This window comes from Citrobacter sp. Cb041, from assembly GCF_030336655.1.
GTDB lineage: Bacteria > Pseudomonadota > Gammaproteobacteria > Enterobacterales > Enterobacteriaceae > Citrobacter > Citrobacter braakii.
On the sequence record NZ_JAOWDD010000042.1, the window covers coordinates 332,801 to 389,492 of the forward strand.

General features: G+C 51.5%; 58 protein-coding genes, 1 pseudogene and 1 other annotated feature (2 of these 60 cut by a window edge). Of the genes and pseudogenes, 28 read left to right on the forward strand and 31 right to left on the reverse strand.

The features are described from left to right. From oppA to OGV52_RS20405, 6 genes are all read left to right on the forward strand, one after another. Positions 1 to 1,522 carry the 3' portion of an oligopeptide ABC transporter substrate-binding protein OppA gene (oppA, locus tag OGV52_RS20380; RefSeq protein WP_016153271.1) on the forward strand. 110 nt of this gene lie to the left of the window's left edge, so 1,522 of the gene's 1,632 nt are visible here — the last part of the coding sequence; its start codon lies off the left edge, out of view; its stop codon occupies positions 1,520 to 1,522. Between the two features lie 120 nt (positions 1,523 to 1,642). After that, on the forward strand, positions 1,643 to 2,563 hold the full coding sequence (gene oppB / locus OGV52_RS20385; protein WP_003020708.1) for an oligopeptide ABC transporter permease OppB: 921 nt from the start codon (positions 1,643 to 1,645) through the stop codon (positions 2,561 to 2,563). A gap of 14 nt (positions 2,564 to 2,577) precedes the next feature. Further along, positions 2,578 to 3,486 (forward strand): oligopeptide ABC transporter permease OppC, encoded by a 909-nt coding sequence (gene oppC, locus OGV52_RS20390; protein WP_003020701.1) that lies wholly within the window; start codon positions 2,578 to 2,580, stop codon positions 3,484 to 3,486. 11 nt (positions 3,487 to 3,497) lie between these two features. Next, positions 3,498 to 4,511 (forward strand): murein tripeptide/oligopeptide ABC transporter ATP-binding protein OppD, encoded by a 1,014-nt coding sequence (oppD, locus tag OGV52_RS20395; protein WP_003833364.1) that lies wholly within the window; start codon positions 3,498 to 3,500, stop codon positions 4,509 to 4,511. Continuing rightward, positions 4,508 to 5,512 (forward strand): murein tripeptide/oligopeptide ABC transporter ATP-binding protein OppF, encoded by a 1,005-nt coding sequence (oppF, locus tag OGV52_RS20400; RefSeq protein ID WP_046275285.1) that lies wholly within the window; start codon positions 4,508 to 4,510, stop codon positions 5,510 to 5,512. The genes oppD and oppF overlap by 4 nt, the downstream gene beginning before the upstream one ends. A gap of 46 nt (positions 5,513 to 5,558) precedes the next feature. Then, positions 5,559 to 6,395: an ion transporter gene (locus OGV52_RS20405; RefSeq protein WP_131346102.1), complete on the forward strand. Its 837-nt coding sequence runs from the start codon at positions 5,559 to 5,561 to the stop codon at positions 6,393 to 6,395. Between the two features lie 36 nt (positions 6,396 to 6,431). On the opposite strand, the gene OGV52_RS20410 is transcribed toward OGV52_RS20405, so the two are convergent. Further along, complete coding sequence (locus tag OGV52_RS20410; RefSeq protein ID WP_003020691.1) at positions 6,432 to 6,761, reverse strand: HI1450 family dsDNA-mimic protein; 330 nt, start codon at positions 6,759 to 6,761, stop codon at positions 6,432 to 6,434. A 34-nt stretch (positions 6,762 to 6,795) separates the two neighbouring features. Next, the gene (gene cls, locus OGV52_RS20415; RefSeq protein ID WP_287109062.1) at positions 6,796 to 8,256 is read right to left on the reverse strand and encodes a cardiolipin synthase; all 1,461 of its coding nucleotides are present in this window, start codon (positions 8,254 to 8,256) and stop codon (positions 6,796 to 6,798) included. 142 nt (positions 8,257 to 8,398) lie between these two features. Between cls and OGV52_RS20420 the strand changes: the two genes are divergently transcribed. Continuing rightward, entirely contained in the window at positions 8,399 to 8,572 is a 174-nt protein-coding gene (locus tag OGV52_RS20420; protein WP_016153268.1) for a YciY family protein, read from the forward strand. A 51-nt stretch (positions 8,573 to 8,623) separates the two neighbouring features. Here OGV52_RS20420 and OGV52_RS20425 read toward each other — a convergent pair whose 3' ends face one another. Continuing rightward, positions 8,624 to 8,920, reverse strand: coding sequence for a YciI family protein (locus OGV52_RS20425; protein WP_003020675.1), 297 nt, complete (start codon positions 8,918 to 8,920; stop codon positions 8,624 to 8,626). A 224-nt stretch (positions 8,921 to 9,144) separates the two neighbouring features. On the opposite strand from OGV52_RS20425, the gene tonB reads away from it, so the two are divergent. After that, the gene (tonB, locus tag OGV52_RS20430; protein ID WP_049282557.1) at positions 9,145 to 9,861 is read left to right on the forward strand and encodes a TonB system transport protein TonB; all 717 of its coding nucleotides are present in this window, start codon (positions 9,145 to 9,147) and stop codon (positions 9,859 to 9,861) included. Between the two features lie 75 nt (positions 9,862 to 9,936). Here the strand turns inward: tonB and yciA are convergent, their stop codons facing one another. The 4 genes and pseudogenes from yciA to OGV52_RS20450 all read right to left on the reverse strand — a co-directional run. Further along, positions 9,937 to 10,338, reverse strand: a complete 402-nt coding sequence (gene yciA / locus OGV52_RS20435; protein WP_016153266.1) for an acyl-CoA thioester hydrolase YciA — start codon at positions 10,336 to 10,338, stop codon at positions 9,937 to 9,939. A 166-nt stretch (positions 10,339 to 10,504) separates the two neighbouring features. Further along, positions 10,505 to 11,044, reverse strand: a complete 540-nt coding sequence (locus tag OGV52_RS20440; RefSeq protein WP_016153265.1) for a septation protein A — start codon at positions 11,042 to 11,044, stop codon at positions 10,505 to 10,507. Between the two features lie 54 nt (positions 11,045 to 11,098). Then, complete coding sequence (locus tag OGV52_RS20445; RefSeq protein ID WP_016153264.1) at positions 11,099 to 11,842, reverse strand: YciC family protein; 744 nt, start codon at positions 11,840 to 11,842, stop codon at positions 11,099 to 11,101. A 28-nt stretch (positions 11,843 to 11,870) separates the two neighbouring features. Next, positions 11,871 to 11,957 (reverse strand): annotated as a pseudogene (locus OGV52_RS20450) (YkgJ family cysteine cluster protein); the annotation flags it as partial. Positions 11,958 to 12,240: 283 nt separating this feature from the next. Here OGV52_RS20450 and ompW point away from each other — a divergent pair. The 3 genes from ompW to OGV52_RS20465 all read left to right on the forward strand — a co-directional run bounded on the left by ompW (position 12,241) and on the right by OGV52_RS20465 (position 14,945). Then, complete coding sequence (ompW, locus tag OGV52_RS20455) at positions 12,241 to 12,879, forward strand: outer membrane protein OmpW (protein ID WP_016153263.1); 639 nt, start codon at positions 12,241 to 12,243, stop codon at positions 12,877 to 12,879. Positions 12,880 to 13,011: 132 nt separating this feature from the next. Continuing rightward, the gene (locus OGV52_RS20460; RefSeq protein ID WP_103766364.1) at positions 13,012 to 13,287 is read left to right on the forward strand and encodes a hypothetical protein; all 276 of its coding nucleotides are present in this window, start codon (positions 13,012 to 13,014) and stop codon (positions 13,285 to 13,287) included. A gap of 185 nt (positions 13,288 to 13,472) precedes the next feature. Continuing rightward, positions 13,473 to 14,945 carry a GGDEF domain-containing protein gene (locus OGV52_RS20465; protein WP_016153261.1) on the forward strand — a complete coding sequence of 491 codons (1,473 nt, stop codon included), beginning with the start codon at positions 13,473 to 13,475 and terminating at the stop codon, positions 14,943 to 14,945. A gap of 32 nt (positions 14,946 to 14,977) precedes the next feature. Here the strand turns inward: OGV52_RS20465 and trpA are convergent, their stop codons facing one another. The 6 genes from trpA to trpL all read right to left on the reverse strand — a co-directional run bounded on the left by trpA (position 14,978) and on the right by trpL (position 21,646). Continuing rightward, positions 14,978 to 15,784: a tryptophan synthase subunit alpha gene (gene trpA, locus OGV52_RS20470; protein WP_016156657.1), complete on the reverse strand. Its 807-nt coding sequence runs from the start codon at positions 15,782 to 15,784 to the stop codon at positions 14,978 to 14,980. Beyond that, the gene (gene trpB / locus OGV52_RS20475) at positions 15,784 to 16,977 is read right to left on the reverse strand and encodes a tryptophan synthase subunit beta (RefSeq protein ID WP_103766363.1); all 1,194 of its coding nucleotides are present in this window, start codon (positions 16,975 to 16,977) and stop codon (positions 15,784 to 15,786) included. The genes trpA and trpB overlap by 1 nt, the downstream gene beginning before the upstream one ends. Before the next feature lie 10 nt (positions 16,978 to 16,987). Further along, positions 16,988 to 18,346: a bifunctional indole-3-glycerol-phosphate synthase TrpC/phosphoribosylanthranilate isomerase TrpF gene (gene trpCF, locus OGV52_RS20480; RefSeq protein WP_287109095.1), complete on the reverse strand. Its 1,359-nt coding sequence runs from the start codon at positions 18,344 to 18,346 to the stop codon at positions 16,988 to 16,990. A 3-nt stretch (positions 18,347 to 18,349) separates the two neighbouring features. Then, positions 18,350 to 19,945, reverse strand: coding sequence for a bifunctional anthranilate synthase glutamate amidotransferase component TrpG/anthranilate phosphoribosyltransferase TrpD (gene trpD / locus OGV52_RS20485; protein WP_003020639.1), 1,596 nt, complete (start codon positions 19,943 to 19,945; stop codon positions 18,350 to 18,352). Beyond that, positions 19,945 to 21,507, reverse strand: a complete 1,563-nt coding sequence (locus OGV52_RS20490) for an anthranilate synthase component 1 (protein WP_016156654.1) — start codon at positions 21,505 to 21,507, stop codon at positions 19,945 to 19,947. Before OGV52_RS20490 ends, trpD begins: the two co-directional genes overlap by 1 nt. A gap of 23 nt (positions 21,508 to 21,530) precedes the next feature. Then, positions 21,531 to 21,625 (reverse strand) — a sequence feature (Trp leader region). Next, entirely contained in the window at positions 21,602 to 21,646 is a 45-nt protein-coding gene (gene trpL / locus OGV52_RS20495) for a trp operon leader peptide (protein WP_012905981.1), read from the reverse strand. Its footprint overlaps the feature before it by 24 nt. A gap of 135 nt (positions 21,647 to 21,781) precedes the next feature. Here trpL and rnm point away from each other — a divergent pair, with 135 nt between their 5' ends. From rnm to rluB, 3 genes are all read left to right on the forward strand, one after another. Further along, complete coding sequence (rnm, locus tag OGV52_RS20500) at positions 21,782 to 22,660, forward strand: RNase RNM (protein WP_029139558.1); 879 nt, start codon at positions 21,782 to 21,784, stop codon at positions 22,658 to 22,660. Beyond that, positions 22,657 to 23,277 (forward strand): L-threonylcarbamoyladenylate synthase, encoded by a 621-nt coding sequence (locus tag OGV52_RS20505; RefSeq protein WP_016153256.1) that lies wholly within the window; start codon positions 22,657 to 22,659, stop codon positions 23,275 to 23,277. Before rnm ends, OGV52_RS20505 begins: the two co-directional genes overlap by 4 nt. A gap of 100 nt (positions 23,278 to 23,377) precedes the next feature. After that, complete coding sequence (gene rluB / locus OGV52_RS20510) at positions 23,378 to 24,253, forward strand: 23S rRNA pseudouridine(2605) synthase RluB (RefSeq protein ID WP_006684306.1); 876 nt, start codon at positions 23,378 to 23,380, stop codon at positions 24,251 to 24,253. 83 nt (positions 24,254 to 24,336) lie between these two features. Here rluB and cobO read toward each other — a convergent pair whose 3' ends face one another. Beyond that, entirely contained in the window at positions 24,337 to 24,927 is a 591-nt protein-coding gene (gene cobO / locus OGV52_RS20515; protein ID WP_016153255.1) for a cob(I)yrinic acid a,c-diamide adenosyltransferase, read from the reverse strand. Then, positions 24,924 to 25,685, reverse strand: coding sequence for a YciK family oxidoreductase (locus OGV52_RS20520; protein ID WP_016156651.1), 762 nt, complete (start codon positions 25,683 to 25,685; stop codon positions 24,924 to 24,926). The genes cobO and OGV52_RS20520 overlap by 4 nt, the downstream gene beginning before the upstream one ends. A 210-nt stretch (positions 25,686 to 25,895) precedes the next feature. Here OGV52_RS20520 and sohB point away from each other — a divergent pair, with 210 nt between their 5' ends. Next, entirely contained in the window at positions 25,896 to 26,942 is a 1,047-nt protein-coding gene (gene sohB, locus OGV52_RS20525; RefSeq protein WP_287109063.1) for a protease SohB, read from the forward strand. Positions 26,943 to 26,995: 53 nt separating this feature from the next. Here the strand turns inward: sohB and OGV52_RS20530 are convergent, their stop codons facing one another. Continuing rightward, the gene (locus OGV52_RS20530) at positions 26,996 to 27,247 is read right to left on the reverse strand and encodes a YciN family protein (protein WP_003020616.1); all 252 of its coding nucleotides are present in this window, start codon (positions 27,245 to 27,247) and stop codon (positions 26,996 to 26,998) included. A gap of 397 nt (positions 27,248 to 27,644) precedes the next feature. On the opposite strand from OGV52_RS20530, the gene topA reads away from it, so the two are divergent. The 5 genes from topA to acnA all read left to right on the forward strand — a co-directional run bounded on the left by topA (position 27,645) and on the right by acnA (position 34,997). Next, positions 27,645 to 30,242 carry a type I DNA topoisomerase gene (topA, locus tag OGV52_RS20535; protein ID WP_016153252.1) on the forward strand — a complete coding sequence of 866 codons (2,598 nt, stop codon included), beginning with the start codon at positions 27,645 to 27,647 and terminating at the stop codon, positions 30,240 to 30,242. 208 nt (positions 30,243 to 30,450) lie between these two features. Beyond that, on the forward strand, positions 30,451 to 31,425 hold the full coding sequence (gene cysB / locus OGV52_RS20540) for an HTH-type transcriptional regulator CysB (RefSeq protein ID WP_016153251.1): 975 nt from the start codon (positions 30,451 to 30,453) through the stop codon (positions 31,423 to 31,425). 293 nt (positions 31,426 to 31,718) lie between these two features. Further along, the gene (locus OGV52_RS20545) at positions 31,719 to 31,880 is read left to right on the forward strand and encodes a YmiA family putative membrane protein (protein WP_465251200.1); all 162 of its coding nucleotides are present in this window, start codon (positions 31,719 to 31,721) and stop codon (positions 31,878 to 31,880) included. A gap of 3 nt (positions 31,881 to 31,883) precedes the next feature. Next, a complete protein-coding gene (locus tag OGV52_RS20550; RefSeq protein ID WP_200048093.1) occupies positions 31,884 to 32,054 on the forward strand; it encodes a YciX family protein in 171 nt (56 codons plus the stop codon). Between the two features lie 267 nt (positions 32,055 to 32,321). Beyond that, on the forward strand, positions 32,322 to 34,997 hold the full coding sequence (gene acnA, locus OGV52_RS20555; RefSeq protein ID WP_287109066.1) for an aconitate hydratase AcnA: 2,676 nt from the start codon (positions 32,322 to 32,324) through the stop codon (positions 34,995 to 34,997). Positions 34,998 to 35,047: 50 nt separating this feature from the next. Here acnA and ribA read toward each other — a convergent pair whose 3' ends face one another. Next, a complete protein-coding gene (ribA, locus tag OGV52_RS20560; RefSeq protein WP_016153247.1) occupies positions 35,048 to 35,638 on the reverse strand; it encodes a GTP cyclohydrolase II in 591 nt (196 codons plus the stop codon). A 202-nt stretch (positions 35,639 to 35,840) separates the two neighbouring features. Between ribA and pgpB the strand changes: the two genes are divergently transcribed. The 5 genes from pgpB to yciH all read left to right on the forward strand — a co-directional run bounded on the left by pgpB (position 35,841) and on the right by yciH (position 39,493). Continuing rightward, a complete protein-coding gene (gene pgpB / locus OGV52_RS20565; RefSeq protein ID WP_046275276.1) occupies positions 35,841 to 36,605 on the forward strand; it encodes a phosphatidylglycerophosphatase B in 765 nt (254 codons plus the stop codon). Positions 36,606 to 36,754: 149 nt separating this feature from the next. Then, a complete protein-coding gene (locus OGV52_RS20570) occupies positions 36,755 to 37,063 on the forward strand; it encodes a LapA family protein (RefSeq protein WP_287109068.1) in 309 nt (102 codons plus the stop codon). Positions 37,064 to 37,069: 6 nt separating this feature from the next. Continuing rightward, positions 37,070 to 38,239, forward strand: coding sequence for a lipopolysaccharide assembly protein LapB (lapB, locus tag OGV52_RS20575; protein WP_047417273.1), 1,170 nt, complete (start codon positions 37,070 to 37,072; stop codon positions 38,237 to 38,239). Positions 38,240 to 38,428: 189 nt separating this feature from the next. Beyond that, positions 38,429 to 39,166, forward strand: coding sequence for an orotidine-5'-phosphate decarboxylase (gene pyrF / locus OGV52_RS20580; RefSeq protein ID WP_049282555.1), 738 nt, complete (start codon positions 38,429 to 38,431; stop codon positions 39,164 to 39,166). Further along, on the forward strand, positions 39,167 to 39,493 hold the full coding sequence (gene yciH, locus OGV52_RS20585) for a stress response translation initiation inhibitor YciH (protein ID WP_287109070.1): 327 nt from the start codon (positions 39,167 to 39,169) through the stop codon (positions 39,491 to 39,493). It abuts the gene before it with no gap. A 90-nt stretch (positions 39,494 to 39,583) separates the two neighbouring features. On the opposite strand, the gene osmB is transcribed toward yciH, so the two are convergent. From osmB to fabI, 7 genes are all read right to left on the reverse strand, one after another. Continuing rightward, positions 39,584 to 39,802, reverse strand: a complete 219-nt coding sequence (gene osmB / locus OGV52_RS20590; RefSeq protein ID WP_003020583.1) for an osmotically-inducible lipoprotein OsmB — start codon at positions 39,800 to 39,802, stop codon at positions 39,584 to 39,586. Positions 39,803 to 40,070: 268 nt separating this feature from the next. Continuing rightward, complete coding sequence (yciT, locus tag OGV52_RS20595; RefSeq protein WP_016153242.1) at positions 40,071 to 40,823, reverse strand: DNA-binding transcriptional regulator YciT; 753 nt, start codon at positions 40,821 to 40,823, stop codon at positions 40,071 to 40,073. 94 nt (positions 40,824 to 40,917) lie between these two features. Then, complete coding sequence (locus tag OGV52_RS20600) at positions 40,918 to 41,100, reverse strand: YciZ family protein (protein ID WP_448839091.1); 183 nt, start codon at positions 41,098 to 41,100, stop codon at positions 40,918 to 40,920. Between the two features lie 182 nt (positions 41,101 to 41,282). Next, positions 41,283 to 43,274: a cyclic di-GMP phosphodiesterase gene (pdeR, locus tag OGV52_RS20605; RefSeq protein WP_047502364.1), complete on the reverse strand. Its 1,992-nt coding sequence runs from the start codon at positions 43,272 to 43,274 to the stop codon at positions 41,283 to 41,285. Between the two features lie 265 nt (positions 43,275 to 43,539). Next, the gene (locus tag OGV52_RS20610) at positions 43,540 to 45,474 is read right to left on the reverse strand and encodes an exoribonuclease II (RefSeq protein WP_047500361.1); all 1,935 of its coding nucleotides are present in this window, start codon (positions 45,472 to 45,474) and stop codon (positions 43,540 to 43,542) included. 89 nt (positions 45,475 to 45,563) lie between these two features. Next, a complete protein-coding gene (locus OGV52_RS20615; protein ID WP_287109073.1) occupies positions 45,564 to 46,709 on the reverse strand; it encodes a carboxymuconolactone decarboxylase family protein in 1,146 nt (381 codons plus the stop codon). A gap of 199 nt (positions 46,710 to 46,908) precedes the next feature. Next, positions 46,909 to 47,697 (reverse strand): enoyl-ACP reductase FabI, encoded by a 789-nt coding sequence (gene fabI, locus OGV52_RS20620; RefSeq protein ID WP_016156642.1) that lies wholly within the window; start codon positions 47,695 to 47,697, stop codon positions 46,909 to 46,911. 441 nt (positions 47,698 to 48,138) lie between these two features. Between fabI and OGV52_RS20625 the strand changes: the two genes are divergently transcribed. Beyond that, the gene (locus tag OGV52_RS20625; protein WP_047500365.1) at positions 48,139 to 48,828 is read left to right on the forward strand and encodes an EAL domain-containing protein; all 690 of its coding nucleotides are present in this window, start codon (positions 48,139 to 48,141) and stop codon (positions 48,826 to 48,828) included. A gap of 38 nt (positions 48,829 to 48,866) precedes the next feature. On the opposite strand, the gene sapF is transcribed toward OGV52_RS20625, so the two are convergent. From sapF to sapA, 5 genes are read right to left on the reverse strand one after another with little or no spacing between them, the layout of a single operon-like run. Then, a complete protein-coding gene (sapF, locus tag OGV52_RS20630) occupies positions 48,867 to 49,673 on the reverse strand; it encodes a peptide ABC transporter ATP-binding protein SapF (protein WP_016153235.1) in 807 nt (268 codons plus the stop codon). Position 49,674: 1 nt separating this feature from the next. Continuing rightward, positions 49,675 to 50,667: a peptide ABC transporter ATP-binding protein SapD gene (sapD, locus tag OGV52_RS20635; protein WP_016153234.1), complete on the reverse strand. Its 993-nt coding sequence runs from the start codon at positions 50,665 to 50,667 to the stop codon at positions 49,675 to 49,677. Then, positions 50,667 to 51,557: a peptide ABC transporter permease SapC gene (gene sapC, locus OGV52_RS20640; RefSeq protein ID WP_191221095.1), complete on the reverse strand. Its 891-nt coding sequence runs from the start codon at positions 51,555 to 51,557 to the stop codon at positions 50,667 to 50,669. Before sapC ends, sapD begins: the two co-directional genes overlap by 1 nt. Continuing rightward, entirely contained in the window at positions 51,544 to 52,509 is a 966-nt protein-coding gene (gene sapB, locus OGV52_RS20645; protein WP_003020545.1) for a peptide ABC transporter permease SapB, read from the reverse strand. The genes sapC and sapB overlap by 14 nt, the downstream gene beginning before the upstream one ends. After that, positions 52,506 to 54,149: an ABC transporter substrate-binding protein SapA gene (sapA, locus tag OGV52_RS20650; protein WP_287109075.1), complete on the reverse strand. Its 1,644-nt coding sequence runs from the start codon at positions 54,147 to 54,149 to the stop codon at positions 52,506 to 52,508. The genes sapB and sapA overlap by 4 nt, the downstream gene beginning before the upstream one ends. 313 nt (positions 54,150 to 54,462) lie before the next feature. Here sapA and OGV52_RS20655 point away from each other — a divergent pair, with 313 nt between their 5' ends. Beyond that, the gene (locus OGV52_RS20655) at positions 54,463 to 54,786 is read left to right on the forward strand and encodes a hypothetical protein (protein ID WP_094761287.1); all 324 of its coding nucleotides are present in this window, start codon (positions 54,463 to 54,465) and stop codon (positions 54,784 to 54,786) included. Positions 54,787 to 54,794: 8 nt separating this feature from the next. Here the strand turns inward: OGV52_RS20655 and OGV52_RS20660 are convergent, their stop codons facing one another. After that, positions 54,795 to 55,439, reverse strand: a complete 645-nt coding sequence (locus tag OGV52_RS20660) for a quinolone resistance pentapeptide repeat protein QnrB10 (RefSeq protein WP_032492467.1) — start codon at positions 55,437 to 55,439, stop codon at positions 54,795 to 54,797. Between the two features lie 93 nt (positions 55,440 to 55,532). Next, a complete protein-coding gene (gene pspF, locus OGV52_RS20665) occupies positions 55,533 to 56,522 on the reverse strand; it encodes a phage shock protein operon transcriptional activator (RefSeq protein ID WP_287109076.1) in 990 nt (329 codons plus the stop codon). 155 nt (positions 56,523 to 56,677) lie between these two features. Between pspF and pspA the strand changes: the two genes are divergently transcribed. Beyond that, positions 56,678 to 56,692 carry the 5' end (the start) of a phage shock protein PspA gene (gene pspA / locus OGV52_RS20670; protein WP_016153228.1) on the forward strand. It continues 654 nt past the right edge of the window, so only the first 15 of its 669 coding nucleotides appear in the window; its start codon is at positions 56,678 to 56,680; the stop codon falls past the right edge of the window.

Genomic DNA, 56,692 nt, shown 5'->3' on the forward strand with positions numbered 1-56,692 from the left:
AAAGCAGACTCTGGTGCGTAATAACGGTTCGGAAGTTCAGTCACTCGATCCACATAAAATCGAAGGTGTACCTGAATCCAATATCAACCGTGACCTGTTTGAAGGTTTATTAATCAGCGATGTCGATGGCAAACCATCGCCTGGCGTGGCTGAAAAGTGGGAAAATAAAGACTTTAAGGTGTGGACATTCCATCTGCGTAAAGACGCTAAATGGTCTGACGGCACGCCTGTTACCGCGCAAGATTTCGTGTATAGCTGGCAACGCCTGGCTAATCCAAATACCGCGTCACCGTACGCCAGTTATTTACAGTACGGTCACATTGTCAATATTGACGATATTATCGCCGGCAAAAAGCCGATCACCGATCTCGGTGTCAAAGCTCTCGACGATCATACATTTGAAGTCACCCTGAGCGAGCCTGTTCCTTATTTCTACAAATTGCTTGTGCACTCATCCGTTTCTCCGGTTCCTAAAGCAGCGGTTGAAAAATACGGTGAGAAATGGACCCAGCCCGCTAACATCGTTACCAACGGCGCCTATAAGCTGAAAGACTGGGTGGTCAACGAGCGCATTGTACTTGAGCGTAACACCAACTACTGGGACAACGCCAAAACGGTTATTAACCAGGTTACCTACCTGCCAATTTCTTCTGAAGTGACTGACGTTAACCGCTATCGCAGCGGTGAAATCGACATGACCTATAACAACATGCCGATCGAGTTATTCCAGAAACTGAAAAAAGAGATCCCGAACGAAGTTCACGTTGACCCGTATCTGTGCACCTATTATTACGAAATCAACAACCAGAAAGCACCGTTCAACGATGTTCGTGTTCGTACCGCCCTGAAACTGGCGTTGGATCGTGACATTATCGTCAACAAAGTTAAAAACCAGGGGGACCTGCCGGCGTATAGCTTTACCCCTCCTTACACCGATGGCGCGAAACTGGTTGAACCTGAGTGGTTCAAATGGTCTCAGGAAAAACGTAATGAAGAAGCGAAAAAACTGCTGGCTGAAGCCGGGTATACCGCTGAAAAACCGTTGACCTTTGACCTGCTGTATAACACCTCAGATCTGCATAAAAAGCTGGCCATCGCAGCGGCATCTATCTGGAAGAAAAATCTGGGCGCCAACGTGAAGCTGGAAAACCAGGAATGGAAAACATTCCTCGATACGCGCCATCAGGGTAACTATGATGTTTCGCGTGCAGGCTGGTGTGCGGATTACAACGAACCAACATCCTTCCTGAATATGGTGCTGTCTGACAGCTCCAACAACACCGTCCACTATAAGAGCCCGGCGTTTGATAAGCTGATTGCGGATACGCTGAAAGTGACTGATGAAGCGCAGCGCAGCGAACTTTATTCGAAAGCGGAACAGCAGCTGGATAAAGATTCTGCGATTGTACCGGTTTATTACTATGTTAACGCCCGCCTGGTGAAACCATGGGTTGGCGGATACTCCGGTAAAGACCCGATGGATAATATCCACGTTAAAGACTTGTATATTATCAAGCATTAATGGCAAGACGTGGGGCAATCATTTTGCCCCACAGTGTCTTTTTCTTCGAACTATTAACACCGCTTTACCTGAACGTCGGGGTAGAAGAGGTGTAAAGGCACACGCCAGAAGGTACGGGCAATGTTAAAATTTATATTACGTCGCTGTCTGGAAGCGATTCCGACGCTGTTTATACTTATTACGATTTCATTCTTTATGATGCGCCTTGCGCCGGGAAGTCCATTCACCGGGGAACGCGCGTTACCGCCAGAAGTACTGGCTAATATCGAAGCGAAATATCATCTTAACGATCCTATCTCGACGCAGTACTTCAGCTACCTCAAGCAGCTGGCGCATGGCGATTTTGGGCCATCTTTTAAATATAAAGACTATACGGTAAACGACCTTGTGGCATCGAGCTTTCCGGTTTCTGCGAAGCTGGGAGCTGCGGCCTTTATTCTGGCGGTCCTCGTTGGCGTTAGCGCTGGGGTGATAGCCGCGCTGAAACAAAATACGCGTTGGGACTACACGGTGATGGGGGTGGCAATGACCGGGGTGGTTATCCCCAGTTTCGTGGTCGCTCCCTTATTAGTCATGATATTTGCCATAACCTTGAAATGGCTGCCCGGAGGCGGCTGGAATGGCGGGGCGTTGAAATTTATGATCCTGCCGATGGTGGCCTTGTCACTGGCTTATATCGCCAGTATCGCCCGTATTACCCGCGGTTCGATGATTGAAGTGCTGCACTCTAACTTTATTCGTACCGCGCGTGCTAAAGGGTTGCCGATGCGGCGGATTATTTTCCGCCATGCGTTAAAACCTGCGCTGTTGCCTGTGCTGTCCTATATGGGACCAGCATTTGTCGGCATTATTACCGGTTCGATGGTTATTGAAACCATCTATGGTTTGCCGGGCATTGGCCAGCTATTCGTCAATGGCGCGTTAAACCGCGACTATTCGCTGGTCCTGAGCCTCACCATACTGGTAGGGACGCTGACCATCGTGTTTAACGCGATTGTTGACGTGCTGTATGCCGTTATCGACCCGAAAATTCGTTACTGATACTGGAGCTCGCTATGATGTTAAGTAAGAAAAACAGCGAAGCGCTGGAAAATTTCAGTGAAAAGCTGGAGGTCGAGGGCCGCAGTCTGTGGCAGGACGCGCGTCGACGCTTTATGCATAACCGCGCGGCGGTAGCAAGCCTGGTCGTGCTGGTGATTATTGCGCTGTTTGTGACGCTGGCGCCGATGCTGTCGCAGTTTACCTACTTCGATACCGACTGGGGCATGATGTCCAGCGCGCCGGATACAGAATCTGGACACTATTTCGGCACCGACTCGTCAGGTCGAGACCTGCTGGTTCGTGTGGCGATTGGCGGTCGCATCTCGTTGATGGTCGGCATTGCCGCGGCGTTGGTCGCGGTAGTTGTCGGCACGCTATACGGTTCTCTGTCGGGCTACCTCGGCGGTAAAATCGACTCGGTGATGATGCGTCTGCTGGAAATCCTCAACTCCTTCCCGTTCATGTTCTTCGTGATTCTGCTGGTCACTTTCTTTGGGCAAAATATCCTGCTGATTTTTGTCGCTATTGGGATGGTATCCTGGCTGGATATGGCGCGTATCGTGCGTGGACAAACGCTGAGTCTCAAGCGCAAAGAGTTTATTGAAGCAGCGCAAGTGGGTGGGGTATCTACCGTGCGCATCGTTATCCGTCATATTGTGCCGAACGTGCTGGGCGTGGTGGTGGTGTACGCTTCGTTGCTGGTGCCCAGCATGATCCTGTTTGAATCCTTCCTGAGCTTTTTGGGATTAGGGACGCAGGAGCCATTAAGTAGCTGGGGGGCGTTGCTGAGTGATGGTGCCAACTCGATGGAAGTCTCACCATGGCTGCTGCTGTTCCCGGCAGGATTCTTGGTGGTCACTTTGTTCTGTTTTAACTTTATTGGCGATGGCCTGCGTGATGCCCTCGACCCGAAAGACCGTTAAGGAGTGCAGCCATGAGCGTAATTGAAACCTCAACCGCGCCGCTCGCGCAACAACAGGCTAACGCACTGCTGAACGTTAAAGATCTGCGCGTGACGTTTGCCACCCCCGACGGCGATGTGACTGCGGTAAACGATTTAAACTTTTCTCTGCGAGCTGGAGAAACGCTGGGTATTGTTGGGGAATCCGGTTCAGGGAAATCGCAAACGGCCTTTGCCCTGATGGGCCTGCTGGCGGCAAATGGCCGTATCGGCGGTTCCGCAACCTTCAACGGACGTGAAATTCTGAATTTACCGGAACGAGAGTTGAACAAACTGCGCGCCGAGCAAATCTCGATGATTTTCCAGGACCCGATGACCTCTCTCAATCCGTACATGCGAGTCGGCGAGCAGTTGATGGAAGTTCTCATGCTGCATAAAGGCATGAGCAAAGCAGAAGCCTTTGAAGAATCGGTCAGAATGCTGGATGCGGTGAAAATGCCGGAAGCGCGTAAGCGTATGAAAATGTATCCGCATGAATTCTCCGGCGGGATGCGTCAGCGCGTGATGATCGCCATGGCGCTGTTGTGCAGGCCTAAATTACTGATAGCCGATGAGCCGACTACCGCGCTCGATGTTACGGTACAGGCGCAAATCATGACCCTGCTGAATGAACTGAAAAGCGAATTCAACACTGCGATTATCATGATCACCCACGATCTGGGAGTAGTTGCCGGTATTTGCGATAAAGTTTTGGTGATGTACGCCGGACGTACCATGGAATATGGCAGTGCGCGGGATGTCTTTTATAAGCCCGTTCATCCGTATTCGATTGGTTTGCTGAATGCCGTACCTCGTCTGGATGCCGAAGGGGAAGAGATGCTGACTATTCCGGGCAACCCGCCGAACCTGTTGCGTCTACCAAAAGGCTGTCCATTCCAGCCGCGTTGCCCGCATGCGATGGAAATCTGTAGCAGTGCTCCGCCACTGGAAGAGTTTAGTCCGGGCCGCCTGCGCGCCTGCTTTAAACCGGTGGAGGAACTGGTATGAATGCGGTCACCGAACAACGAAAAGTGCTCCTTGAAATTGCCGATCTTAAAGTCCATTTCGACATTAAAGACGGCAAGCAGTGGTTCTGGCAGCCGTCTAAAACCCTGAAAGCGGTTGATGGCGTGACTCTGCGACTGTATGAAGGTGAAACCCTGGGCGTGGTTGGCGAATCAGGCTGTGGAAAATCGACTTTTGCCCGTGCGATTATTGGCCTGGTGAAAGCCACCGATGGAAAAGTCGCCTGGCTGGGTAAAGATTTGCTGGGCATGAGACCCGATGAGTGGCGGGAAGTGCGTAGCGATATTCAGATGATTTTCCAGGATCCGCTGGCATCACTGAACCCGCGCATGACCATCGGTGAAATCATTGCCGAACCGCTGCGGACTTATCATCCGAACCTGTCTGGTCAGGAAGTCCGCGACCGTGTGAAGGCGATGATGATGAAGGTGGGGTTGCTGCCAAATCTGATTAACCGCTACCCGCATGAGTTTTCCGGCGGTCAGTGTCAGCGTATTGGTATTGCCCGGGCGCTGATCCTCGAGCCGAAGCTGATTATTTGCGATGAACCGGTTTCGGCACTGGACGTATCCATTCAAGCCCAGGTGGTGAACCTGTTACAACAGCTCCAGCGTGAAATGGGATTATCGTTAATCTTCATTGCTCACGACCTGGCGGTGGTGAAACATATCTCCGATCGTGTGCTGGTCATGTATCTCGGACACGCGGTGGAATTAGGGACTTATGATGAGGTGTACCATAATCCGCTGCACCCTTATACCAAAGCGTTGATGTCTGCAGTGCCGATACCCGACCCGGATCAGGAAAGGAACAAGGTTATCCAGTTGCTGGAAGGCGAATTGCCGTCGCCGATTAACCCTCCTTCCGGCTGCGTGTTCCGTACGCGCTGCCCGATTGCCGGACCGGAATGCGCAAAAACCCGCCCGGTTCTCGAAGGAAGTTTCCGTCACGCAGTTTCCTGCCTGAAAGTAGACCCGCTATAATCCTGAGGGCTGACAAAGGTCAGCCCTTCTTTTTGGTGAGGTATATGTGTCAGGTTTAGTCTCTTCTGTCCGCCGCGCGCTCTATCGCAAATTATTCGATTTAAACACCCTTTCAGGGCGTCGCTTTGAAGGTATGTGCGCGCTGTTCGCCTTGCTCAGCGTTATTGTTATCTTCATTGAGTCCGGGGTCGGGACGCAATACCATTTAACCTTTGAGGAATGGCGCATTTTTGTCTGGCTGGAGGTCTTTATTACTCTGGTCTTTACCCTCGAATATTTTCTTCGCTTGTGCAGTTGGGCCAATCCCGCTAAATATGTGTTTAGCTTCTGGGGGATTATCGATCTGGCCACCATTTTACCGCTGTACGTGATGTGGCTATGGCCTGAAATCAGTCTGAGCTATGTCTTCGCCTGGCGAGCGATGCGTGTCCTGCGCGTCTTGCGTATTCTCAAGCTGCTGCGTTTTATGCCTTCTCTGCGAGTGTTCTGGAATGCGTTAAAAAGCGCCCGTCATCAACTGATGTTGTTCTATTCCTTTATTGCCATTCTGATGGTTGTTTTCGGCGCGATGATGTATCTGATAGAAGGGCCCAAATATGGCTTTACTACGCTGAATGCGTCTGTGTATTGGGCAATTGTTACGGTCACCACCGTCGGCTACGGTGACATTACACCGCACACGCCGTTGGGACGCATGGTGGCGTCAGTGCTTATCCTGATTGGATACTCTGTGATTGCGATACCGACCGGATTGATAACCACACACATGAGCAGTGCGTTTCAACAGCGCGGATATCAGCGTAGATGTCCACAGTGTCAGCAGGCGCAGCATGAACATAGTGCGCAGTTTTGTAACCGCTGCGGAAGTAAACTGCCGGGCTAAAAATGAAAAAAGCTGCGAGAGCAGCTTTTTTGTTTGTTACTCGCGCCAAAGAATATGGCAGAGTTTGTGATCTTTTTCGCGACATAATAAAACGCGCGCAAAAATATCGTTAATCTCGCCGTCTTCTGTATCTGCCAGACCAATCACCACTTCGGCAAAGAAGTCAGGGTTCAGGTCAAAATCAACATGCTCCTGCCAGTCTTCTGCCGGGTCGAATAACTCGGCACCACCGCGCTCTTCAAACTGTAAATTAAACAGAATGATGTCGGCTGGATCCAGGTTGTCCGCAGCCAGTTCGAGAAAAATATCGTAAGCCTGCTCAAGCGTTTCGTCTTCAGTCAGGCGATTGTTCAAATCCATATCCATAATGACTACCTGTTTACTGTCTGATGGGCACGTTTTACAGCAACGGACTAAAGAAGTAAAACAGTCGCTCAGCGATCCGCTGCCAGAGTGGTCGTTTTACCCACAAACGGGCATCAAGCAGACGGGAACGCGAAATATAATCATCCTGTACTGCCGCGAGATCGCCACCGAATCCGACATCATCAATGACCAGCGTGATTTCAAAATTGAGCCACAGACTGCGCATATCCAGGTTAACGGTACCGACCAGGCTCAGCTCGCCATCGACCAGTACGCTCTTGGTGTGCAGCAAGCCACCTTCGAACTGATAGATTTTAACGCCAGCCGCCAGCAGCTCAGTGAAAAAGGCCCGGCTTGCCCAGCCAACCAGCAGGGAATCATTCTTGCGTGGAAGAATAATACTGACGTCAACCCCGCGCTGCGCCGCTGTACAGATCGCGTGCAGCAGATCGTCGCTGGGAACGAAGTAGGGCGTGGTCATAATTAAATATTCACGCGCCGAATAAGCCGCGGTTAACAGCGCCTGATGAATCAAATCTTCAGGGAAGCCAGGTCCCGAAGCGATAGTGTGAATGGTGTGGCCGCTGGCCTGCTCAAATGGCATGATATTGACGTCTGGCGGCGGGGGCAGAATGCGCTTGCCGGTCTCAATTTCCCAGTCGCAGGAATAGACAATGCCCATAGCGGTGGCTACCGGGCCTTCCATTCTCGCCATCAAATCCACCCATTGCCCGACGCCGGCATCTTGTTTGAAGAAACGGGGATCGACCATGTTCATGCTGCCGGTATAAGCAATATAGTTATCGATCATGATCATTTTGCGGTGCTGACGCAGGTCCATACGGCGTAAAAATACACGCATCAGGTTTACTTTCAGCGCTTCAACAACCTCGATACCCGCGTTACGCATCATCGCGGCCCATGGGCTGCGAAAGAACGCCACGCTACCCGCGGAGTCCAGCATCAGGCGGCAGTGAATTCCACGCCTTGCGGCAGCCATTAATGACTCGGCGACCTGATCGGCCATACCGCCTGGTTGCCAGATGTAGAACACCATCTCTATGTTGTGACGCGCCAGTTGAATATCACGGATCAATGCCTGCATCACGTCCTCTGAACTGGTGAGCAACTGCAGTTGATTCCCTTTAACGCCAGCGATTCCCTGACGACGCTCGCACAGCTTAAATAAGGATGACGCGACGCTGCTGTTTTCCTGCGCAAAAATATGCTTACAGGCTTTAAGATCGTTCAGCCACTTGGCCGTTGACGGCCACATTGCCCGGGCGCGTTCGGCGCGACGTTTACCCAGGTGGAGCTCACCGAAGGAAAGATAAGCAATGATCCCTACCAATGGCAGAATATAGATGATCAAAAGCCAGGCCATTGCGGAGGGCACTGCGCGTCGTTTCATTAGAATGCGTAATGTTACGCCAGCAATGAGTACCCAGTAACCCAGAATGACCAGCCAACTCACCACGGTGTAGAAGGTTGTCATAAATTTAAAAATCCTTTTGAAAGCGTATTGTTAAGAGTTTACGCATCAGGATTAATCTGGCAAATAAAAACACGGGAAAACCACTGGTCTGCATTCGGTGTGGCGTTATAATGGCCGCTCAGTGACTGAAAGAGTAGTAAACATGAAGCGTAGTAGAACGGAAGTGGGACGCTGGCGGATGCTGCGTCAGGCTAGCCGCCGTAAAGCACGTTGGCTTGAAGGACAATCGCGCCGTAATATGCGTATCCATACCATCAGAAAGTGTATTCTCAACCATCAACGTAACTCGTTGCTGTTTGCGATCCACAACATCTGATCTCAAAAGGGCACCGCTGTCGGTGCCCAATGTCTGCTTTTCGTTTTGTTTTTAAAATACTTTTTTGTACGGTTTTACTGAAACCTGCGCGTAAACACCTGCCGCCACGTAGGGATCGGCTTCCGCCCACGCCTGCGCGGCTTCTAAAGATTCAAATTCTGCAATCACCGTTGAGCCGGTAAAGCCTGCGGCGCCCGGATCGTTACTGTCAACCGCTGGCATAGGACCCGCCGTGAGCAAACGGCCTTCGTCATGAAGGAGTTGCAGACGAGCCAGATGAGCAGGGCGTACGGAAAGACGTTTTTCGAGAGAGTCTGCGATATCTTGAGCGTAAATAACGTACAGCACGGGTAGAGCTCCTTGAACGGTAAAAGGTCATATTTACGTTATTGGAAAGGCCTGGTAACTGCAACGGAAAGATAACTAATATGTTAAGGCCATACTTTGAAAATGGTTTTTTATCATAAAATCGCGTTTTAAATGCCAGTTAGCTTCACGGTCTTATTGAATATGATTGCTATTTGCATTTAAAATCGGGGCCTGGTTTTTTTACTGAAACGATTATGACTTCAATGACCCTTGATTTACCTCGTCGCTTTCCCTGGCCTACGTTACTTTCTGTCGGCATTCATGGTGCTGTAGTGGCAGGTTTGCTGTATACCTCGGTACATCAGGTTATTGAACTGCCTGCGCCAGCGCAGCCGATCTCCGTTACGATGGTTGCGCCTGCCGATCTTGAACCGCCTCAGGCCGTTCAGCCGCCGCCGGAACCTGTCGTCGAGCCTGAACCGGAGCCAGAACCGATCCCCGAACCGCCAAAAGAAGCGCCGGTAGTGATTGAGAAACCGAAGCCCAAGCCTAAACCGAAGCCAAAACCGGTGAAAAAGGTGGAAGAGCAGCCGAAGCGTGATGTTAAACCAGCAGAGCCGCGTCCGACGTCCCCGTTTGAAAATACGGCGCCTGCGCGTCCAACAACCAGTACCGCTCCGGCAACCACTAAACCGGCGGTGAGCGTACCATCGGGTCCGCGAGCCTTAAGTCGTAATCAGCCTCAATATCCGGCACGTGCACAGGCGTTGCGCATTGAAGGCCGTGTGAAGGTCAAATTTGACGTGACCTCGGATGGCCGGGTTGAAAATGTGGAAGTTCTGTCCGCACAGCCTGCGAATATGTTTGAGCGTGAAGTGAAAAATGCGATGCGCAGATGGCGTTATGAAGCCGGTAAGCCAGGCTCCGGGCTGGTGGTGAATATTGTTTTCCGCCTGAACGGCACAACACAGATCGAGTAAGCATCAGGCCGGATTTGGCGTTACGCCGCCAAATCCGGCAGAATGATTGCCGGATGGCGATGCTTGCGCGTGCTATCAGGCCAGGGAGGGAATCGGCCGCGGTTTACCGTCTTTATCAACGGCAACGTAGATAAACAGGGCTTCGGTAGCTTTATAACGCTGACCGATAGGTTCTGAAGCGACTTTCTTCACCCAGACTTCAATATTAATGCTGATCGAGGTCGTCCCGCGTTTCACGCAGCGTGCATAGCAACAAACCACATCGCCCACGGCAACCGGGCGCAAAAAGCTCATTCCTTCAACCCGCACCGTTACCACGCGACCATGTGCGATCTCTTTGGCCTGAATAGCGCCACCTATATCCATTTGTGACATCAGCCAGCCACCAAAAATATCACCGTTCGCGTTGGTATCGGCAGGCATAGCCAGAGTGCGTAAAACCAGTTCGCCCTGGGGAGTGTTATTCGTTGTTGTCATTGTAGAACCGACTATAGAGAAAGATTACAGGCGCGATGCTACTAGAATTTACGCGCTGAGAACAGAGGGGATGCGGCCTGCGGGGCGGAAGTAAGCCAGGTTTGATGGCAACAAGGAACGCGAAGGGATAAAAATTCGCCAGATCCGGAGATCTGGCGAGCATTTGTTACGATTTATCTTCCTGCGGAAGGTGGCGGTAAATATAGACTCCGCTCAGTAACGTAAATAGTAAAGTCAGGGCGGTCAGGCCGAACACTTTAAAGTTGACCCAAATATTCTGCGGTAGCCAAAACGCGATATAGATATTCGCCAGACCGCACAGGATAAAGAAGACGGCCCAGGCGAAGTTAAGTTTTGTCCAAACCGGCTGTGGCAAGCTCAGCTCTTTACCTAACATGCGCTGAATCAGCGGCTTTTTCATTACCCATTGGCTAACCAGCAGCGCACCGGCAAACAGCCCGTAAATCACCGTTACTTTCCACTTAATGAATTCATCATTGTGGAAGAAGATGGTCAGGCCACCGAACACGGCTACCAGAACAAAAGTGATCAATGCCATCTTCTCGACCTTGCGATAGCGGACCCAGCTGTAAATCAAAACCACAGCCGTCGCAACAATCAGCGCCGAGGTCGCCGCGTAGATGTCATAGAGCTTATAAAAAGCAAAAAAGACAACCAGCGGTAAAAAATCAAGAAACTGCTTCATTCTTCGATTCCGTCATCAAAAGCACCGGGTACAAGCCCGGAATGCGTTCAGGGTTTATTGGCGAATTAGCATGTACAGGCGGAACAAATAGATCAGCAATACGGCGGAGATCATATTGCTCAGCGTATTCGCCAATACCGCGCCTACATTTGGCGTAAGTACCGCAAAACTTGGCGCAAAAAGCAACAACAACGTTTTTGCCAGCAGCCAACCGATCACTGCTGGTGCAACCAGGCGCATATTCGACCACGCCAGACGCATACTGTTGCGCATCGCGGCAAAGACACCCATTTTGTCCTGTACTAACATCACCGGTGCAAGTGCCAGCAGGATAGCCAGCAGAATACCGGGTACCACCACCAGCATAATACCGATTTGCACCAGCAGAGTAGTCAGAAAAATCAGAATAAACAGCTTCGGCAAAACCGGCGCGCTGGCACCGATGGCGCGTAACGCGCTGACCCGATGACCGGCTGAAATCAGCTGAATCATCAGGATAATACCTCCGGCGAGGATGGCATTACCAATCAGACCGGAAAACGTCGACGCCGCGGAAGCGCGTAGCAAAATTTGCTGTTGCTCCGGGGTCATGTTTTGCACCAGATCGAACAATCCCACGCTGCTGGTTAACTGATCGCCTTCACTGAGTTGCGCAATTTGTGCGTCGGTGGGAGAAAAGGCATGCCCTAACACCACTGTGATAAACGCGCACAACAACGATACCAGCAAGATGGTAATGAATTGATTACGGAAAAAGTTTCCCGTGTCACGGTAAACGGATTTCGCCGTGATAGACATGCACTCTCCTTGAGTTTTGCAGGTGTTCATTTGTGGGCAATTGTACCCTGGATAACTCTACAGTGGCAGCATCGCGCGGTGTATGGAAAAGCATATCTTTGTAAAGCCCCGGTAATTTTTGACTATGACTTCAGCGTCATGCAAGAACGTTGGTTGTTCTCTGCGCATCACGAACAAATAACCATCGCTATTCTGCAACGGAGGTCAGGTACTTGCGTGGCGAAAATATATCAAAATTGATCTGAATTGGGTTAACCAGGATTTTGAATGCAAGTTCTAACTTAATCTGGATCAATAAATGTTAAATTATCAAAGTCAATGTGATCCAGGTTAGATCACTTATTACTCCAATGTGGGTATATTCGTTCCGCTTTTATAACCATAACGATGGAGCGGACATGAAAAAATTAACAGTTGCAGCAGTGGCTTTAACAACTCTTCTCTCTGGTAACGTATTTGCGCATGAGGCCGGAGAATTCTTTATTCGTGCAGGTTCTGCCACCGTCAGACCGACGGAAGGCGCGGGTGGTACGCTGGGAAGCCTGGGTGGCTTTGATGTCAGCAATAACACGCAGTTGGGTCTGACATTTACCTACATGGCAACCGACAATATCGGTGTTGAATTACTGGCAGCCACGCCGTTCCGCCATAAAATTGGCACTGCCACAACAGGTGATATTGCGACCGTTCACCATTTACCGCCGACCTTAATGGCGCAGTGGTATTTCGGCGATTCCAGCAGCAAACTGCGTCCGTACGTTGGTGTCGGTGTGAACTACACCACCTTCTTTGACGAAGGCTTTAACAATAACGGCAAAGAAACCGGTTTATCTGACCTGAGCCTGAAAGACTCCTGGGGTGCAGCAGGGCAAGTGGGTATGGACTATCTGATTAACCGCGACTGGCTGATTAACATGTCGGTCTGGTACATGGATATCGACACCACCGCGAGCTACAAACTGGCTGGCGCGCAGCAGCATGACAGCGTACGCCTCGATCCGTGGGTGTTTATGTTCTCCGCGGGTTATCGCTTCTAAGTCCGTGATTAAAATACTGAAAAGCTGATCGTTCCACGGTCAGCTTTTTTATTACCAGTTTATTTCTTCCTGCCTTTCTCCCCGTCGATGTAATGCTACTCTTTAAGCAAACTGGCTTTGAGGGCATTGACGATGATGTTGACTCGACTCCTGCTACAACAAAAAATCACACTTTTGGAACCATTCACCGGAGATGAAACGGCAGAGTTCGCCGTGAGTGCCGCGCGTGACTTATTGAATTTTATGGATAAAATTGAAGTACTGGAGAAACGCATTGCGACTCCGGTTAAACTACCTTATTGCAGCGCCAGTCCTGTTTGTGAGATTGAAGCGGGCTATGCCGCAGGCGTGAGCGATTGTCGTGAGGCCATTCGTCGGGCGGGGTTTCCAATTGAGGGTGATGATTAGTTTGCATTTATGTTAACAAAAATGTGCTTTTATTGTATAAGTCTGTAACTTTAGCGCACACAACGGCGGGCTTCTAAGGCATCAGCTTAGGGACGGTTAACATTCTCAATCAACATACAGCGCAGTTATGCAACGACATAAACGGGTAACCGGTTTGGCAATATGTTAACTATCAGGGTGAACTCGTGAAGATTGTGCAGGACAAGCTCAGAAACAGGCAGGCACTGCTGGTATCAGGGCTCATTACGTTGATATTTACGTCGTTGTTTCTGTTTATAATTTATGAGCAGCGGATGGCTGCAGTCAGTGACGGTGTTAACCGCATGCAAGCGCGCATGATGGACATTTTTAACGATAATGAGCTGATCGCCGATGCGATTGGTGAGCGCTATCACCATATTAAATCGGGTGAGCAATGTGGCGATATTTCACAATTTGTTCCCCGCAATGAGATTGAATGGGGAATTAACGCTGACCCAAAGCGTCTGCATTCGGTAACGGGGACAATTATTGCCCAGCAAGCCAGCCACAACGCGCTGTGTATGTATACGGCGGCGGAGTTTATTCGCGGTATGGTTAATGAGCTAAATCCGGGCAGCTTCGATGCACATCGTTATATTATCGCCAAAAATTCAGATTATTTTTACTGGTTTATGGCTTCCGATTCGCGCAACTTCAGTTTCTCAAATTCTGAAATGGCGCGGGATCTCACCAACTTTTTCTATCCGCCGGTCGATTTCTATACCCGACTGTTGCAAAAAAACGTCAAAAACAAAGCCCTTAGTTCAACGAACTTCTATACCGATAAAATTACCGGTGAAAAAGCTTACAGCGTGGTGAGCTATATCTACGATCTGTCTGGCAAAGAGATATCAGACCAAATCGTGGCCTATCTGGTTTATGACCATTCAAAGCCCGAATTGCAGGAAGCGTTGGCTCAAGCATTTGACTACCAGCTCCCACCAGAGCTGAATGTGGAATTGGTAAATTTGACCAACAATGAAAGTCTCTGTTTATCCGGTAAATGTACAGGTCAATCCCGTTTTTTAGTGCGCAATTTTTCGGAGAAATATGCGCTGCACTATTCGCTTTCATTAGGCCGTTTTATGACGCGCGATACCCATGCCGGGATCGTGATCCTGCTGGCGCCGTTCTTTTTCATCATGATTAGTTTCTCGCTAAAATCATGGCTGAACGAAAGCGACCTGAAGGTTTATATAGACACCCTGACTGGTTGCTTTAATCGCCGAATACTCGACATCATCAAGCGCCGTGATTTATCCCACTGTTCGGTGGTGCTACTGGACTGCAATAAGTTCAAGGCCGTCAATGATACCTGGGGTCACGCGGCAGGCGATCGTGCGCTGCAAATTATCGCCAACAGGATGTTATCAAACACCCGCACCAGCCACGATATTGTGATTCGTACCGGCGGGGATGAATTTATGATCCTGCTGTTTCGCTCGCAGGCAACTGATGCCATCGCAATCGCTCAACGTATCAGCGGGCAGGTGACCAGCCATGTGTTTGTAGTGGACGGTCATACCGTGCCATTGTCAGTATCGTGGGGGATTGCAGAGGTGAACGGCGAACTGGATGTGGCTATTCAGAATGCAGATAGCGCCATGTATAAAATGAAGCACACGAAAGAAGCGTAAAACCGCCAGAAGTCTCTGGCGGTTGATTTAGCTTACTGCCGGGTGGCGGCTTTCATCGCGCTGACAAAAGCTTTCAGCTCAGCCAGCATCTGTTCCGGTGCCGCAACATTTTTCTCAATGATTTTCACAATTGCCGAGCCGGAAATAGCGCCAGCAGCGCCAGCGTCAATCGCGCCGGTTACCTGTTCAGGCGCAGAGATACCAAACCCCTGTAAAGAAGGTGGAGCATCATATGCTTTCAACTTTTCGACCAGGTGATGCAGCGGTAACGCCGCTCGATTTTCTGCACCGGTCACGCCCGCACGCGAAAGTAAATAGGTATAGCCACGGCCATGAGAGGCGATCTGGCGCAGCAGTTCTTCATCAGCGTTCGGTGGGCAGATAAAAATTGGCGCAATGTTGTGGCGGAGCGCCGCAGCTCTGAATGGCGCGGACTCTTCAACCGGAACATCGGCTACTAACACGGAATCCACGCCCACTTTTTCACACTGGGCGTAAAACTCGTCAATGCCCTTGCTAAACACCAGGTTGGCATACATCAGCAAGCCAATGGGAATCGTAGGGTGCTTCTGGCGAATCAGCGCCAGCATTTCAAAGCATTGCGACGGCGTGACGCCGGCGGCAAACGCACGCAGGGTGGCTTCCTGAATGGTTGGACCGTCAGCCAGCGGATCGGAGAACGGAATACCGAGCTCAAGGGCATCGGCACCGGCTTCAATCAGCGTATCAATGATTTTCAGTGACTGCTCAACAGACGGATCGCCCAGGGTTACGAAGGGGACAAAAGCACCTTCTTTGCGGTCCTTCAGCTGTGCAAACAGGTTTTCGTAACGTTCCATCAGATTTCCCCTCGCGCTTTCAGAATATCGTGTACGGTGAAAATGTCTTTGTCGCCGCGACCGGAGAGATTAACCACCAGTAACTGCTCTTTTTCCGGGTTTTCACGCATCATTTTCAATGCGTGTGCCAGGGCATGGGAGGACTCCAGCGCCGGAATAATCCCCTCGTGCAGACACAGCGTTTTGAAGGCCTCAAGCGCTTCGTCGTCGGTGATCGAAACATAATCGGCGCGACCAATGCTGTTCAGATACGCATGCTGCGGCCCGACAGACGGGAAATCCAGCCCCGCGGAAATAGAGTAAGACTCTTCAATCTGTCCTTCTTCGGTCTGCATCATCGGGGACTTCATGCCGAAGTAAATCCCGACACGACCATGCTTCAACGGTGCGCCATGTTCCCCTGATTCAATCCCATGACCGCCAGGCTCGACGCCAATCAGACCGACGCTGGTTTCATTAATAAAGTCCGCGAACATACCGATGGCGTTAGAACCGCCGCCCACGCAGGCGATAACCGCGTCCGGCAGGCGACCTTCTTTTTCAAGGATCTGCGCTTTAGTTTCCTCGCCGATCATGCGCTGAAATTCACGAACAATGGTCGGGAAGGGATGTGGACCCGCCGCCGTACCGAGCATATAGTGCGCGGTATCGTAGCTGCCAGACCAGTCGCGCAGCGCTTCGTTACAGGCATCTTTCAGCGTTGCAGAACCGCTGTGAACCGGGATAACTTCAGCCCCCATCAGACGCATACGGAAAACGTTTGGCGACTGGCGTTCAACGTCTTTTGCACCCATATAAATACGGCATTTCAGCCCCAGCAGTGCGCTGGCGAGAGCTGATGCAACACCGTGCTGGCCCGCGCCGGTTTCGGCGATGATCTCCGTTTTCCCCATACGCTTCGCCAACAACGCCTGGCCCAACACCTGGTTGGTTTTGTGCGCGCCGCCGTGCAGCAAATCTTCACGTTTGAGATACAGCGTAGTGTGGGTGCCTTGAGTAATGTTCTGGCATTTGGTCAGGGCAGTTGGACGACCAGCATAGTTTTTCAGCAGGTCTGTAAACTGCGCCTGAAATTCAGGATCCTTTTGCGCGCTGACAAAAGCTTCTTCCAGTTGGCGCAGGGCAGGCATCAGAATCTGTGGCACATACATACCGCCAAATTCACCAAAATACGGATTGAGTAATGTTGTCATGTCCTTTTCCTTAATATGCGCGCAGCGTCTGAAAGACCGAAGCCAAAAGACGTGCATCCTTGATGCCCGGCTGTGACTCTACGCCAGAATTGAAATCGAGACCGGCACAGCCGGTTTTTGCCGCGTCAACGCAGTTATCAGCACCGAGTCCGCCAGCCAGTAAAACGTTATCCAGCGATTGTTCGCCTAAAAGTGACCAGTCGAAGCGTTGACCGCTGCCGCCCTGACCATTGTCGAATACGTATTTATCGACGTGCTGATAATCACGAGCTGGCAACGTTTCGCTGACGCTTAACGCCTTCCAGATTTGCACCTGTTCGGGGAGCGCGTCGCGCAGGGCGTCAACATAGGCCTGGTCTTCGCTACCATGCAATTGCACGGCTGTTAGCCCCAGAGCCGCCGCTGTTTCGCGCACGTCGGTAATCTCTGCGTTGCGAAACACCCCGACATATTGCAGCGGTGCGCCGGTCATGACCTCGCGTGCGCGTTCAACGCTGACCGCGCGTGGCGATGTGGACACAAAAATCAACCCGCCGTAAATGGCACCCGCTTCGTATGCCGCGTTTGCATCCTGAGCCCGGGTTAAACCGCAGACTTTATTTTCGCCGAGCAGAACGCGACGCACGGCAGCATGCAGATCATCATGCGACATCAACGCAGAGCCAATCAGAAAACCGTTGGCGAAGTGGCTGAGTTCTCGCACTTGACCATAGGTATTGATACCGGACTCGCTGATGACGGTTACGCCATGACCCAGTCGCGGCGCAAGTTGGCGGGTGCGATTCAGATCAATCGACAGGTCGCGTAAATCACGGTTGTTGATACCGACGACTTTGGCGCCCAGTGCGATAGCTCGCTCCAGCTCTTCATCATTACTGACTTCGGTCAGTACGCCCATTTTCAAACTGTGGGCGACGGCGGCGAGTTGGCGATATTGCTCATCATCAAGCACCGACAGCATCAGCAGACAGGCGTCCGCCTGATAGAAGCGCGCCAGGTAAATCTGGTAAGGATCGATAATAAAGTCCTTACACAGAATCGGTTGCGGTGCGATGCGGCTGACGATGGGCAGGAAATCAAAGCTCCCCTGGAAATATTTCTCATCGGTCAGTACGGAAATCGCGGAAGCATATTGTTTATATACGCCCGCAATCTGTGCCGGGTCGAAGTCATCACGGATCACGCCTTTTGACGGAGACGCTTTTTTGCACTCCAGAATAAAGGCGGTGCGTGCACCTTGCAGCGCATCGTAGAAATCACGAGAGCTGGGTTGAACATCATTCTGAAAGCTGGCCAGCGGTTGTTGCTGTTTGCGGGCTTCTACCCAAATCGCCTTGTCTGCGACAATTTTCGCTAAAACGGTTTGCATCATTTACCCTCTTGCTGCCAGTGCAGTGACACGGTCATAGGCCGCGCCGCTGCGCAGTACATTAATCACAGTTTGCGCATTGGCTTTTAAATCTTCTTCACCGTGCAGGCGCATTAACATGGCGACATTCGCGGCAACAGCAGCTTCATGAGCGGCTTCACCTTTACCTTGTAACAAGCGACTAAGAATGTCACGGTTTTCTTCCGGCGTGCCGCCAGCCAGCTGTTCCTGGTGGTAAGGCGTCAGGCCAAAGTCTTCCGCCGTCAGTTGATAGCTCTTGATTTCGCCATCATGCAACTCTGCCACAATGGTCGGTGCATGCAGGGAAACTTCATCCATGCCTCCGCTGTGCACCACGGCTGCCCGCTGATACCCCAACACGCGCAGCGTTTCGGCAATCGGCAGCACCAGTTCCGGACTGTAAACGCCGATCAGCGCCAGCGGCGGATGTGCCGGGTTAATCAACGGGCCGAGGACGTTAAACAGCGTACGGGTTTTCAACTGTTGGCGTACTGGCATAGCATGGCGAAAACCGGTGTGGTATTTCGGCGCAAACAAGAAACACACACCGAGGTCGTCAAGTGCCTGACGGGATTTATCGGCGTTCATATCCAGATTGATGCCAAAAGCCGCTAACAGATCCGAAGAGCCCGACTTGCTGGAGACGCTGCGGTTGCCGTGTTTGGCGACTTTCAGTCCGCAAGCGGCCGCCACAAAGGCGCTGGCGGTGGAAATATTGATACTGTTGCTGCCATCACCGCCGGTACCGACAATATCGGCAAACAGATAATCAGGTCGCGGGAACGGGGCGGCGTTTTCCAGCAGCGCGGTTGCCGCACCGGCAATTTCATTCGGGTGCTCGCCACGAATTTTCATGCTCACCAGCGCCGCAGCCAGTTGTTCCGGCTTCAGTTCACCGCGTACCACGGCGGAGAACAGTTGGTGGCTTTCCTGCTGAGACAGCGTCTGGGCCTGATACAGTTTCTCCAGAATAGGTTGCAGCGTATTAGTCTGTTCGAGTTTCTGTTGCGCCCAGGCCAGCGTTTGCTCCAGCAGACGTGCGCCCTGGGTGGTCAGAATGGATTCTGGATGGAACTGGAAGCCACATACGCGATCGGTATCGTGACGTACCGCCATCACCATGCCGTTAAAGTGGGCGTTGATGGTCAATCCGGCCGGAACGTTGCTGCCAACCAGCGAGTGATAGCGCGCCACCGGCAGCGGATTTGCCAGACCGGCGAACATTGCCTGACCGTCGTGTTCAATGCTGGACGCTTTGCCGTGCAGGATTTCCCCAGCCTGTCCCACGTATCCACCATAGGCCTCGACAATGGCCTGATGCCCCAGACAAATGCCGATGATTGGCAGCTTGCCGCGCAGGCGGGTTAACAGCTCCGGCATGCAGCCCGCTTCGCTTGGCGCACCTGGACCTGGAGAGAGCATCAGCACCGGATTTTTCATGGTCGCTAAGCGGTCTATTAATGTCTGGGCCGGAATATGGTTGCGGTAAATCACCACGTTATGACCGTTAGTACGCAGCTGATCTGCCAGGTTATAGGTAAAAGAGTCGATATTATCGAGCAGCAGAATGTCAGCCATTAGAAGGTCTCCTGTGCGTGGTGTGCGGTGGCGATAGCACGCAGAACCGCACGCGCTTTATTACGGGTTTCATCGGCTTCTGACTGCCCAACGGAATCCAGAACAATTCCGGCGCCAGCCTGTACGGTGGCAATACCGTCTTCCACGAGGGCGGAACGAATCACAATACAGGTATCCAGATCGCCATGGGCCGTGAAGTAACCTACTGCACCGCCATAGCTGCCGCGACGACGGCCTTCGGCCTCGGCGATAAGCTGCATGGCGCGAACTTTCGGCGCTCCGCTTAGCGTACCCATGTTCATACAGGCGCGGTAAGCATGCAGCACATCCAGATCGCTACGCAGCTCGCCGACTACGCGGGAAACCAGGTGCATAACGAAGGAATAACGATCCACTTTGGTGAGGTCAGCAACGTAGCGGCTGCCGGGCGTACAGATGCGCGCCAGGTCGTTACGCGCCAGGTCTACCAGCATCAGGTGCTCGGAAAGCTCTTTATGATCGGTACGCATCTCCAGCTCAATACGGCTGTCGAGATCGCGATCCAGTGAACCGTCCGCACGACGACCGCGTGGGCGGGTCCCGGCAATCGGGTAGATTTCAATCTGCCGGCTGGTGGCATCGTATTTCAGCGAGCTTTCCGGAGAGGCGCCGAACAGGGTGAAATCGTTGTCCTGCATAAAAAACATGTACGGGCTGGGGTTACTTTTCTTCAGCACATAGTAGGCCGCCAGCGGTGACGGGCAGGGCAGCGAGAAACGACGGGATGGAACCACCTGGAAAATTTCGCCAGCGCGAATGGCTTTTTGCATACCACGAACCACGGCGGCAAACTCTTCATCGCTCTGATTGCATTCGCAGCGCATGTGCGGGACTTCAGTGACGGGCAGCGGCGGCGCAGGTTCGGTAAGCTGCTGGCTCAGTTGCGCCAGACGGGCATTAAGACGCTGTTTTTCTGCATCGCTGGGGGTAAAAATGCTGGCCTGAATGCGGGTGCTTTTCTTCTGATGGTCGATGACCATGAGCGTTTCTGCCAGATAGAAGCAGTAGTCAGGGCAACGGTTGCCCGCTTCAAGCTGAGGTAAATCTTCAAAACCGGCAACCAGGTCGTAGGAAAACAGACCGCCGAAGAACATCGCTTCACGTTCTTGCGCAGGAACATTAACCAGCTCCTGCAATAAACGGAAGGCATCAAATACGGACAGGGAACATAAGCGGGCATCTTCATCCAGCAGCGGGCTAACGGCAGGGAATCGCAGATGGCGACCATTCGGTTGTTGTTTGTTCTCAACACCCGCTGGCAGGGCAGCATCCAGCAGCGGCAGCAGCGATGCGCCGTTAGCGGATAATGCCTGAATGGTGACAGTGTCACCGATGGCGGTAATGCGTAATGCACTGTCGACCAGCAGCAAGCTCTTCAGATCGTCTTTGCTGTCGATATCGGCAGATTCCAGCAGCAGCGTTGCCGGACGTGCGCCACACACCTGATGAAACAGCGCCGTCGGATTTTCACGGTAGGCGGCATCGCAGGCAAGCAGTTCGAGTGTCGGTTTTTGTGTTTGCATCGTTATTCTCATTAATTTTGTTCAAAAAAAAGCCCGCTCATTTGGCGGGCCGGGTATCTGGTTGCATATTGCAGACGTAAGACACTGCCCGAAATCAGGAAGTGCGCCACCAACCGTGCAGAACAAATGTTGCTTTCATCTCAGATACCTTCTTCATGTGAACTTGCGTACTAGTTAACTAGTTCAATGGAATAAAGTCAACACCTGATTTCAGTATATTTGTCTAAACCGCTATGATGGGCGGGTTAAGACATTTAGTGAAACGGGAGCCGCATTGAGCGACACGAATTACGCAGTGATTTATGACCTGCACAGTCATACTACAGCCTCCGATGGGCGATTAACGCCAGAAGCCTTAGTACACCGTGCGGTAGAGATGCGAGTCGGTACACTGGCGATCACCGATCATGACACCACGGCGGGTATTGCGGCGGCAAGAGAAGAAATTTCACGTGCGGGTTTAGCGTTAAATTTGATCCCTGGCGTCGAGATATCAACAGTCTGGGAAAACCATGAGATCCATATCGTGGGTCTGAACATTGATATCGCCCATCCAATGATGTGCGAATTTCTGGCGCAGCAAACGGAACGTCGTCAGCAGCGCGCGCGCCTGATTGCTGAACGACTCGATAAAGCGCATATTCCCGGTGCGTGGGAAGGGGCATTACGCCTGGCTGATGGCGGGGCGATCACTCGGGGGCATTTTGCGCGTTTCCTGGTGGAATGCGGAAAAGCCACAACCATGGCGGATGTCTTTAAAAAATATCTTGCCCGTGGGAAAACCGGTTACGTTCCGCCACAGTGGTGTACAATAGAACAAGCTATTGATGTCATTCATCATTCTGGCGGTAAGGCAGTTCTGGCTCATCCTGGGCGGTACGATCTTAGCGCTAAGTGGCTGAAAAGACTGGTTGCGCATTTTGCTGAACATCACGGCGACGCGATGGAAGTGGCACAGTGCCAGCAGTCTCCCAATGAACGCACCCATCTGGCGACGCTTGCGCGTCAGCATCAACTGTGGGCATCGCAAGGGTCTGATTTTCATCTACCCTGCCCATGGATTGAGCTGGGTCGTAAACTCTGGTTGCCCGCAGGCGTAGAAGGCGTCTGGCAACTTTGGGAACAGCCCGAGACCACAGAGAGGAAAGTATGAGCCAGTTTTTTTATATTCATCCCGAAAACCCACAGCAGCGACTGATCAATCAGGCCGTTGAAATCGTGCGTAAAGGAGGGGTGATCGTCTATCCAACTGATTCCGGCTATGCGTTGGGTTGCAAAATTGAAGATAAAGGCGCAATGGAGCGCATTTGTCGCATCCGTCACCTGCCGGACGGGCACAACTTTACGCTGATGTGTCGTGACCTGTCCGAACTGTCGACCTATTCGTTTGTCGACAACGTGGCCTTCCGTTTAATTAAAAACAACACGCCGGGTAACTACACGTTCATCCTGAAGGGGACGAAAGAAGTACCGCGCCGACTGTTGCAGGAAAAACGTAAGACCATTGGTTTGCGTGTACCCTCGAATCCGATTGCGCTGGCGCTGCTGGAAGCGCTGGGCGAGCCTATGCTCTCTACATCACTGATGCTGCCGGGCAGCGAATTTACCGAGTCAGATCCGGAAGAAATCAAAGATCGTCTGGAGAAAGTGGTGGATTTGATTATCCACGGTGGATATCTCGGCCAGCAGCCAACCACGGTTATCGATTTAACCGATGATTCCCCGGTGGTATTGCGCGAAGGCGTCGGCGACGTTAAACCTTTCTTATAATGGCGCGAACCGCTATACTACGCGGCCTTAAAATGGCGCTGACTGGCGCCGTTGATTCTCCTGTTCGACGCCTGTGAAGGCGACATCTAAAGGAAGCTCTATGAGCGAAAAGTTACAAAAAGTGCTGGCGCGCGCTGGCCACGGTTCTCGCCGTGAAATTGAATCCATAATTGCCGCGGGTCGCGTGAGCGTTGATGGCAAAATTGCCACGCTCGGCGATCGCGTTGAAGTTACGCCGGGTCTGAAAATCCGTATCGACGGTCATCTGATTTCGGTGAAAGAATCTGCGGAGCAAATCTGCCGTGTTCTGGCTTATTACAAGCCAGAAGGTGAACTGTGTACCCGTAACGACCCGGAAGGTCGTCCGACCGTGTTTGATCGTCTGCCAAAACTGCGCGATGCGCGCTGGATTGCCGTGGGACGTCTGGACGTGAATACCTGTGGTTTACTGCTGTTTACCACCGATGGCGAACTGGCGAACCGTCTGATGCACCCAAGCCGCGAAGTTGAACGTGAATATGCGGTGCGTGTGTTTGGTCAGGTTGATGACGCAAAACTGCGCGATCTGAGTCGTGGCGTGCAGCTGGAAGATGGTCCGGCCGCATTTAAAACGATCAAGTTCAGCGGCGGTGAAGGGATCAACCAGTGGTATAACGTCACGTTGACCGAAGGGCGTAACCGTGAAGTCCGTCGCCTGTGGGAAGCCGTGGGCGTGCAGGTAAGTCGTCTTATCCGTGTACGTTACGGTGATATCCCACTGCCGAAGGGCCTGCCGCGTGGCGGCTGGACGGAACTTGACCTCGCGCAGACCAACTATTTGCGTGAACTGGTGGAACTGAAGCCGGAAACCACCTCTAAAGTTGCCGTCGAGAAAGATCGTCGCCGTATGAAGGCAAACCAGATCCGCCGTGCGGTGAAGCGCCACTCTCAGGTTGGCGGCAGCCGTCGTCCGGGCGGTCGCAGCAACAACGGTTAATCATGAGTAGGCCTGTTAAGCAACGCGCCATCAGGCGTTAGCGTGGAGCCGGATGCGGCGTAAGCGCCTTATCCGGCCTACTGTCAGTAATCGATCCCCATCTGGGCTTTTACGCCCGCTTCAAAGGCGTGCTTAACCGGCCGCAGTTCGCTGACCGTATCCGCTAACTCCAGAATATCGCGATGACATCCACGACCGGTGATAATGACCGTTTGATGGGCAGGGCGCGCGTTTAGGGCATTGATGACCTCGTCGAGCGGCAGATAGTCGTATGCAACCATGTAGGTCAGCTCGTCCAGTATCACCATATCCAGCTCAGCGTCGGCCAGCATCCGCTTGCCGTGTTCCCATACGGCCATGCAGGCTGCGGTGTCGGACTCGCGGTTCTGCGTTTCCCAGGTAAATCCTGTCGCCATGACCTGAAACTCAACGCCGTGGGGTTCGAGTAAGTTTCGTTCACCGTTTGGCCACGTCCCCTTAATAAATTGCACTACGCCAACTTTTTTACCGTGGCCTACTGCGCGCGTGGCGGTACCGAACGCGGCGGTGGTTTTACCCTTACCATTTCCGGTGAACACAATAATAATCCCGCGCTCGTCTCTGGCGGCGGCAACACGGGCGTCAACCCGGTCTTTTACGCGCTGCTGGCGCTGCTGATAGCGTTCTTCACTCATTGGGCGATTCCTGGTTTACGGCCCGGCTGGGCATCGAAAGTCATACCGGTTTTACGGCGGCTGTCATCGCCCATCAGCCACAGGTAGAGCGGCATAATATCGGCGGGGGTTTTCAATTTTTGCGGATCTTCCGTCGGGAACGCGCTGGCTCGCATGCCGGTACGCGTTCCACCAGGATTGATACAGTTTACACGCAGGTGGCGGTTCTGATATTCATCAGCCAGAACCTGCATCATTCCTTCGGTAGCAAATTTGGAGGTGGCGTATGCCCCCCAGTTGGCGCGCCCCTGGCGACCGACGCTGGAGGAGGTAAAGACCAGCGATCCGGCATCGGATTTGAGCAACAACGGCAGCAATGCCTGAGTCAGCATAAAGGTGGCGTTCACGTTTACCTGCATCACGTCCTGCCATACCTGCGGGTTTTGCTCGCTCATCGGGCAAATGTCACCGAGCAATCCGGCATTATGCAATACGCCATCCAGACGCGGGAAATGCGCGGCAATGCGCTGTGCGAGCTGGTGGCATTCGTCAGACGTACAGGTGAGCAGATCCAGCGTGAACCAGTGTGGTTGCGTACCTTTTTCTTCGGCGATGGAGCGGGCAACCTGACGCAGTTTTTCTTCGTTACGCCCTAACAGAATCACGGTCGCGCCGTAACGCGCGTAGGTCTGTGCGGCTTCACGCCCGATACCATCGCTGGCACCGGTGACCAGAATAATGCGGTCCTGTAGAAGATCTTGTTTCGGTTGATAATGCACGGCTACTCCTCGGCGACGTCCTGGCCATCTCGTTCGCGATAACTTTTGGGCTTTATGCCTTAAACCCTGTTCTTTTTCAATCAGCCAAAGGCAATAACACCGCAAAATGAACGCGTTGTCATGCTTTTTACTGAATGGATGAAGCAAGACGGGTTAACAAGGCTGTTGTACACTGAGCGAAAGTAGCGTTGTTTAACCAAGGTGGGTCACGTGGAATTGTTGTCTGAATATGGGTTGTTTTTGGCAAAAATTGTCACTGTCGTGGTGGCTATTGCGGTGGTAGTTATGCTGATCGTAAACGCGACACAACGCAAACGTCAGCGTGGGGAATTGCGGGTCATTAATCTCAGCGATCAATATAAAGAGATGAAAGAAGACCTGTCGCTGGCCTTATTGGATGGACATCAGCAAAAATTCTGGCATAAGGCGCAGAAAAAGAAACACAAGCTTGAGGCGAAGGCCGCTAAGGCAAAAGCGAAACTGGGAGACAGTACGTCATCTTATAAACCACGGGTATGGGTACTTGATTTTAAAGGCAGTATGGATGCCCATGAGGTGAGCGCATTACGCGAAGAGGTGACGGCAGTGCTGGCGGTCGTTAAACCCCAGGATCAGGTCGTGGTTCGTCTGGAAAGTCCGGGCGGTGTAGTACACGGCTATGGCCTGGCCGCGTCCCAGTTACAACGTCTGCGCGATAAGCAGATCCCGCTGACCGTTACGGTAGATAAAGTCGCTGCGAGCGGCGGATATATGATGGCTTGCGTGGCGGATAAAATTGTCTCGGCGCCGTTTGCTATTGTCGGCTCTATTGGCGTTGTGGCACAGATCCCGAACTTTCACCGCTTCCTGAAAGGGAAAGATATTGATATCGAACTGCACACCGCCGGACAGTACAAGCGTACGCTGACCTTACTTGGTGAAAACACGGAAGAAGGGCGGCAGAAATTCCGCGAAGACCTGAACGAAACCCATCATCTGTTTAAAGATTTTGTACAGCGCATGCGTCCGACTCTGGACATTGAGCAGGTTGCCACGGGTGAACACTGGTTTGGTCAACAGGCGCTGGCCAACGGGCTGGTGGATGAGATCAATACCAGTGATGAGGTGATCCTCGGACTGATGGACGGTCGTGACGTATTAAACGTACGTTATCTGCAGCGTAAAAAACTGATGGACCGTTTTACCGGCAGTGCCGCCGAGAGCGCCGATCGTTTACTGATGCGCTGGTGGCAGCGGGGGCAAAAACCGCTGATGTAAAATTGTAATTGCCGGATGAGGCGCAGCCGTCATCCGGCAAATCATTTCTCGTGTTAATCGATCAAGTGATACTTTTCAGAAAGTACGTGCGCCAGATGTTTAAACATATTAAACACCGCCGTACTTTTTGGCGTCGGTAGCCCTTGCTCGTCTAAAAAGTAATCTCCGCTGAAAACCAGCACGCCATTTCGCTGCGTTACGCCGGTGGCGACAATCCCCGCCAGCGTGTCCTCATGCTCACGAATGATTTTGTTGGCTTCAATCAGCAGTGTTTCGCGATCGATGGGTTGAGTGTCTTTATGCATTATTTACTCCTTAAACAAGGACATTAGTCTACGCCGAGCCCGGCTTATGGGCAAATATTCCCTGACTTAAATGAAGGTCTTACGACAGTGTTGCAAGTGGCGAGATTTGTTTTTGCATGCTAATAAAGTTGCGTAACGCATTTTATCAGGTACAGTGTGACGCTTTCGTCAATCTGGCAACAGATTTGCTTGACATTCGACCAATACTCCGTCGTGCTATAGCGTTTGTGAGCGAAAAAGCCTGTTAACTCAGTTACATGAGAGTTACATTACAAGCGCGAATCAGTTTAAGGGTTGATATCCGCCGACGCAGAGACCATATCGATGTCTCGTCGCCAGTGGAAGGTGAATCAACGTGCGACGCATTCTGGAAGAATCAAATTAGGTAAAGGTGAATATGGGTAAAGCTCTTGTCATCGTTGAGTCCCCGGCAAAAGCCAAAACGATCAACAAGTATCTGGGTAATGACTACGTGGTGAAATCCAGCGTCGGTCATATCCGTGATTTGCCGACCAGTGGCTCAGCAACTAAAAAGAGCGCCGACTCAACCTCCACCAAAACGGCTAAAAAGCCCAAAAAGGATGAACGTGGCGCTCTCGTCAATCGTATGGGTGTTGACCCGTGGCACAACTGGGATGCGCGCTATGAAGTGCTGCCCGGTAAAGAAAAAGTTGTTTCTGAACTGAAGCAACTGGCTGAAAAAGCCGACCACATCTATCTCGCAACCGACCTTGACCGCGAAGGGGAAGCCATTGCGTGGCACCTGCGGGAAGTGATCGGTGGCGACGACACCCGCTACAGTCGCGTGGTGTTTAACGAAATTACCAAAAACGCTATTCGTCAGGCGTTTGAAAAACCGGGCGAGCTGAACATCGACCGCGTCAATGCGCAACAGGCGCGCCGCTTTATGGACCGTGTTGTGGGCTATATGGTGTCGCCGCTGCTGTGGAAAAAAATTGCGCGAGGCCTGTCAGCAGGCCGCGTACAGTCGGTTGCCGTGCGTCTGGTGGTTGAGCGTGAACGCGAAATCAAAGCATTCGTTCCAGAAGAGTTCTGGGAAATTGATGCTAACACGACCACGCCAGGCGGTGACGCGTTACCGCTTGAGGTGACGCATCAGAATGATAAACCGTTCCGTCCGGTCAACCGGGAACAAACGCTTGCCGCTGTTAGCCTGTTGGAAAAAGCGCGCTACAGCGTTCTGGAACGTGAAGATAAGCCGACCAGCAGCAAGCCGGGTGCGCCGTTCATCACCTCCACGCTACAGCAGGCCGCCAGCACGCGTCTGGGCTTCGGCGTGAAGAAAACCATGATGATGGCGCAGCGCTTGTATGAAGCGGGCTACATCACTTATATGCGTACTGACTCAACCAACCTGAGCCAGGATGCGGTGAACATGGTTCGCGATTACATCAGCGATAATTTCGGCAAAAAGTATCTGCCGGAGAGCGCGAACCAGTACGCCAGCAAAGAGAACTCGCAGGAAGCGCACGAAGCTATCCGTCCTTCCGATGTCGCCGTTCAGGCGGAATCGCTGAAAGATATGGAAGCCGATGCGCAAAAACTGTATCAGCTGATCTGGCGTCAGTTTGTTGCCTGTCAGATGACGCCTGCTAAATATGATTCCACCACGCTGACGGTGGGTGCGGGTGATTTCCGTCTGAAGGCGCGTGGTCGTATTCTGCGCTTCGATGGCTGGACGAAAGTGATGCCTGCGCTGCGTAAGGGCGATGAAGACCGCATTTTACCAGCGGTGGATAAAGGCGATACGTTGACGCTCATCGAACTGACACCTGCGCAACACTTTACCAAACCGCCTGCGCGCTTCAGTGAAGCTTCGCTGGTTAAAGAGCTTGAAAAACGTGGTATTGGTCGTCCATCCACGTATGCGTCGATCATTTCTACGATTCAGGATCGCGGTTATGTTCGCGTTGAGAACCGTCGCTTCTACGCTGAAAAAATGGGTGAAATCGTCACCGATCGTCTGGAAGAAAACTTCCGCGAACTGATGAACTACGACTTTACCGCGCAGATGGAAGACAGTCTCGACCAGGTGGCAAATCACGAAGCCGAATGGAAGGGCGTACTCGACAACTTCTTCACTGATTTTACTCAGCAACTGGATAAAGCCGAGAAAGATCCTGAAGAGGGCGGTATGCGTCCGAACCAGATGGTGCTGACCAGCATTGATTGCCCAACCTGCGGACGCAAGATGGGTATTCGTACCGCCAGCACCGGCGTTTTCCTGGGTTGTTCTGGCTATGCGCTTTCCCCGAAAGAGCGTTGCAAAACCACCATTAACCTGGTGCCGGAAAATGAAGTGCTGAACGTGCTGGAAGGCGACGATGCGGAAACCAACGCTTTGCGCGCCAAACGTCGCTGCCAGAAGTGCGGCACGGCGATGGACAGCTACCTTATCGATCCTAAGCGCAAGCTGCATGTATGCGGTAATAACCCTACCTGTGATGGCTATGAGATCGAGGAAGGCGAATTCCGCATCAAGGGTTATGACGGTCCTATCGTTGAGTGCGAGAAATGTGGCTCTGAAATGCACCTGAAAATGGGACGTTTCGGCAAGTACATGGCGTGTACCAACGACGAGTGCAAAAATACCCGTAAGATCCTGCGTAACGGTGAAGTTGCTCCACCGAAAGAGGATCCGGTTCCGTTGCCAGAACTGCCGTGTGAAAAATCTGATGCGTATTTCGTGTTACGTGATGGTGCTGCAGGTATCTTCCTGGCGGCAAATACGTTCCCGAAATCACGTGAGACACGTGCGCCGCTGGTTGAAGAGTTGTACCGCTTCCGCGATCGTCTGCCGGAAAAACTGCGCTATCTGGCAGATGCGCCGCAGACTGACCCGGACGGCAACAAGTCCATGGTTCGTTTCAGCCGTAAAACCAAGCAGCAATACGTTGCTGCGGAGAAAGACGGTAAGGCGACCGGCTGGTCCGCGTTCTTCGTTGACGGTAAATGGGTAGAAGGGAAGAAATAACAGCATTCCGGCTGAATTTCTCCTCAAAGGGTCGCGTAAGCGGCCCTTTTTGTTTCTGGCGTATTATTTTTTGTCATCCCTATACAGCTCACATAGAAATGATATAGTGGTTATAGTTAACACACTTTTTATTATTAAATCGTATTAGCAGCGCCAACGAGCCTGCTCTGAAACGATGATTTGATGGCGCAAATCGGGATGGCTTAACATGAAATTACAGCAGCTTCGCTACATTGTTGAGGTGGTGAACCACAACCTTAATGTCTCCTCAACGGCGGAAGGGCTTTATACCTCGCAGCCAGGTATCAGTAAGCAAGTTCGTATGCTGGAAGATGAACTTGGCATCCAGATTTTTGCCCGTAGCGGTAAGCACCTGACCCAGGTTACGCCAGCGGGGCAGGAAGTCATTCGAATCGCGCGAGAAGTTTTGTCGAAGGTGGACGCCATTAAGTCCGTTGCTGGCGAACATACCTGGCCGGACAAAGGCTCACTGTATATCGCCACCACGCACACTCAGGCGCGTTACGCTTTGCCGAACGTCATTAAAGGCTTTATTGAGCGTTATCCACGCGTCTCATTGCATATGCACCAGGGGTCGCCGACGCAAATCGCCGAAGCCGTCTCGAAAGGGAATGCAGATTTTGCTATCGCGACCGAAGCCCTGCACCTGTATGACGATCTGGTGATGCTGCCTTGCTACCACTGGAACCGTTCGATTGTCGTTACGCCAGACCATCCGTTGGCGGGCAAATCCGCCGTATCCATTGAAGAACTGGCGCAGTATCCACTGGTGACCTACACGTTCGGATTTACCGGACGTTCGGAACTGGACACCGCGTTTAACCGTGCGGGTCTGGAGCCGCGTATAGTTTTTACCGCGACCGATGCCGATGTCATTAAGACCTATGTACGCCTGGGCCTCGGCGTGGGGGTAATTGCCAGTATGGCGGTTGATCCTGTCTCCGACCCTGACCTGGTGCGCGTTGATGCCCATGATATCTTCAGCCATAGCACCACCAAGATTGGTTTTCGTCGCAGCACTTTTTTACGCAGTTACATGTATGATTTTATTCAACGTTTCGCGCCGCATCTGACGCGTGATGTGGTGGATACTGCGGTGGCGCTACGTTCCAACGACGATATTGAAGCCATGTTTAAAGATATTAAATTGCCTGAGAAATAATAACGGCTGTTACCTCGTCGGTATCCTCAAACATAAAGCGATACCGACGGCAGAGTCTGAATCTATTCAATATTTTTCCTCTATATATTAACCATATATTGTTTATGGTAAACACTTGCTAAAGTAGTTTCAAATTAGTAAGGTCGCCAAAAATCCCTCTCAAATATTTATAACCGATCAAATAATTAATTTATTTATCAGGTCGAGTATGAAAATTAACTGGCTTTTTTTGACCTTTTTTATTAGGATTCCTCCTATCTGATGATTAATTGTACCGATTGTTTGGTGCTTAAATGATAAGTGATTTCGATAGTATGAGGTTAGCGATGCCTTCAGGAAACCAGCCAGCACGCCGGGATCCCGTCATGAAACGTAAAGCCTGGTTCGCTGTGTTTCTTGGCTCTGCCGTGTTCTGGATTATTGTCGCGCTCGTGGCCTGGAACGTGTGGGGGTAGGTCATGTCCACACTGAAACAACGCTCCACCGTGATGCCATCTCCGGATGACCATGAACAAGAGAGTCAACGCAGCGCAGAGAATAAGCCGAATATTCCAGCGACCTGGAAACTCTCTCCTGAACAACGGGCGTTTATCGATCTGTTTGCGGATGATGATGAACAGAAACAATAATTGATACGAATTTTATAATTATTATTAGTCTGTTGTCTTGTACTGCAAATATTTTATTCCGGGCAATCGTGATGAGCCATGCTTATCACCGTATTAACCTTAACCGCTTAAACCTTTCTCCTCGCCAGATACTTCAGTTGCCCCTTTTGTAGCCCTCCACTTTTATCAATTTGAGTTGTTATCAAAGCGTTACATTTTGTTTGTGTTATCTTTAATACTAACCCTGAGGAAAATCAGGGGATCCAACCCTGTCATTAAGGAGGAGCTATGTCGTCGACCCTACGAGAAGCCAGTAAGGACACATTGCAGGTTAAAGATAAAACCTACCGTTACTACAGTCTGCCGCTGGCCGCTAAATCACTGGGTGATATCACCCGTTTACCGAAATCGCTAAAAGTTTTGCTGGAAAACCTGCTTCGCTGGCAGGACGGTAATTCCGTTACCGAAGATGATATTCATGCGCTTGCGCATTGGCTGAAGACCGCTCATGCCGATCGAGAAATTGCCTATCGACCTGCTCGTGTTCTGATGCAGGATTTTACCGGCGTGCCGGCGGTGGTCGATCTCGCCGCCATGCGCGAAGCGGTGAAACGTCTGGGTGGGGATACGGCAAAAGTGAATCCGCTTTCGCCAGTGGATCTTGTCATTGACCACTCGGTAACGGTGGATCGTTTCGGTGATGATGATGCTTTCGAAGAAAACGTGCGCCTGGAAATGGAACGTAACCATGAACGTTATGTGTTCCTGAAATGGGGACAGCAGGCATTTAGTCGCTTCAGCGTTGTACCGCCGGGTACGGGGATTTGCCACCAGGTTAACCTTGAATATCTTGGCAAAGCTGTCTGGAGCGAGTTACAGGACGGTGAGTGGGTGGCTTATCCCGATACACTGGTCGGTACCGATTCCCATACCACGATGATTAATGGTCTCGGTGTGCTGGGCTGGGGCGTTGGAGGCATTGAAGCTGAAGCGGCAATGCTGGGTCAACCGGTCTCAATGCTGATCCCGGATGTTGTGGGCTTTAAACTGGTGGGTAAACTGCGGGAAGGCATCACCGCCACCGACCTGGTTCTGACCGTCACCCAGATGCTGCGTAAGCACGGTGTAGTCGGTAAATTCGTTGAATTCTACGGTGATGGGCTGGACACCTTACCTCTGGCCGATCGAGCAACCATTGCGAACATGGCACCGGAATACGGCGCAACCTGCGGTTTCTTCCCGATCGATGACATTACCCTTGAGTATATGCGTCTGAGCGGGCGCAGTGAGGAACAGGTTGAGTTGGTCAATGCCTATGCCAAAGCGCAGGGAATGTGGCGTAACCCAGGGGATGAACCGGTGTTTACCAGTTCGTTGGAGCTGGATATGGGCAGCGTAGAGGCAAGCCTTGCTGGACCGAAGCGTCCGCAGGATCGGGTGGCGCTGGCTGATGTGCCGAAAGCCTTTTCGGCGAGTAATGAACTCGAGGTGAATAGCTCGCTGAAAGACCGTCAGCCAGTGGACTATACCATGAGCGGTCAGCAGTATAAGCTGCCGGACGGCGCGGTGGTGATAGCCGCTATCACCTCTTGTACCAACACCTCAAACCCAAGCGTATTGATGGCGGCGGGGCTGCTGGCGAAAAAAGCCGTAACGCTTGGTTTGAAACGCCAGCCATGGGTGAAAGCCTCGTTGGCGCCAGGATCGAAGGTGGTTTCCGATTATCTGGCAAAGGCTGGGTTCACTCCGTACCTTGATGAGCTGGGATTTAATCTTGTGGGTTATGGCTGTACCACCTGTATTGGCAACTCTGGACCCTTACCCGATCCTATCGAAACAGCCATCAAAAAAGGCGATCTTTCGGTTGGGGCAGTGCTTTCTGGAAACCGTAACTTTGAAGGTCGTATCCATCCGCTCGTGAAGACCAACTGGCTGGCGTCTCCGCCGCTGGTGGTGGCCTACGCGCTGGCGGGGAATATGAATATCAATCTGACGAAAGATCCGTTAGGCCATGACAGAAAAGGCGATCCTGTTTATCTGAAAGATATTTGGCCGACAGCCAAGGAAATTGCCCGCGCCGTTGAGCAGGTCTCTACCGCCATGTTCCATAAAGAGTATGCTGAAGTCTTTGAAGGCACGCCAGAATGGAAAGCAATCCAGGTTGATCGCGCTGATACCTATGGCTGGCAGTCTGACTCGACCTATATCCGTTTGTCACCGTTCTTCGATGGTATGCAGGCTACGCCGGATCCGGTTCAGGACATTCACGGTGCGCGTATTCTGGCGATGCTCGGAGATTCTGTTACCACCGACCATATTTCTCCTGCCGGCAGTATTAAGCCAGACAGCCCAGCGGGGCGTTATCTGCAAAGCCATGGCGTTGAGCGTAAAGATTTTAACTCCTACGGTTCACGACGCGGGAATCATGAAGTGATGATGCGTGGTACCTTTGCCAATATTCGTATTCGCAATGAGATGGTACCTGGCGTGGAAGGTGGCATGACGCGTCATTTGCCGGGAACCGAAGTGGTGGCTATTTATGATGCGGCCATGCAATACCAGCAGGAGAACGTGCCTCTGGCGGTGATTGCCGGGAAAGAATATGGATCCGGATCCAGCCGCGACTGGGCGGCGAAAGGCCCACGTTTGCTGGGCGTTCGCGTGGTTATCGCAGAGTCTTTTGAGCGAATTCACCGTTCTAACCTGATTGGCATGGGCATTTTACCGCTGGAGTTCCCGCAGGGCGTCACGCGTAAAACGCTGGGATTAACCGGTGAGGAGGCGATCGATATTACGGACCTACAAAACATTAAACCGGGGGCGACAGTTCCGGTGAGTATGGTCCGCGCAGATGGGCGTAAAGAGGTGATTCTATGCCGCTGTCGCATTGATACCGCGACGGAGCTAACGTATTACCAAAACGACGGCATTCTGCACTACGTGATTCGTAATATGTTGAATTAAAATGCAAAAAAGCCTGCGAGAGCAGGCTTTTTGATAGGCGGTGACAACGATTATTTGCCCAGCAAATGTCCCATCTTGGCGGCTTTGGTGTCCAGATAATGTTCATTTTTTGGATTACGGCCCACGATCAGCGGCACGCGCTCAACAATATTGATTCCCGCTTCGGTCAGGATTTCAACTTTCTTCGGGTTATTGGTCAGCAAACGTACCGCATCCACGCCCAGCAGCTTGAACATATCGGCACACAGCGTGAAATCGCGCTCGTCTGCCGCAAATCCCAACTGATGATTCGCTTCAACGGTATCATAACCCTGGTCCTGCAACGCGTAAGCGCGGATTTTGTTGAGCAGGCCAATGTTGCGTCCTTCCTGACGGTGATAAAGAAGAATACCACGTCCTTCTTCAGCAATGTGGGTGAGGGCCGCTTCGAGCTGGAAACCGCAATCGCAACGCAGGCTAAACAGCGCATCGCCAGTCAGACATTCGGAGTGGACGCGCGCCAGGACAGGTGTTTGGCCTGTGATATCGCCAAAAACCAGTGCGACATGATCGTGTCCGGTTGCCAGTTCTTCAAATCCCACCATCAGGAAATCACCCCAGGGGGTTGGCAGTTTGGCTTCTGCCACACGTTTAAGCTGCATGTAATTCTCCAGATTATGCTGGCACTCGTCGTGCCTTCGCCTGTCGGCTTCTGTTCTGTATTACACTATTTTGCCATAAGGCAACGACGTTCACCTAATCGCGACCACGGATTCGCTTTTGGAATGGCACAAAATTGTCAATTTTCCCGACGTGTGAATTTTTCAGTTATGATTGTGATACTTATCGACGAAAGGAGAGGCAATGCTGTCTATTGCAAAGCGCACCGCAGTGGGTACCGGACTGCTACTTATCATGCCGGTTGCCGTATGGGTATCAGGCTGGAGCTGGCAGCCGGGGCACAATGTCTGGTGGTTAAAGTCCTTGTACTGGGTAACGGAAACGGTGACGCAGCCGTGGGGAATTATCACTCACGTTGCGCTTTGTGCATGGTTTCTGTGGTGCTTGCGTTTTCGACTTAAAGCCGCGGTAATGCTGTTTGCTATTCTGGCAGCGGCGATTTTAGTGGGACAGGGCGTGAAGTCCTGGGTAAAAGACAGGGTGCAAGAACCGCGACCTTTTGTCGTGTGGCTGGAAAAAACGCACCATATTCCGGTTGATGAGTTCTACACTTTAAAACGTAAAGATCGTGGGCATTTAGTCAAAGAACAATTGGCCGAACAGCAGGATATTCCAACGTTTTTACGCAAGCACTGGCAAAAAGAAACGGGGTTTGCCTTTCCGTCCGGACATACGATGTTTGCCGCCAGTTGGGCTTTACTGGGCGTAGGGCTGTTATGGCCGCGCAGACGTACGCTGACGATTGTGTTTTTGCTGATCTGGGCGACCGGCGTGATGGGCAGCCGCTTGCTGTTAGGCATGCACTGGCCCCGTGATTTGGTGGTGGCAACGCTGATTTCGTGGCTGTTGGTGACGCTGGCAACCTGGCTTGCACAGCGGGTATGCGGACCATTAACCCCACCAGTGCAGGAGGAAAAAGAAATCGCGCAGCGAGAACAAGAAAGCTAGCGATGATTGATTTTTCAAATTTTGCCCTTAAATCATAAAGTGGAAAGCGCTTTTCCGTTTCGCACTCGTTGTGAAAATGGTAATTTAAAGGGCTCAACGCGGTAAGTTGGACACGATTTATTCGCTCAAACCACATAACGGGAAGTAATGTGAAATATTTACTCATTTTCTTACTGGTGTTGGCGATTTTTGTTATTTCGGTGACATTGGGTGCGCAAAACGATCAACAGGTTACGTTTAATTACCTGCTGGCTCAGGGTGAGTATCGTATCTCTACGCTGCTTGCTGTATTGTTTGCCGCAGGGTTTGCGATTGGTTGGCTAATTTGCGGCCTTTTCTGGCTGAAGGTTCGTGTGTCTCTTGCGCGCGCCGAACATAAAATCAAACGACTGGAAAACCAGCTTGCGCCTGCGACCGACGTTGCGGTATCTGCCGATTCGTCGGTTGTGAAGGAATAATTATTTATGTTGGAGTTGTTGTTTCTGCTTTTACCTGTAGCCGCTGCCTATGGGTGGTATATGGGTCGCAGAAGTGCGCAACAAACCAAGCAGGATGAAGCTAACCGTCTTTCTCGTGACTATGTCGCCGGGGTTAACTTCCTCCTGAGCAACCAACAAGATAAAGCGGTGGATCTGTTCCTTGATATGCTAAAAGAGGACACAGGCACCGTTGAGGCTCATCTCACCCTCGGAAACCTGTTCCGCTCTCGCGGTGAAGTCGATCGCGCAATCCGCATCCATCAAACGTTAATGGAAAGTGCCTCGCTGACCTACGAGCAGCGTTTGCTGGCCGTGCAACAGCTGGGGCGCGACTACATGGCCGCGGGACTGTACGACCGCGCGGAAGACATGTTCAATCAGCTTACCGATGAAACTGATTTTCGGGTTGGCGCATTACAGCAACTGTTGCAAATTTATCAGGCCACCAGCGAATGGCAAAAAGCCATTGATGTAGCAGAGCGTCTGGTGAAACTCGGCAAAGACAAGCAGCGTAATGAGATAGCCCACTTTTACTGCGAACTGGCCTTACAGCAAATGGGTAGCGACGATATGGATCGCGCCATGACGCTGTTGAAAAAAGGCGCGGCGGCAGACAAAAACAGTGCACGGGTATCCATCATGATGGGGCGCGTGTACATGGAAAAAGGTGATTACGCGAAGGCGGTTGAAAGCCTGCAACGGGTCATTTCCCAGGACAAAGAGCTGGTCAGCGAAACGCTGGAAATGCTGCAAAGCTGCTACCAGCATCTGGGGAAAAACGATGAGTGGGCGGAGTTTTTACGTCGGGCCGTCGAGGAAAATACTGGTGCCGCCGCCGAACTGATGCTGGCTGATATTCTTGAGGCGCGTGAGGGGGCTGATACCGCTCAGGTCTATATCACTCGTCAGCTGCAACGTCATCCTACGATGCGCGTGTTCCACAAGCTGATGGATTATCATCTTCACGAAGCAGAAGAAGGGCGTGCCAAAGAGAGCCTGATGGTTCTGCGCGATATGGTCGGAGAGCAGGTACGCAGTAAACCGCGTTACAGCTGCCAGAAGTGCGGTTTTACGGCGTATACGCTGTACTGGCACTGTCCATCCTGCCGTTCATGGTCAACCATTAAGCCCATTCGCGGACTGGATGGGCTGTAATTTTTAAAAAAAACTCATTTTAGTTACAACATACTGTTGGTGTGTAATAGAACCATCCTCAACCTCTGCTGCCGGTTCGCCTGGCAGAAATGTAATCGCGCCTGTTAATTTTCTATTACCGCAGGTAGAATGCACGCCGTTTACCCATTTCGCGCCGCCGTGGGCGCCCATCCTCAAGAAGGTCTGGTCATGACGTTTACTGCTTCATCTTCTTCTCGTGCTGTTACCGATTCTCCTGTCGTTGTCGCTCTCGATTATTCTAATCGTGATAAAGCATTAGCTTTTGTTGACAGAATTGATCCTCGTGATTGCCGTTTGAAAGTGGGCAAAGAGATGTTCACGCTTTTTGGACCTCAGTTGGTTCGCGATCTACAACAGCGTGGTTTTGACATCTTTCTTGATTTGAAATTTCATGATATTCCCAATACCACCGCACATGCAGTTGCCGCTGCTGCCGAACTTGGCGTCTGGATGGTTAACGTTCACGCTTCTGGCGGGGCGCGTATGATGACTGCAGCCCGTGAAGCCTTAGTGCCTTTTGGCCAGGACGCGCCGCTACTGATTGCCGTGACGGTTCTGACCAGTATGGAAGCCAGCGACCTCGCCGATCTCGGCGTGACGTTGTCACCTGCAGATTATGCTGAGAGACTGGCGCGCTTAACCCAGAATTGTGGTCTGGATGGTGTCGTATGCTCAGCTCAGGAAGCGGTGCGATTCAAGCAGGCGTTGGGCCAGGCATTTAAGCTGGTGACGCCGGGGATTCGTCCAGAAGGCAGCGAGGCGGGCGATCAGCGTCGTATTATGACGCCAGAACAGGCGCAGTTAGCAGGTGTGGATTACATGGTGATTGGTCGTCCGGTCACACAGTCGGCCGATCCCGCGCAGACGCTGAAAATGATCAATGCTTCCCTTAAACGAGGTGCGTAAATGAACGACTCAAACTCTCGTCTGGTCTACTCTACCGACTCCGGGCGTATTGATGAACCGAAAACAGCGCCTGAGCGTCCAAAAGGCGATGGCGTTGTTCGTATCCAGCGCCAGACCAGTGGTCGCAAAGGGAAGGGCGTGTGCCTGATTACCGGTATTGATCAAGACGATGCCGAGCTGACCAAATTAGCCGCAGAACTGAAGAAAAAGTGTGGTTGCGGTGGAGCAGTGAAAGATGGCGTGATTGAAATTCAGGGGGATAAACGCGACCTGATTAAATCGCTGCTGGAAGCTAAAGGAATGAAAGTTAAACTGGCTGGCGGTTAATAAAAAAGCCACGGAAAATTTCCGTGGCTTTTTAATAATACAGACCTGAAAAAGTAAACGTATTATTATATCGAGCCGTTTAACCGTAGATTATTTACCCACCTGGTGGCCAATAATACCACCTACTGCAGCACCACCCAGCGTACCCAGCGTGCTGCCGTCAGTCAGGACTGCACCACCTATTGCACCTGCACCAGCACCGATTGCGGTGTTACGATCTCGTTTGGACCAGTTAGAGCAGGCACTCAGCGACATTGCCAGAGTAATCGCCAGAATGGCAGCGGTCATTTTTTTGCTCGTTACTAACATAATACTTTCTCCTGAATTATTGATTCACGGAATCCAGTGTTCTTTAAGGATAGCGTCAAATTAAGACTATCGAAGATATTTCCGTGAAACCGTTTAGCGAAGGCATTACAAACACTATCCTGAAGTTGGAGGTTCGTTCCTGTTATATCGCTAACATTAATTTTACGACTTTATCCTGTTAACGACAGGTAAAAAGTCTTAATTGGATTGTCAGATAACTCTCAGAGAGCAGATGATTTGTCTGCTGACAAACCATCTACTGAAGATTTTATGCGTGGGCATCAATGATATTGACGATTAATCCTGAATGTTCGAGCTGCATTTGTACGCTGGCGCTGAGTCTGGAGTCCGTTACTACGCGGCTGAATCGCTCTAATGGACCCAGCGTGTAAGGGTGAATGGCGTCGAATTTTGAGCTGTCGGTCAACACAATAACTTCTGCGCCTTTTTCCAGCACCGCGTTAACCACGTCAGAACGCATCATATCGCGTCCGGTAAAACCGGTATCAGCCTGCCAGCCGTCAATGCCGATAAAGGCCTTACTGAAGTGTACCTGCTGGATAAACTGGCGAGTTAAGGGGCCGACCATGCTCTCACTTTTTTTCTGGTAAATTCCACCGAGAAGTATCACTTCACAGGGCGTTTCTTTGAGCAGATGAGCAATGTAGCTGCTCACGGTGATGATGGTGACATCTTTTTGCTCTGCCAGCGTTCTGGCCAGAAGTGCATTGCTGCTGCCATTCTCAATGAATACGGATTCGCCTGGACTGACCAGAGATGCAGCGAATTCAGCCAGTTCACGTTTCAGAGTGAAATTGGTCATCATGCGCGTTTCAACATCATCGCTGTTCAATGAAACAGCAAAACCGTGGGCTCGGCGTAAGTAACTCTGTTTTTCCAGCGTGTTCAGATCCTGTCGAATCGTCACTTCGGAGACACCGGTGACTTTTGCCAGATCGGCGACGCTCATCTGACCTTTATCGGTCACCATCTGCAAAATAGATTGTTGTCGGGAATTCATAGTATTAATTTTATTGCGATATCGTATCGGAAATTAAACGGAAACTGCATTATCTGCAGTTGCTGATAGCAGCGACATCAAAAGATCACTGTCATCAGATCTCCCATGGCGCCTTCTGCTTTTTCGCCAAAGATTCGGCATCTTCTTCGACCGTATCTAACAGTTCAGCTTTTAAAATTTCAAGATTGTGGATGGCTGAGTGGTAATCACCTGCAACGAGGATATCCAGCACGGTATCAATACGTTCGGCCAGACGCTGAGTGTCGATATCAGACATGGTCGTCATCCTAATGGCAATAGAGTTTGAATTTCATGATGCAGAATTTCATGGCAAAAGAGAAGGGAAAAATAGTATTAACCTGAACGATTGAAGAATATTATATATTCTGTGATTACATGCGGATAGCGTCGTCATGTAATGTCCATTTATGGCTATTCATCACCTTCATTCCCTCTGCATTAGCGCATTTTTTTACTCAGATGGCGGCGATACCAACGTTCAAATGCGGCGGCTGGCATTGGTTTGGCGAATAAAAACCCCTGACGCTCATTGACGCCATTTTTGGTCAGAAACGCATCCTCTTTCGCGCTTTCCACGCCTTCGGCGATGACCTGCAGGTTGAGCGCCTGTGCTACCGCAACTATGGCCCGTACCAGCGATTGTGAAATGGGTTGTTTGTGGATCTCTCTGACAAAGGTCTGATCCAGTTTAATGGCATCTAGCGGGAAGCGGGCCAGTTGAGACAGTGACGAATAACCGGTACCAAAATCATCCAAATGGATTTGCGCTCCTAACTGGCTAAACTGCTGAATGACTGACAACGCCAGTTGCTCATTTTCTATCAAACTGCTTTCCGTTAATTCAACATCGATGGGGCAATACTCAAAGTTGAGCTCGTGAAGTACCTGCTTAAGTGCGGTAAACAGCGTCTGGTCGGCGAGCTGGCGGGCAGAAACGTTTACCGCCACGCGCAGGTTTATTCCCTTGTCGCGCCATTTCGCGACCTGGCGCACAACGTCGAGAATAACCCAACGCCCCAGCGGGACGATGAGCCCCGATTCTTCGGCGTAGGATATAAACTCCAGCGGTGGAATGAGGCCGCGTTCCGGAGATTGCCAGCGAACCAGCGCCTCCAGGCTGCGCACTTCACCGCGCCAGGTTATCTTTGGCTGATAATGGATAACCAGTTGATCGTTATCCAGCGCCTTACGCAGATTAGTATCCAGCCACAGATATTCAAATACCCGCTGATTCATTTCCGGAGAAAAAACACAAAACTGCCCACGGCCGCCTTCTTTCGCGGTGTACATGGCTGTATCCGCGTTACGAATGACGCTCTCGCAGTCCTGACCATGCTGAGGTGCGAGGGATATACCAATAGAGCATCCGGTATAGACTTCAATCAGACCGATGCGAAAGGGCTGGCGCAGGCGCGTCAGAATGCGTGATGCGGTGGCTTCCAGTGTGCCCTGGGATGTTTCGGTGGCAAGAACAATGAATTCATCGCCGCCAAACCGCGCCAGGATCTGGTTGTCTTCGAGGCAACTGAGGATTGCCAGCGACACGCTTTGTAGTAGCTGATCGCCAAACATATGCCCGTAGGCATCGTTTACCTTTTTGAAGTTATCCAGATCGAGGTACGCAATACCGACCTGCGTATCGCCCGCGTTCTCAATCGCATTACTGATCAGTTCATGAATTGCGTTGCGGTTTGGTAATCCAGTGATGGAGTCGGTATTCGCCAACACCCGCAGTCGTTCCTGCGCGCGGCGTTCTTCAGTGATATCGGTCCCGGAACAGATCAGAAAAATTTCGTTCTTGCCGCTACCGTTATGCACAAATTTATTGCGAAACAGAAACAGACGCTGGCCTTTGCAGGTCTTGACCCAGCGTTCAACCTCATACGAGTTACCTTCGCGAAAAAAGACCTCAATATTGCGCCGTGAAGCCGCTGCTTCACGACGGCTCATAAATAATGTGAATACACTTTGACCAATGACTTCACGTTCTTTGAGGCCGGTGTACTCTTCGCACAGGCGATTAAACCGCTGAATGTTGCCCATGCGGTCAAGAATGACAATAACGGAATTGGCTTCGGAAACGACTTGTTCGGCAAAAGAGAGGCCGTGGGCCAGATCGCGGGCGACGGAGGGGGTGTCATCCCAGGCTGATGCGCTACCGGCCCATTCGCGCTTATTGATTTTTCGACCGACCAGATGCACGGGAATGTCGTCATCTTCAATGGGCAACGTCATTAGCAGACTTGACGTGATCACCGTCATCTCGCGAATGCGATCGGCTTGTTCAGGTAATAATTCGATGGTCTGATCAGCTTCTGACGCTTCGTCGATAGAGAAATGCAAGATGTTGCAATCCTCTGACAAACGCCAGTAGGGGTTATGAGTGCCCACATAGCTATACAACGTAACCAGCTCCCGGACGTCTTTCATCATGTGTACTATCCCGTTTAAAGCGCATAGAGCCTCAAAAGTATGGGTAGCCATGATTCATTCGGGGTGATTATGGCTGAACGTATTGTTTTTTTTATATATTTATGTTTAATCCAGAATCCGTAAAAAGCAAAGCCAGCGGAACTGAAAAAAGTAAAAAAATAAAATTGACCGAATGAAAGAAGTGTAGTGCGGTGGTGGGAATTTGGGCGGGAAAAAGAAACGACCTTTCACAAAATGAGAAAGGTCGCTGGATTGATACGTGTTACGCGGCTGGACGCGCGATAACGCTGCGGGTTTCCATGCGAACTTCGGCGATGGTTACGTCAATCACATCCGTGACTTTGTAAACCACTTCACCTTTAATTTGCACCGTGCCGCTTTCCTGGCTGCATACCAGCTCGTCCCGAACGGCGTGCAGGAATGGGGCAGGAATAAATGCGACTGCACCATTATCAACTAAACGTACGCGCATACCGCCGCGGCTAACGTCAATTATCTCGGCCGCAAAGCGGGTATCGGTCCCGGCTTTGTCACTCAGGAAACGGGCGTATAACCAGTCGCCCACATCACGTTCAGCCATCCGGTTCAGGCGACGACGTTCCGCCATTTGCACCGTGGTATCATCCCCAGGGCGGGAAATGGTTTCACCTTTGATGACGGCCTTAAGCAGGCGGTGGTTAATCATATCGCCATATTTACGAATAGGAGAGGTCCAGGTGGCATAAGCCTCCAGACCCAGCCCAAAGTGCGGCCCTGGCTCGATACTGATTTCAGCGTAAGACTGGAAACGGCGAATTCGGCTGTCGAGGAAACCAGAAGGCTGCGCATCCAGCTCGCGGCGCAGTTTGCAGAAACCTTCCAGCGTCAGGACTTCCTCGGCATCAACGTGCATACCATGGGTTTTTAGCAGCGCGGCCAGAGCGTCGGCGTTGGCCGGGTCGAATCCCATATGGACGTTATAAATCCCGAAGCCCAGCTTGTCGCGAAGCACGCGGGCGGCGCAAATGTTTGCCGCAATCATGGATTCTTCCACGATACGGTTTGCGATGCGGCGCGGCTCAGCGACGATGTCCAGGACTTCACCTTTTTCACCAAGAACAAAACGGTAATCCGGGCGATCTTTAAATACCAGAGCATGGTTATGACGCCATTCACCGCGGCTCAGGCAAATACGGTGTAGCAGACGGATTTGTTCAGCAATCGCGTCGTTTGCAGGCTGCCAGTCACCGGTATCTTCCAGCCAGTCGGAGACGTTGTCGTAGACCAGCTTCGCTTTCGACTCAATCGTCGCTGCGAAGAAGGTGATGTTGTCTTCAATCGCGCCATCCGCGGTGATGGTCATACGACAAGCCAGAACCGGACGCACTTCGTTCGCGCGTAAAGAGCACAGATCGTCAGACAACTCGCGTGGTAGCATCGGGATATTGAACCCCGGCAGATAGTTAGTAAACGCGCGAATTTTTGCCGTTTTATCCAGCTTGCTGCCTTCTGCAATCCAGGCCGTAGGGTCGGCAATGGCGACAGTTAATTGCAGTTTGCCGTCGGCCAGCTCTTCAGCATATAGCGCATCGTCCATATCTTCGGTGCTGGCGCTGTCGATGGTGACAAAGTTGAGGGCGGTTAAGTCCTGACGAACCAGACCTTCATCCAGCATCTCAGTTGCCACACCGTCCGGCGCTTCTTTTTCGAGATTATGGCGTGCCAGCGTGACCCACCACGGGACAAAGTGGTCATCAGCAAAAGTGATAAATTGGGTTAACTCAGCATAGAAGGTGCGATCGCCTTTCAGCGGGTGGCGGCGCATTTCAGCGACGGCCCAGTCACCTTCTTTAAAGTCGTGCTCAACGCCGCGGGCGGCACGGCAAGGGATCGCTTCTTTCAGTAACGGATGATCCGGCACAATGGACAGACGATCATTTTTGCCCTGAACTTTACCCACGAAGCGCGTCAGGAAGGGTTCGATCAGTTCTTCCGGCTCGGCAGATTCACGATCTTTTTCTGTATGGATAACCGCAACAATGCGGTCGCCATGCATCACTTTTTTCATCTGCGGCGGTGGAATGAAATAGCTTTTTTGTGCATCGACTTCCAGGAAGCCAAAGCCTTTTTCCGTGGCTTTTACCACCCCTTCAGCACGTGGCGTCTGGGAATGCAGTTGCTGTTTAAGCTGCGCTAGCAGCGGGTTGTCCTGAAGCATAATTGTCTATTTTCGTGGCTAAAAGAGCGGCTGACAGTTTTACGCGATTCTCTCAGTTGCGGCAAGCGCTCTTTCAGTAAGTGGATCGGTTAATAAGTCTCGCCCAGCGCGATTTTCAAGCGATTCAACCATCCGCACAATCCGCTCCAGGCCAGCAGGTTAATCGCTTGTTCAGAAGAGATGCCCTGATCGAACAAAGGGGTTAACAGCGCGGCGCTAAAACGGTCGGGCGCTCGGGTTAGCCATTGTACCGCCTGCAGGGTGACGCGCTCAACCGGATGTCGCTGTTCCCAACGCTGTAATTCACGTTCCTCCTGGCGAAGCAGGGCGATAACGTTGGCTAATTCATTGGCTTTATGTGCCTGTTCATTAAAGCAGGCCACGCTGCCGTTAATCCGTGACGTCATTAGCGCCGCCAGTGAAAATGCCCGCACCGGTACAGCGCTGCGCCGGGTACTGGAAATCAGTGTCGTGAATAAATCTAAAATGACCGGTGAATGAATCAGTAATGGCACCAACGCTTGCAGTTCAGCGGGAAAATGTCTGGCCTTCGTCTCGTCCTGAGCAGGATATTTTTCGATTGGGAATGGCGCAGCGTGCCAGGTAGCGTTTGTTGCACTAAATGGCGAAGCGTGAGCGAATTGCTGTATATCCAGCCCCGGTATTCGGCGCACCGGATGTCCAAACCAGGCCTGAAACAGGGCCACGGTCCGGGCCTGAAAACCGACGAAGCCGATGATTTGATTCATCAAAATACTATCGCTGGTGGTCAGCCCGACCGCATCCAGATGCTGGCGATCGCGTGCGCCTATCACGTCAGGAGAGCTGGCAAGTTGGCGAGCATATTGGGTGATTTGCGCCAGCCGATGGTTACTTTCCCGTGACGAGTCAGGACCAGGAAGCGGTGTTAACCGCGCGGCATAGTGATTGCACAATCGCTGGACGCCATACACCTGAGCGACGGTTAGCGCCGTACTCATCCGCTCATAGGCGCTGAATGTGTGCATCTGATTCAGGTTTACGTGAACCGGGAAGAGAACCTGGGCAAGTTTACGGGCAGGGGTTAACCAGGATTGAAAAGGCAAAAGGGCGTCATCAGGTATCGCCAGATCCAGTAAAAAGCTGTCGTCGACATGAGCGGCTTCCGGCACCAGCGGCAGAATATCTTGCGGATGCTTGCTGGATTGCGTCTCATGATACCAGTGGCTTTTGCCTTCAATTCGGCGTTGTTCCATGGGCGGTCCTTGGTCTAAAAAGTGGCGACCCGGACACGTCGTCTACTACTACGCCGGATCGTTTGCGCTGCAATATCCTGACGTAAGCAGAAGAGGGGATGAAAGATTGTTCCGTGATAATAAATATCAGAAAAGCATATATGGCGGCGGGCAGAGGAGAGTCATGGGCGGGGCAAGACCGCCCATAGAAGACTTACGATTATTTCAGTTCCAGCTCGTTCATTGCCGCGATACTGAAGCCACCATCGACGTGAACGACTTCACCCGAGATGCCGGCAGCGAGATCGGAGCACAAAAATGCTGCGGAGTTACCCACATCTTCAATGGTTACAGTGCGGCGAATCGGCGTAACCGCTTCACAATGCGCCAGCATTTTACGGAAATCTTTAATGCCGGAAGCGGCGAGTGTACGGATTGGACCGGCAGAAATAGCGTTCACACGCACGCCTTCAGGACCCATCGCATTAGCCATATAGCGGACGTTCGCTTCCAGTGAGGCTTTTGCCAGGCCCATCACGTTGTAGTTAGGGATGGCGCGCTCTGCGCCCAGATAGGATAGCGTCAGCAGCGCCGAGCCTGGGTTCAGCATGGAACGGCAGGCTTTTGCCATCGCCACAAAGCTGTAAGCACTGATGTCATGAGCAATTTTGAAGCCTTCGCGGGTGACTGCATTCACATAGTCGCCATCCAGTTGGTCTGCGGGCGCAAAACCAATGGAGTGCACGAAACCGTCGAATTTCGGCCAGGCTTTGCCCAGTTCGGTAAACAGTGCATCAATGCTGGCGTCTTCCGCCACATCACACTGCAGTACGATGCTGGAACCCAGTTGAGCTGCAAATTCTTCGACGCGGCCTTTTAGTTTGTCATTCTGGTAGGTGAACGCCAGTTCAGCCCCTTCGCGATGCATGGCCTGAGCGATACCCCAGGCGATGGACAGTTTGCTGGCAAGACCCGTTACCAGAATGCGCTTACCGGAAAGAAAACCCATAGCTTTAATCCTTATGGTCATTGCTTATTTTTAGCAATCAATGAGTTATGATCACAATTTGAAGGTGTTTCGAAATGGGGCAGCAATTATATCCCACTCTTTGTGCCTTGTAGAATAGTTATCATCCCTTACTGATAATCACTTTTCATTACACATGAGGGTTATAACACTTTTCCTGGTTAAGTCTCATTCATTCTGCGAAGCGCGGGGGGATGGAGAAAATACAAGGCTTTAAAGGCATCTCAATGGTATTATTAACTGCTAGCTTATGTTTTAAAACATAGCAATGTAGGAACTTTCTTAAAACAAAAAATATGACCGTATTCAGTTCGTTATGATATATTGTTTTTATCGATCAATATTGACACATTGATCGTTATTATTGATTGATTGTGATTAAAAGTGCATTATCAGGAAGTTATGATCAATTGGAGTGGTCTTATGCACTATCATTTCATCGCGGAACCGATGAGAGACACAACTGATACGTTACTGGGTGTTGAGATGAGCGTCCGGTTTGCTTCAGATACGGTTTCGCCGATACATCCAGAGTTCATCATTTCAGCGTGGAATAGCGAACAAAAACGTAATTTCATGCTCGAGCAAATTCGATTAATTGCCGAAAAGCGTAATTGGTTTGAGAGCCACAACCTTTTCTGTACTCTGAACCTCATTGATGAAATGGCGCTGCTGGCAATTGGCGACCCGAGCGTTAAATCGGCGCTACATGCCATGCCTTTTGTCGCCCTGGAACTTTCAGAGCGTTTTCTGACGAATACCGTATGTCTGAATAATCTGCTGATTAATTCACTTTGCGACGGTCCAAACGCATTATGGCTGGGCGATCTGGGCTCCGGCAGCATTGGGGCCAGTCCGCTGGTTTGCGGTCGTTTTGATGTTGTGAAGTTGGATCGTGGTTTTTTCCTGGATCAGGCTGAAAAACCGATGTTCCCGGTGCTAATTAAAAACATCCGCGAATATTGCGACCGCATTGCGGTGGAGGGTGTGGAAACCAAACAGCTTATCGACGAAGTAGGCGCGGCTGGTGTTTGGGTGATGCAGGGATCTCTTTTCCCTTCGGTCGCGTTTAGCGAGGTTGATACACTGCTCTTACCAAATGTTTGTCACTGATTGCAAAATTGCCCTCCGGTTGAGGAGGGCTGCATCTGCTAGCGATCTTTACGCCACGCGTCAGCGGTTAGCGCTTCGCCGAAATGGCCGGCAATCAGGCGACGGGTCAGCTCATGCAACGGCGAGGCCAGAACATCTGCTGTACTGCCGCGTTCAACCACTTCACCCTGGTGCATGACTAATACCTGATCGCTGATGTGCTTCATCATGCCGATGTGCTGAGTCACATAGATATATGAAATCCCCTGTTTTTCCTGTAATTCCAGCATCAGATTGATGAGCTGCGAACGCATCGACATGTCCAGAGAGGCCAGGGCTTCGTCGGCGATAATGACTTTGGGTCGCAAAATGAGCGCTCGGGCAAGGCCCAGACGCTGTTTTTGTCCCGGAGCCAGCATATGCGGGTAATAACTCACATGGTCAGGCAACAGACCGACCATGCGCATGGTCTCGATGATCTGTTTGCGACGCTGTTCAGGCTCGAGGTCGGTGTTCAGACGTAGCGGAAAATCGAGGATCTGCGAAATACGTTGCCGTGGGTTAAGCGACGTTGATGGATCCTGGAAAATCATACGGATACGCTGACTACGGAATGAATAATCACCATATTTTAACGGGTGATCGTCAATCAGCAGCTCACCGCTGGTGGGCTCAATCATACCGGCCAGCATCTTCGCCAGCGTAGATTTACCGGAACCATTTTCACCGATGACGGCGAGCGTCTGACGCTCGCGCAGGGTAAAGCTCAGGGGCTTAACGGCCTCAACGGTCTGACGGCGGAATAATCCCGTCCGGTAGCGAAAGGTTTTGCTCAGATTACGAACTTCGAGCAGGGTTTCTACCATCTCACTCTCTCTCCATGTTCAACGGGAAATGACAGGCGTAGAGATGATTCTTTGCTCCGGTCAGTCTTGGGGTTTCGATACATTCGCGCTGAGCATAAGGGCAGCGCGGTCCCAGACGACAGCCGATAGGTAATTGTTCCAGCAATGGAATGGCTCCTGGCATGGTATTCAGGCGGCTTTTGTGCGGCATTGCGCTACCAAAATCAGGAATGGCGCGAATCAACGCTTGGGTATAAGGATGATGCGGAATAGTCACCAACTCTTTACTGGGCGCAGTTTCCACCGTTTGCCCACAGTACATCACGTTAATTTTGTCAGCCCACTGGCTGAGCATTTGCAGGTCATGGCTGATCAACAAAATGGTGGTATTGCTGTTTTGGTTCAGCCGGGTCAGCAGGCGGAAAATTTGCGCCTGAGTGGTTGGCTCCATCGCGTTCGTTGGTTCGTCGGCAATCAGTAAACGCGGCTGATTAGCCAGGGCGATTGCGATCATCACCTTCTGGCATTCGCCGTCGGTCAGCTCATACGGGAAGCTGCGCATCGCATCTTTATGATCTTTTATCCCGACGCGGTGCAGGAGTTCAATCGCGCGGCGTTTACGCCAGCCGATACGCTGCCACCAGCGGCCTTTATAAGTCCATGCCGGAATATTTTGCATCAGTTGTCGTCCAATGCGCTCAGACGGATCGAGACACGATTGCGGTTCCTGAAAGATCATGGAAACGTTATGGCCGACCAGCTTGCGTCGTTCACGCGCTGAAAGGCGCAACAGATCGATATCATCAAAGCGCATGCGGTCTGCGGTTACGCGCCAGTTATCTTTAGCGACGCCGCAAATGGCCTTGGCGATCAGGCTCTTGCCCGATCCAGACTCGCCAACCAGTCCGCGGATTTCACCTTCATTGAGGGTCATGCTGACGCGGTCAACCGCCTTCACCCAGTCGTCGCCGGTTCTGAATTCAATGGTCAGGTTGCGGATATCCAGTAATGGCATTATTCCACCCCCGCAATAATTGCCCGGCGCACGCCATCACCCAGCAGGTTAACCAGCAGCACGCTTATCATAATCGCCGCACCTGGCAGCATAACCGTCCACGGTGCGACATAAATCAGCTCCAGCGCGTCGCCAAGCATGGCTCCCCATTCTGGTGACGGCAACTGTGCGCCAAGGTCGAGAAAACCCAGCGCGGCGATGTCCAGAATCGCCATCGACAGCGCACGGGTGATTTCAGTGATAAGTCCGGCGGTAATATTGGGCAGAACGGCGAACCACAGGATATTGAGCGTGGTTGCGCCGTCCAGGCGAGCGGCGATAACGTACTCTTTTTCCAGCTCGTCATGCACCATGCTGTAGACGGAGCGTACCATGCGCGGCAGCAGCGCCAGCCAGACGGCAAACATCGCGTGTGTCAGATGCGGTCCGGCAAAGGCTACCACAATAATCGCCAACAGCAGCGAAGGGATCGAGAGCAGGGTGTCCAGAATGTGGTTCAGCACCGCGGAGCGTAAACCGTGCGTCGCGCCGGCAACCACGCCCAGGAACAGGCCACATAGTGTGGCGGCGAGGGTGACGACAAACGCGCCGCCAACGGTCGGGGCCGCGCCGCTGAGCAGGCGACTTAGCACGTCACGCCCGAGATCGTCAGTTCCGAGGAAAAATGAGACTTCGCCATAGCGCGACCATGACGGCGGTAAAAGCTGATAGCCGAGAAATTGCTGGTCGATGCCATAAGGGGCAAACCAACCACCAAAAATACACAGAATCGCCAATCCTGCGCAGCCATACAGGCCGATCATCGCAGTCGCATCGCCGTAAAAATTGCGCCATGCGGTGCGCAGCGTACCAGGCGGGCGCTTTTCGCTGTAGACGCTATCGTAAGGCATACCATTCCTTATGTTTCAGAGGGTTAGCCATAGCACCCAAAATATCAGAGATGACGTTAACGATGATAACCAGTGAGCCAATCACCATGACGCCCGCCGAAATTGCCGCGTAATCCTGCTGGCGAATTGCGTTAATCAGCCAACGGCCAAGACCTGGCCAGCTAAAGACCATCTCGGTGATCATCGCCAGCGTCAGCATGGTGGAAAACTGTAAGCCCAGACGCGGGATCACCGGCGGAAGGGCGTTGTGCAGAACGTGACGGCGCAGAATGGTTAAGCGTGACAGACCGCGCGTGGCGGCCGCTTTAACATAGTTTTGATCAAAGACCTCAATGGTGCTGATTCGCATCAGGCGAATAACTTCCGTGGTAGGGGCGACGGAAAGCGTCAACACCGGAAGCACCATGTGACGGATTGCGCTGACCAGCATTTCATCGCGCCAGGGCGAGTCGGAGATCCACGCATCAATAATGGCAAATCCGGTAACGGGCTTCACTTCATAGAGAAGATCAAAGCGTCCCGAAACGGGAAGCCAGCCGAGAGTCAATGAGAAGAGCAACGTCAGTAACAGCGCCAGCCAAAAAACCGGAATGGAAAAGCCCATCAACGCTAAGGCGCTGATGCAGCGGTCCTGCCATTTGTTCCGCGTGATCCCTGCCAGCATACCAACGGGGATCCCAACCATCAGCGCAAAACCAAAGGCCAGAATGCACAGTTCCATCGTCGCCGGGAACACCTCCTTCAACTGTTCTGAAATCAACTGGCCGTTAATACTGGATACACCAAAATCCCAGTGAATGAGGCCATTGAACCAGAATACCCAGGCGTTCCACAGCGATGCACCCTGTAACGGCGCATGAGGCGTGAAGTAGCTCAGGCTGAATCCAATAAAGGTCAGGAAGAAGAGGGTGACCAGCAGCAATAAAAAACGACGCAGGGTGAAGATAATCATGGCTTTTTCACCTCATCTTTCTTTTCCCTGGAAACCCCGGCAAAAGATGCATTGCCGAACGGACTCAGCACCAGTCCTTTGATATCGTAACGATAAGCCTGTAGACGCAGTGAAGAGGCCAGCGGCAGGATCGGTAACTCTTTCGCGAGAATATTTTGCGCTTCGTCATAGGCATCAATTCGCGATGAGAGTTGCTGCGAAGAGAGGGCCTTGCGCAGAACGCTGTCAAATTCCGGATTACACCAGTGGGCGAAGTTAGTCTGCGAGTTGATGGCGGCGCAGCTTAGCAACGGTCGGAAAAAACTGTCAGGATCGTTACTGTCCGTCGCCCAACCGGATAACGTTAGATCATGGTTCATATCCATTAATCGCGCCTCCTGAAAACGACCTTCTACCGGAATGATTTTAACTTTCACACCCACCTGAGCCATGTCAGCCTGAATCAGCTCGGCGGTTTTCAGTGGACTGGGGTTCCAGGCCTGAGAACTGGTGGGTACCCAAAGCTGTAATGTCAGGTTCTCCAGCCCCAGTGCTTTTAACTGCTCGCGCGATTTTGCCGGATTGTACTCTGTAATTTTAGCTTCGTTGTCATAAGCCCACGAGGCGCGAGGCAAAATAGATGCTGCGGTTTCCGCCGTCCCGTAGTAGATGGACTGCATCAGCCGTTGGTTATTGATGGCCAGCGCCAGCGCATGCCGCACGGCGGGATTATCCATCGGTGGTTTATTGGTGTTGAATGCCAGATAGGCGATGTTCATCCCCGGGCGCAGGGTCAGACGCAGGCGCGGGTCATCACGCAAAATGCTGAGCTGACTGGCGGCAGGCCAGGCCAGAACATCACACTCACCGGTCAGGAGTTTTGATAGACGTCCGGTGCCGCCAGAGCCGAGGTCCACAACCACCTGCGGCATCAGAGGAGTACCACGCCAGAATTTTTCATGGCGCTGCAGTCGAACATATTGCCCTGCGCGATTCTCCGAAAGCTGGTACGGTCCGGTGCCGACGGGTTGTCTGTCGAGCAGCTCCTGACGATCCTGTTTTGCCAATTTAGCCGCATATTCTGCTGACATCACGGAGGCATAATGCGTGGCGAGGTGCCACATGAAGGAGGCGTCGGGCTGAGTTAAGCGGAACTCAATGGTGTTGTTGTCCAGCTTGCGTACGCTTTGGACGTTATCGGCGAACTGTAGGCTGTCGAAGTAGGGGAAACTGCTACCGTTTACATTGTGCCACGGATGCTGGCGATCAAAGATGCGCTCGAAGGTAAACACCACGTCGTCCGCATTCAGTTTGCGAGTGGGGGTGAACCAGGCCGTCTTCTGAAACTGGACGTCACGACGCAGATGGAAGCGGTAGGTTGCGCCGTTATCCAGCACCTCCCAGCTTTCAGCCAGCTCAGGCACCAGTCGATAGGTGTACGGATCGACATCGAGCAGTCGGTCATACAGCTGGGCTGCCAGGGTGTCGACGATAAGACCGCTGCTCGCTTTTTGCGGGTTGAACGTATTGACCTGCCCGCTAACGCAATAGACAAAGCCGCTGTCACGAATATCAGCATACGAAGCCTGTTCAGGCGCGGCAGCAGCCTGACCACTCAGAAATCCAGCCATCACGATCAGAGATGATAAAACCAGGCGCATAATTTTAAAGGATTATAAATAAAGAGGCTATCTTACTAATATTTAATGACATTTGCCATTACCGTTTGTGTTTGGGGGCCGCACAGGTGATAACCGCGAATTCAACATCGCGACAGGGTCACCCTTCATACCCGCTATCCACTTTGAATTTACTCTGTTAACTATCTTAGCATTTTCATGACCCATCTGACTCGTTATAAACGCGGTGCAGGATGTGGACAGTTGGCGTAATTTGTTACGGTTTCCTCGCTGTGACAAAATGCATAAGCGATTACAATGCGTTAGTGTACGAATCAAAGGGAATATTTAATAAATGAGCAACTTAGCGGATTACGTCAATGCTATAAAAATAGGCAAAAATGTTATTTGTATTGAGGATGTCAGTAAACGGGATGACATGGCTGAAGTTGAGATTATAAATAAGACATGGCTTCATGATTCGGGAGTGGTTATTCGTTGTTCTCGCGAAAATGAATTGGTTATATATTCATCAAATTCCTGTCCAGAATGCAGCATTAGATGGCATGTCGTTGATGCGGCAGGTCAGGATATTCGTCCACTGGAGAAAACATTTCACAATGCTTGCCAGGAGTCGTACTGGTTAAAAGTAAATCGTCAAACGCATCTCCCGGTGTAAACGCTGAGCTAACCAATCACAGCGATGCCAAGCCGCTCCATGAGCAACGATGCCTGGTAGTTGTCTAACTTAACGCCTTGTAAATCAACACCCCGAATATCTAAGTCACCTAACTCCGAATTAGTCAGATCGCAATGTGTGAAGTTTGCTGCTCGCCAGTCGAAAGTCGAAAACTCGCCGCCGGAGAGATCTGAACCACTGAACGTCGCACCCAGTACCTGAGTCCCCATCCAGCGGTTTTCCCATAGCTCACACTTTTCCAACACGACTTTCGAAAAATTGGCGTAGCTTAGATTAGTATTAGTGATATATGCGCTGCAAAACCAGGTGCGCGTGGTGATCATATTCATAAAGCTTGCACCGCGGAAATCTGCGCCTTGTGCGCGGCAGTGGCGAATTTCAATACCCAATGCGCTGACGTTGCGGAAATCTGCCATTGATAAATCACAGCTTTTGAAAATGGCATCTTTCAGCATTGCGCGACTAAAATTGCATCCTTTTTGACTTTCGCGATCATAGAACTGGCAGCCGATAAATTCAGTGCCGCTCAGGTCGGCACCTGAAAAATCGCAGTTAAAAAATGTACTATTTTCAACTTTCTCACCGGTGAAGCGATTTCTGTCAATTTTTTCGCCAACTAATGCCAGAGTCATATCTATGTCTGTGTTTTTATACAGTAATGACGCCATGGTAAACCTTATGACGTTGTGCGTCAAACCCGCCAGTATGACACCTGCAAATGCGTATTAGAGCAGGTGTTTCTTAAGCAACGCGCGTAGCTGATGGTAAGTCAGGCCCAGTAATTCAGCGGCTTTTTTCTGATTAAATTTCGCCTGCTGCAAACTGGTTTGTAGAAAGTCTTTCTCTTGTTGCTGCTGGAATTCACGCAGATCCAGCGGTAATGCTACAGATGTCTGCTTTGGTGGTGCTGCCTGTGGCTGCGCAACGTGGCGGCGGAAGGGGTCAATGATAATCTCATCCAGCGGGTAATCGCTGGTACCGTGCCGGTAAACGGAGCGCTCCACGACGTTTTTCAGTTCACGAATATTACCCGGCCAACGGTAATGGAGGAGGGTTTCTCTGGCCTCGGCGCTAAATCCCGGAAAAAGCGGTAACCCGATCTCGCGGCACATCTGAATGGCAAAGTGTTCGGCCATTAACATGATGTCGCTTTGACGCTCGCGTAGTGGGGGAAGTTGCACCACGTCAAAGGCCAGACGATCCAGCAGGTCCGCGCGGAAAGTGCCTTCGCTGACCATACGTGGCAGGTCGGCATTGGTCGCGCAGACCAGTCGCACGTTAACCTGCAAGGGCTGGCTGCCGCCGACGCGTTCCAGCTCGCCATACTCAATTACGCGCAGCAGTTTTTCCTGTACCAACATTGGCGCGGTCGCCAGTTCATCAAGAAACAGCGTGCCGCCGTCCGCGCGTTCGAAACGTCCCGGATGGCGTTTTTGCGCACCGGTAAACGCACCGGCTTCGTGACCAAACAGTTCGGAATCAAGTAAGTTCTCGTTGAGGGCCGCGCAGTTAAGCGAAATAAATGGGCCCTGCCAACGGCTGGAGAGGTAGTGCAGGCGGTTGGCAATAAGCTCTTTCCCCGTACCTCGCTCACCGATAACCAGTACAGGTTTATCCAGCGGCGCCAGATGAGAAACCTGTTCCAGCACTTCAATAAAGCTATTCGCTTCGCCCAGAATATTGTCTTTGTATCCTGCCATGATGAAATTCACCACTTGTTAGTGTTATTCACCAATTTACCCTAATTCTCCCGTCAGGTAAAATTAGATATTTATATTAAAATCAATTAGTTAAAAAGTTGGCACGCCAAGTGCATTACGAAAACAGCAGGGCATAGCCCGATATCAGAACAGTAAGTGAGGATTACATTATGGGTATTTTTTCT

Excerpts from the sequence above, each read along its gene's own strand:
- oppB (WP_003020708.1), top strand. The coding sequence starts at position 1,643 with ATGTTAAAATTTATATTACGTCGCTGTCTGGAAGCGATTCCGACGCTG.
- oppC (WP_003020701.1), top strand. The coding sequence starts at position 2,578 with ATGATGTTAAGTAAGAAAAACAGCGAAGCGCTGGAAAATTTCAGTGAA.
- oppD (WP_003833364.1), top strand. The coding sequence starts at position 3,498 with ATGAGCGTAATTGAAACCTCAACCGCGCCGCTCGCGCAACAACAGGCT.
- oppF (WP_046275285.1), top strand. The coding sequence starts at position 4,508 with ATGAATGCGGTCACCGAACAACGAAAAGTGCTCCTTGAAATTGCCGAT.
- OGV52_RS20410 (WP_003020691.1), bottom strand. The coding sequence starts at position 6,761 with ATGGATATGGATTTGAACAATCGCCTGACTGAAGACGAAACGCTTGAG.
- cls (WP_287109062.1), bottom strand. The coding sequence starts at position 8,256 with ATGACAACCTTCTACACCGTGGTGAGTTGGCTGGTCATTCTGGGTTAC.
- OGV52_RS20420 (WP_016153268.1), top strand. The coding sequence starts at position 8,399 with ATGAAGCGTAGTAGAACGGAAGTGGGACGCTGGCGGATGCTGCGTCAG.
- tonB (WP_049282557.1), top strand. The coding sequence starts at position 9,145 with ATGACCCTTGATTTACCTCGTCGCTTTCCCTGGCCTACGTTACTTTCT.
- yciA (WP_016153266.1), bottom strand. The coding sequence starts at position 10,338 with ATGACAACAACGAATAACACTCCCCAGGGCGAACTGGTTTTACGCACT.
- OGV52_RS20440 (WP_016153265.1), bottom strand. The coding sequence starts at position 11,044 with ATGAAGCAGTTTCTTGATTTTTTACCGCTGGTTGTCTTTTTTGCTTTT.
- OGV52_RS20445 (WP_016153264.1), bottom strand. The coding sequence starts at position 11,842 with ATGTCTATCACGGCGAAATCCGTTTACCGTGACACGGGAAACTTTTTC.
- ompW (WP_016153263.1), top strand. The coding sequence starts at position 12,241 with ATGAAAAAATTAACAGTTGCAGCAGTGGCTTTAACAACTCTTCTCTCT.
- OGV52_RS20460 (WP_103766364.1), top strand. The coding sequence starts at position 13,012 with ATGATGTTGACTCGACTCCTGCTACAACAAAAAATCACACTTTTGGAA.
- trpA (WP_016156657.1), bottom strand. The coding sequence starts at position 15,784 with ATGGAACGTTACGAAAACCTGTTTGCACAGCTGAAGGACCGCAAAGAA.
- trpB (WP_103766363.1), bottom strand. The coding sequence starts at position 16,977 with ATGACAACATTACTCAATCCGTATTTTGGTGAATTTGGCGGTATGTAT.
- trpCF (WP_287109095.1), bottom strand. The coding sequence starts at position 18,346 with ATGCAAACCGTTTTAGCGAAAATTGTCGCAGACAAGGCGATTTGGGTA.
- trpD (WP_003020639.1), bottom strand. The coding sequence starts at position 19,945 with ATGGCTGACATTCTGCTGCTCGATAATATCGACTCTTTTACCTATAAC.
- OGV52_RS20490 (WP_016156654.1), bottom strand. The coding sequence starts at position 21,507 with ATGCAAACACAAAAACCGACACTCGAACTGCTTGCCTGCGATGCCGCC.
- OGV52_RS20505 (WP_016153256.1), top strand. The coding sequence starts at position 22,657 with ATGAGCCAGTTTTTTTATATTCATCCCGAAAACCCACAGCAGCGACTG.
- rluB (WP_006684306.1), top strand. The coding sequence starts at position 23,378 with ATGAGCGAAAAGTTACAAAAAGTGCTGGCGCGCGCTGGCCACGGTTCT.
- cobO (WP_016153255.1), bottom strand. The coding sequence starts at position 24,927 with ATGAGTGAAGAACGCTATCAGCAGCGCCAGCAGCGCGTAAAAGACCGG.
- OGV52_RS20530 (WP_003020616.1), bottom strand. The coding sequence starts at position 27,247 with ATGCATAAAGACACTCAACCCATCGATCGCGAAACACTGCTGATTGAA.
- topA (WP_016153252.1), top strand. The coding sequence starts at position 27,645 with ATGGGTAAAGCTCTTGTCATCGTTGAGTCCCCGGCAAAAGCCAAAACG.
- cysB (WP_016153251.1), top strand. The coding sequence starts at position 30,451 with ATGAAATTACAGCAGCTTCGCTACATTGTTGAGGTGGTGAACCACAAC.
- OGV52_RS20545 (WP_465251200.1), top strand. The coding sequence starts at position 31,719 with ATGATAAGTGATTTCGATAGTATGAGGTTAGCGATGCCTTCAGGAAAC.
- OGV52_RS20550 (WP_200048093.1), top strand. The coding sequence starts at position 31,884 with ATGTCCACACTGAAACAACGCTCCACCGTGATGCCATCTCCGGATGAC.
- acnA (WP_287109066.1), top strand. The coding sequence starts at position 32,322 with ATGTCGTCGACCCTACGAGAAGCCAGTAAGGACACATTGCAGGTTAAA.
- ribA (WP_016153247.1), bottom strand. The coding sequence starts at position 35,638 with ATGCAGCTTAAACGTGTGGCAGAAGCCAAACTGCCAACCCCCTGGGGT.
- pgpB (WP_046275276.1), top strand. The coding sequence starts at position 35,841 with ATGCTGTCTATTGCAAAGCGCACCGCAGTGGGTACCGGACTGCTACTT.
- lapB (WP_047417273.1), top strand. The coding sequence starts at position 37,070 with ATGTTGGAGTTGTTGTTTCTGCTTTTACCTGTAGCCGCTGCCTATGGG.
- pyrF (WP_049282555.1), top strand. The coding sequence starts at position 38,429 with ATGACGTTTACTGCTTCATCTTCTTCTCGTGCTGTTACCGATTCTCCT.
- yciH (WP_287109070.1), top strand. The coding sequence starts at position 39,167 with ATGAACGACTCAAACTCTCGTCTGGTCTACTCTACCGACTCCGGGCGT.
- osmB (WP_003020583.1), bottom strand. The coding sequence starts at position 39,802 with ATGTTAGTAACGAGCAAAAAAATGACCGCTGCCATTCTGGCGATTACT.
- yciT (WP_016153242.1), bottom strand. The coding sequence starts at position 40,823 with ATGAATTCCCGACAACAATCTATTTTGCAGATGGTGACCGATAAAGGT.
- OGV52_RS20600 (WP_448839091.1), bottom strand. The coding sequence starts at position 41,100 with ATGTCTGATATCGACACTCAGCGTCTGGCCGAACGTATTGATACCGTG.
- pdeR (WP_047502364.1), bottom strand. The coding sequence starts at position 43,274 with ATGAAAGACGTCCGGGAGCTGGTTACGTTGTATAGCTATGTGGGCACT.
- OGV52_RS20610 (WP_047500361.1), bottom strand. The coding sequence starts at position 45,474 with ATGCTTCAGGACAACCCGCTGCTAGCGCAGCTTAAACAGCAACTGCAT.
- OGV52_RS20615 (WP_287109073.1), bottom strand. The coding sequence starts at position 46,709 with ATGGAACAACGCCGAATTGAAGGCAAAAGCCACTGGTATCATGAGACG.
- fabI (WP_016156642.1), bottom strand. The coding sequence starts at position 47,697 with ATGGGTTTTCTTTCCGGTAAGCGCATTCTGGTAACGGGTCTTGCCAGC.
- OGV52_RS20625 (WP_047500365.1), top strand. The coding sequence starts at position 48,139 with ATGCACTATCATTTCATCGCGGAACCGATGAGAGACACAACTGATACG.
- sapF (WP_016153235.1), bottom strand. The coding sequence starts at position 49,673 with ATGGTAGAAACCCTGCTCGAAGTTCGTAATCTGAGCAAAACCTTTCGC.
- sapD (WP_016153234.1), bottom strand. The coding sequence starts at position 50,667 with ATGCCATTACTGGATATCCGCAACCTGACCATTGAATTCAGAACCGGC.
- sapC (WP_191221095.1), bottom strand. The coding sequence starts at position 51,557 with ATGCCTTACGATAGCGTCTACAGCGAAAAGCGCCCGCCTGGTACGCTG.
- sapB (WP_003020545.1), bottom strand. The coding sequence starts at position 52,509 with ATGATTATCTTCACCCTGCGTCGTTTTTTATTGCTGCTGGTCACCCTC.
- sapA (WP_287109075.1), bottom strand. The coding sequence starts at position 54,149 with ATGCGCCTGGTTTTATCATCTCTGATCGTGATGGCTGGATTTCTGAGT.
- OGV52_RS20655 (WP_094761287.1), top strand. The coding sequence starts at position 54,463 with ATGAGCAACTTAGCGGATTACGTCAATGCTATAAAAATAGGCAAAAAT.
- OGV52_RS20660 (WP_032492467.1), bottom strand. The coding sequence starts at position 55,439 with ATGACTCTGGCATTAGTTGGCGAAAAAATTGACAGAAATCGCTTCACC.